Source organism: Levilactobacillus namurensis DSM 19117 (assembly GCF_001434785.1).
GTDB lineage: Bacteria > Bacillota > Bacilli > Lactobacillales > Lactobacillaceae > Levilactobacillus > Levilactobacillus namurensis.
In genome coordinates, this window is record NZ_AZDT01000007.1 from 1 (window position 1) to 45197 (window position 45197).

39 protein-coding genes and 1 tRNA gene are annotated in these 45197 nt (G+C 53.6%); 15 read left to right on the plus strand and 25 right to left on the minus strand.

Going from position 1 to position 45197, the window contains the following annotated elements:
* The first annotated feature begins 144 nt into the window (after positions 1-144).
* The 3 genes from FD30_RS01300 (at position 145) to FD30_RS01310 (ending at position 2691) form a co-directional block, all read left to right on the plus strand.
* Complete coding sequence (locus FD30_RS01300; RefSeq protein ID WP_056943581.1) at positions 145-735, plus strand: NADPH-dependent FMN reductase; 591 nt, start codon at positions 145-147, stop codon at positions 733-735.
* A gap of 77 nt (positions 736-812) precedes the next feature.
* On the plus strand, positions 813-1331 hold the full coding sequence (locus FD30_RS01305; protein ID WP_056943582.1) for a DUF1440 domain-containing protein: 519 nt from the start codon (positions 813-815) through the stop codon (positions 1329-1331).
* A 16-nt stretch (positions 1332-1347) separates the two neighbouring features.
* Complete coding sequence (locus FD30_RS01310) at positions 1348-2691, plus strand: MFS transporter (protein WP_056943583.1); 1344 nt, start codon at positions 1348-1350, stop codon at positions 2689-2691.
* Between the two features lie 82 nt (positions 2692-2773).
* Here the strand turns inward: FD30_RS01310 and FD30_RS01315 are convergent, their stop codons facing one another.
* From FD30_RS01315 to FD30_RS01345, 8 genes are all read right to left on the minus strand, one after another.
* Positions 2774-3169 (minus strand): iron-sulfur cluster biosynthesis family protein, encoded by a 396-nt coding sequence (locus FD30_RS01315; protein ID WP_056943584.1) that lies wholly within the window; start codon positions 3167-3169, stop codon positions 2774-2776.
* Between the two features lie 700 nt (positions 3170-3869).
* Positions 3870-4418, minus strand: a complete 549-nt coding sequence (locus FD30_RS01320) for a MarR family winged helix-turn-helix transcriptional regulator (protein WP_056943585.1) — start codon at positions 4416-4418, stop codon at positions 3870-3872.
* Positions 4419-5237: 819 nt separating this feature from the next.
* On the minus strand, positions 5238-6767 hold the full coding sequence (locus FD30_RS01325; RefSeq protein WP_056943586.1) for a DUF4097 family beta strand repeat-containing protein: 1530 nt from the start codon (positions 6765-6767) through the stop codon (positions 5238-5240).
* Positions 6768-6769: 2 nt separating this feature from the next.
* Entirely contained in the window at positions 6770-7120 is a 351-nt protein-coding gene (locus FD30_RS01330; protein WP_024747406.1) for a PadR family transcriptional regulator, read from the minus strand.
* Positions 7121-7363: 243 nt separating this feature from the next.
* On the minus strand, positions 7364-8524 hold the full coding sequence (locus FD30_RS01335; protein ID WP_056943587.1) for a family 8 glycosyl hydrolase: 1161 nt from the start codon (positions 8522-8524) through the stop codon (positions 7364-7366).
* 12 nt (positions 8525-8536) lie between these two features.
* Positions 8537-9841 carry a glycosyltransferase family 2 protein gene (locus FD30_RS01340; protein WP_371862356.1) on the minus strand — a complete coding sequence of 435 codons (1305 nt, stop codon included), beginning with the start codon at positions 9839-9841 and terminating at the stop codon, positions 8537-8539.
* Positions 9828-9965, minus strand: coding sequence for a hypothetical protein (locus FD30_RS11495; protein ID WP_156652546.1), 138 nt, complete (start codon positions 9963-9965; stop codon positions 9828-9830). Before FD30_RS11495 ends, FD30_RS01340 begins: the two co-directional genes overlap by 14 nt.
* A gap of 14 nt (positions 9966-9979) precedes the next feature.
* A complete protein-coding gene (locus tag FD30_RS01345; RefSeq protein WP_056943588.1) occupies positions 9980-10843 on the minus strand; it encodes a diguanylate cyclase domain-containing protein in 864 nt (287 codons plus the stop codon).
* Between the two features lie 277 nt (positions 10844-11120).
* On the opposite strand from FD30_RS01345, the gene lepB reads away from it, so the two are divergent.
* The gene (lepB, locus tag FD30_RS01350) at positions 11121-11705 is read left to right on the plus strand and encodes a signal peptidase I (RefSeq protein ID WP_056943589.1); all 585 of its coding nucleotides are present in this window, start codon (positions 11121-11123) and stop codon (positions 11703-11705) included.
* Positions 11706-11792: 87 nt separating this feature from the next.
* On the opposite strand, the gene FD30_RS01355 is transcribed toward lepB, so the two are convergent.
* The 3 genes from FD30_RS01355 to FD30_RS01365 all read right to left on the minus strand — a co-directional run bounded on the left by FD30_RS01355 (position 11793) and on the right by FD30_RS01365 (position 16801).
* Positions 11793-13487: an oleate hydratase gene (locus FD30_RS01355; protein ID WP_056943590.1), complete on the minus strand. Its 1695-nt coding sequence runs from the start codon at positions 13485-13487 to the stop codon at positions 11793-11795.
* Positions 13488-13714: 227 nt separating this feature from the next.
* Positions 13715-14605 (minus strand): hypothetical protein, encoded by an 891-nt coding sequence (locus FD30_RS11690; protein ID WP_056943591.1) that lies wholly within the window; start codon positions 14603-14605, stop codon positions 13715-13717.
* Positions 14606-14839: 234 nt separating this feature from the next.
* Positions 14840-16801 carry an acyltransferase family protein gene (locus FD30_RS01365; protein WP_056943592.1) on the minus strand — a complete coding sequence of 654 codons (1962 nt, stop codon included), beginning with the start codon at positions 16799-16801 and terminating at the stop codon, positions 14840-14842.
* Between the two features lie 459 nt (positions 16802-17260).
* Between FD30_RS01365 and add the strand changes: the two genes are divergently transcribed.
* The 3 genes from add (at position 17261) to FD30_RS01380 (ending at position 20460) form a co-directional block, all read left to right on the plus strand.
* A complete protein-coding gene (gene add / locus FD30_RS01370; protein WP_056943593.1) occupies positions 17261-18289 on the plus strand; it encodes an adenosine deaminase in 1029 nt (342 codons plus the stop codon).
* An 87-nt stretch (positions 18290-18376) separates the two neighbouring features.
* A complete protein-coding gene (locus FD30_RS01375) occupies positions 18377-19201 on the plus strand; it encodes a site-specific integrase (RefSeq protein ID WP_056943594.1) in 825 nt (274 codons plus the stop codon).
* A gap of 407 nt (positions 19202-19608) precedes the next feature.
* On the plus strand, positions 19609-20460 hold the full coding sequence (locus tag FD30_RS01380) for an alpha/beta hydrolase fold domain-containing protein (protein WP_056943595.1): 852 nt from the start codon (positions 19609-19611) through the stop codon (positions 20458-20460).
* Positions 20461-20733: 273 nt separating this feature from the next.
* Here FD30_RS01380 and FD30_RS01385 read toward each other — a convergent pair whose 3' ends face one another.
* Positions 20734-22002, minus strand: coding sequence for a D-alanyl-D-alanine carboxypeptidase family protein (locus FD30_RS01385; protein WP_056943596.1), 1269 nt, complete (start codon positions 22000-22002; stop codon positions 20734-20736).
* A gap of 228 nt (positions 22003-22230) precedes the next feature.
* On the opposite strand from FD30_RS01385, the gene FD30_RS01390 reads away from it, so the two are divergent.
* The 3 genes from FD30_RS01390 (at position 22231) to FD30_RS01400 (ending at position 25433) form a co-directional block, all read left to right on the plus strand.
* Complete coding sequence (locus FD30_RS01390; protein ID WP_056943597.1) at positions 22231-22677, plus strand: CopY/TcrY family copper transport repressor; 447 nt, start codon at positions 22231-22233, stop codon at positions 22675-22677.
* A 35-nt stretch (positions 22678-22712) separates the two neighbouring features.
* The gene (locus tag FD30_RS01395) at positions 22713-24800 is read left to right on the plus strand and encodes a heavy metal translocating P-type ATPase (RefSeq protein ID WP_082604766.1); all 2088 of its coding nucleotides are present in this window, start codon (positions 22713-22715) and stop codon (positions 24798-24800) included.
* Between the two features lie 117 nt (positions 24801-24917).
* Complete coding sequence (locus tag FD30_RS01400) at positions 24918-25433, plus strand: methylated-DNA--[protein]-cysteine S-methyltransferase (RefSeq protein ID WP_056943598.1); 516 nt, start codon at positions 24918-24920, stop codon at positions 25431-25433.
* Positions 25434-25872: 439 nt separating this feature from the next.
* On the opposite strand, the gene FD30_RS01405 is transcribed toward FD30_RS01400, so the two are convergent.
* From FD30_RS01405 to FD30_RS01415, 3 genes are all read right to left on the minus strand, one after another.
* A complete protein-coding gene (locus FD30_RS01405) occupies positions 25873-27297 on the minus strand; it encodes a C69 family dipeptidase (RefSeq protein ID WP_082604765.1) in 1425 nt (474 codons plus the stop codon).
* A 79-nt stretch (positions 27298-27376) separates the two neighbouring features.
* Positions 27377-27616 carry a hypothetical protein gene (locus FD30_RS01410; RefSeq protein ID WP_024747391.1) on the minus strand — a complete coding sequence of 80 codons (240 nt, stop codon included), beginning with the start codon at positions 27614-27616 and terminating at the stop codon, positions 27377-27379.
* A 571-nt stretch (positions 27617-28187) separates the two neighbouring features.
* Positions 28188-30221: a right-handed parallel beta-helix repeat-containing protein gene (locus FD30_RS01415; RefSeq protein WP_056943599.1), complete on the minus strand. Its 2034-nt coding sequence runs from the start codon at positions 30219-30221 to the stop codon at positions 28188-28190.
* A gap of 178 nt (positions 30222-30399) precedes the next feature.
* Between FD30_RS01415 and FD30_RS01420 the strand changes: the two genes are divergently transcribed.
* A complete protein-coding gene (locus tag FD30_RS01420; protein ID WP_056943600.1) occupies positions 30400-31593 on the plus strand; it encodes a helix-turn-helix domain-containing protein in 1194 nt (397 codons plus the stop codon).
* 114 nt (positions 31594-31707) lie between these two features.
* On the opposite strand, the gene FD30_RS01425 is transcribed toward FD30_RS01420, so the two are convergent.
* The 3 genes from FD30_RS01425 to FD30_RS01435 form a co-directional block, all read right to left on the minus strand.
* Complete coding sequence (locus FD30_RS01425) at positions 31708-32097, minus strand: type II toxin-antitoxin system PemK/MazF family toxin (RefSeq protein WP_225426480.1); 390 nt, start codon at positions 32095-32097, stop codon at positions 31708-31710.
* The gene (gene mazE / locus FD30_RS01430; RefSeq protein ID WP_056943602.1) at positions 32063-32299 is read right to left on the minus strand and encodes a type II toxin-antitoxin system PemI/MazE family antitoxin; all 237 of its coding nucleotides are present in this window, start codon (positions 32297-32299) and stop codon (positions 32063-32065) included. The genes FD30_RS01425 and mazE overlap by 35 nt, the downstream gene beginning before the upstream one ends.
* 186 nt (positions 32300-32485) lie before the next feature.
* Positions 32486-32677, minus strand: a complete 192-nt coding sequence (locus FD30_RS01435; RefSeq protein ID WP_024747386.1) for a hypothetical protein — start codon at positions 32675-32677, stop codon at positions 32486-32488.
* Between the two features lie 420 nt (positions 32678-33097).
* Between FD30_RS01435 and FD30_RS01440 the strand changes: the two genes are divergently transcribed.
* Entirely contained in the window at positions 33098-34453 is a 1356-nt protein-coding gene (locus FD30_RS01440; RefSeq protein WP_056943603.1) for a sugar porter family MFS transporter, read from the plus strand.
* A gap of 139 nt (positions 34454-34592) precedes the next feature.
* Here FD30_RS01440 and FD30_RS01445 read toward each other — a convergent pair whose 3' ends face one another.
* On the minus strand, positions 34593-34802 hold the full coding sequence (locus FD30_RS01445; RefSeq protein ID WP_024747384.1) for a hypothetical protein: 210 nt from the start codon (positions 34800-34802) through the stop codon (positions 34593-34595).
* Positions 34803-35194: 392 nt separating this feature from the next.
* Entirely contained in the window at positions 35195-37960 is a 2766-nt protein-coding gene (locus FD30_RS01450; protein WP_056943604.1) for an HAD-IC family P-type ATPase, read from the minus strand.
* Positions 37961-38322: 362 nt separating this feature from the next.
* On the opposite strand from FD30_RS01450, the gene FD30_RS01455 reads away from it, so the two are divergent.
* Both FD30_RS01455 and FD30_RS01460 read left to right on the plus strand, forming a co-directional pair.
* The gene (locus FD30_RS01455) at positions 38323-39531 is read left to right on the plus strand and encodes an MFS transporter (RefSeq protein ID WP_056943605.1); all 1209 of its coding nucleotides are present in this window, start codon (positions 38323-38325) and stop codon (positions 39529-39531) included.
* 87 nt (positions 39532-39618) lie between these two features.
* A tRNA-Leu gene (locus FD30_RS01460) sits at positions 39619-39702 on the plus strand.
* A 207-nt stretch (positions 39703-39909) separates the two neighbouring features.
* Here FD30_RS01460 and FD30_RS01465 read toward each other — a convergent pair.
* From FD30_RS01465 to FD30_RS01480, 4 genes are all read right to left on the minus strand, one after another.
* Positions 39910-40677 carry an ROK family protein gene (locus FD30_RS01465; RefSeq protein WP_235803239.1) on the minus strand — a complete coding sequence of 256 codons (768 nt, stop codon included), beginning with the start codon at positions 40675-40677 and terminating at the stop codon, positions 39910-39912.
* An 84-nt stretch (positions 40678-40761) separates the two neighbouring features.
* On the minus strand, positions 40762-42105 hold the full coding sequence (locus tag FD30_RS01470; protein ID WP_056943606.1) for an APC family permease: 1344 nt from the start codon (positions 42103-42105) through the stop codon (positions 40762-40764).
* Positions 42106-42637: 532 nt separating this feature from the next.
* Positions 42638-43486: an aldo/keto reductase gene (locus FD30_RS01475; RefSeq protein ID WP_056943607.1), complete on the minus strand. Its 849-nt coding sequence runs from the start codon at positions 43484-43486 to the stop codon at positions 42638-42640.
* Between the two features lie 366 nt (positions 43487-43852).
* A complete protein-coding gene (locus FD30_RS01480) occupies positions 43853-44281 on the minus strand; it encodes a MarR family winged helix-turn-helix transcriptional regulator (protein WP_056943608.1) in 429 nt (142 codons plus the stop codon).
* A 120-nt stretch (positions 44282-44401) separates the two neighbouring features.
* Here FD30_RS01480 and FD30_RS01485 point away from each other — a divergent pair, with 120 nt between their 5' ends.
* Positions 44402-44959: an NADPH-dependent FMN reductase gene (locus tag FD30_RS01485; protein ID WP_024747378.1), complete on the plus strand. Its 558-nt coding sequence runs from the start codon at positions 44402-44404 to the stop codon at positions 44957-44959.
* Between the two features lie 6 nt (positions 44960-44965).
* On the opposite strand, the gene FD30_RS11705 is transcribed toward FD30_RS01485, so the two are convergent.
* Positions 44966-45197 (minus strand): hypothetical protein (locus FD30_RS11705; protein ID WP_235803240.1); only part of this gene is annotated, 232 nt, incomplete at its 5' end.

Genomic DNA, 45197 nt, shown 5'->3' on the forward strand with positions numbered 1-45197 from the left:
GGCATAGGAGCACCCCGTCGGGTAACTTCTATGCCTCTAAGCTTAGTATTTTTTTTACGCCCATTTCCTCGACAATGGCCTTCAACCGTGCTACAGTGGATTCATCGCTTACTAATAGTTAGTAATTTAATGGAGGCCTCTTTCATGACAAACATTGCCCTAATTCTCGGCACCACCCGGTCATCTTCACTGGGCGCCCAGATCTTCAGCTACTTAAAACACCAGTTTCCCAACACCGCGGACGTGACCTACACCTGGCTGGATCTACGCGACTATCCGTTGCCATTCTACGACCATCCCGAGACGCCCCTAGACCGCCCCATTAGTCAGCCGACCGCAACCGAAAAGGCCTGGTTGGACCAACTCGCGGCCCAGGACGGCTACGTGATTTTAAGTCCCGAATACGACCACGCGATTCCCGGTGGGCTGAAGAACGCCCTGGACCTGGTGGGGGCTCAAGTCGACCACAAGCCGGTTCAAGTGGTGACCTATTCCCACTATAGTGATGGTGGGATGCTGGCCGCCGCATCGGTGGTGCCGATTCTCCAGATGCTTAAGATGTTCGTGCTACCAACGCCGGTGCTCCTCTGGAACGCTGACCAGAACTTCACCGCCGAAGGGACCCTCCGACCGGACGTCGCCAACAGTGACCATTTCGCCCAACGACTTCGGGCTGCGTTGGATGAGGTAACCTTTTACAGCCGCTTGCTGAAAGCCCACCCCTACCACGCATAATCCAAAGCAAATTCCCTTAATTTTACGATTGAAGCGTTTATACTCAAAGTAGATGTTTCTAGAAAGGAGTCTTCACGATGTCATTCTTATCGAAACGTTCATTACATTTACCCGCTGCGATCATTGCGGGAACGGCCGCTGGCGTAGTCTCCGGACTGGTCAAGCTGGGCTGGGAAAACGTCCTGCCACCCCGTACTGAGGAACGGGACGCGACGAACCCACCCCAAACGCTGCTCCAACAATTCGGCGTTCCAGCCAAAGTGACCCACGCCACTTACCACTATTCCGGCCACGAGTTGCCTTGGGTCAGTTACGTGATCCACTTCGGCTTCTCGACCACCTTCGCCGTTCTCTACCAGATTCTAGGTGAGAAGATTCCGGCCATCAAGAAGGACGCCGGCACCTGGTTCGGTCTGGCCATCTGGGTCGCCTTCCACTTGGGCATCATGCCCGCCATGGGAACCGTCCCGTCCGCTAAGGAACAACCGGAAGAAGAACATGTCTCGGAAGCTTTGGGTCATGTGATCTGGATGGTCACCAACGACCTAGTCGGCGATGAGGTCTACCGCCGGTTAGTGGCCCAAGCACGCAAGTAAGGTAGGAGGTGCTCGCATGCAATCACCCTGGCAGACCAAATGGCCCGAGCGGATCAGTTATGGCATGAGTGACGCTGCCGATAATCTGGTCTTTCAGATGATGACGACCTACCTGCTGTTCTTCTACACGGACGTCTATGGTCTGTCCGCCAGCGCTGCCGCCATCCTCTTCATCGTCGCCCGGCTCGCCGACGTGGTCGAAAGCCTGATTATCGGGGTCATGATCGACCATACCCATTCCAAGTGGGGCAAGAGTCGGCCGTTCTTTCTCTGGTACGCGTTGCCCTACGTGGCATTCGCCATCCTGACCTTCGTCACGCCACCCTTTAGCGGTACCGGCAAACTGGTCTGGGCCTACGTGACTTACCTGGGCCTGGGCTTCTTCTATACGGCGGTCAACCTGCCCATCACCTCGATTCTCCCGACCCTGACCCACAACGACCAGGAAATGACGTTGTTGGGGGTCATCCGTCAATTCAGCGGCAGTGCGGTGCAAATCGTGGTCGCGGTGTTCACGTTGCCCCTGGTGGCCTTCTTCGGTCACGGGAATCAACAAAAGGGCTTCCTGTTGACCATCGCCGTCTTTGGGGGCATCTCCTTGATCCTGATCTGGAACACGTTCTTCCAAGTTCGCGAACGCTTCACCAGTCCCGACCACCCCACCCAATCCTGGGGCGCCGTGACGCGGATGTTGCGGCAAAACCAGCCTTGGTTGATCATCTCCGTGGTTATCTTGCTGTACTGGTTGACCACGGCCATTAAGAACCAGACCACCATCTACTACTTTAAGTACTTAATGCACCAAGAAAGCTTGGTCCCCATCGCCAACAGCTTCACCTTCGCGGCGTTGATTGGCGTGGTGCTGATCGTCCACGCGGCGAACCACTGGGGCAAGAAGCGGACCATGCTGGGCGGCATCGTCTTGGCCATCATTGGCCAGTTGATCCTATCCCTAGGGACCACGTTCAGCCACCTGCCCACCATCTTCGCGGGCATCCTGGTCAACGCCGTGGGGAATGGCCTGATTATCGGGCTGGTCTCCATCATGATTGCCGACACTATTCGTTACGGCACCGCCTTGGGCATCCAAGCCGAAGGAATCCTGGCGTCGACGGATGACTTCGGGGTCAACGTGGGCCTGGGCCTGGGTGGCCTGGTAACGGCCGGTCTCTTCCACTTCTCCGGTTATGTCGCGAACCGTCCGCAGAACCTGGCGACCCAACACATGATCATTCTCAACTACGCTTGGATTCCACTCCTGTTGTACCTGGTCATGTTGATTGTCCTGCTCTTCTACGATGAAGACCGAATTCACCGGGCCTTAGCGCCAACTCCGACTAAAGGCACCACTCAAAATTAAACCATAAAAATGACCCCCTAGGACGCCACCATCTGGCGACCCTAGGGGGTCATTCTGTTGTTTAGAAATTAGTTAATCGCGACTAGCAGGTTTCACTGGGCGCCGTCACGCCTTGTTCGAAGGCCGCTAAGACTTGTTGCCCATCGGCGATCTGTACCGCGCTGTCCAGCAAGTGCGCATCGTCTTTAATGATGATGTTGTTGTGCTGGAAGTCCAGCGTGAGGCCCGTATCGAAGAAGTACAAGTTGTAGTCCGATGACCATAACTTGAGGCCCCGAGCGTTGTCAATCGCGACCGGATAATCGGGATCCGGATGGTCCAGCGTAATCAGCGTGAACTGGGTCCCAATCGTGCAAGCCCCGCCGTGCAGGGAATACTTTCCACCACCATCGTCCGCAATCAGGATCAAGTCCTTGTCCGTCAGCTGTTTCTTTACCAATAAGTCATAAAACTGATCACTCATCTTTAAACTTGTCATACGCCCGACTCCTTTGTTTGATTACTTACTAATAATAAGTATCCTTAGTATACACGCTATGGGGGCCGTTGCCAAATTTTCTACGCTATTCTGCGAAATTAGCCGTCCGAGGGCGCCCCACCGCCTCTGTCAAGGTACGAATCATCCTAAGATTAGCTCTGCAAAACCTCAGCTGCGCTTGTCATCCGCCTTACCGGACGGCCAGACAATGGTGTAACCCATAGTGTTCACTATTAGGCCACGGTACCCAGGCATATTATTGACGACTATGATCAGTTAAAAAAACTCATCCTAAGTAGGATAAGGCCACAGTGTTCGTTTGCGTGAACCAGACCGTTAACCGTTTGTGACAATAAGTGTATGATGACGTATACCACTGATTCGAGGCCCAATAAAGCTTGCCTGATTAGCAGTCACGCATGTTGTTTAAACATCAGAAAGCACTGTTTTGGATACACTCAATTTAGCCGTGAGGTTGGGCCTGAAGAGGCTCAGTGGTGTCGTTTGGGTTAGTCAGCGTTTTGGGCTGGCTTACCCAAAGGCCGAGCTTGAAGACCTGGGGCTTTCAGGGCTTCAAGTCGTGCCCACCACGCTCCAGCCTCTTCAGGGCCAACCGGTAAGGCGGATGAATGCCACTACCCCTTGGCTCAACGTACGAAAAAAGCCTGGGCACCTAGTCCCAGACTCTTCCACAATTATCTTAGAGATTCCCCATCCGGTTGGTGTGTTTCTCAGAATGCCGGTTGGAGTTCCGCCGTTTATCATGTAAACTGTCAAACCCAACAAAGCCCGCCGCAATCGCATTTTCATTCGCCTTGTGGAGGACGTCGATAAAGTGTTCCGCTTCGTCGCGACCGAAGAAGCCTAACCACCGGTGGAACCGTTCGTCCGTGGCTTGGGCCAGGTTCCGTTGAACCCGACTTCCCGCCGCCGTTAAGGTGATATACTTCACCCGCCGGTCGTTAGGGTCTACTTTTTGCATCACGTAGTTTTCCTTCAGGAGGACGTTGACCTGACGGGCAATCGCGCTCTTGGAGACACCCTCGAGCTTGGCCAGTTCTACCAACGTCTGACCGTTCTTGCTCCGCGCCACGTTCTCCATGACCATGTAAGCTTCAAATGTCAGGTTGTACTTCTGCGTAGGGATCGACACGAAGTCCCCAATGTACTTGAAGATGTGCATGTACAAGTCGTCAAATTCTTGCTTGAGCTGTGCTTCCGTTAACGTGTCATTCGTCGTTTCTGTCATTGTCTTCCCATTACTCCTTTGCGGTCGCGCATCATGCGAACCAAGTCATTGTTTTTGTCTGTCCGGCAGTTCCGTCACGATGTCCCATCAATCTTTGCCAGGTTCAGTGATGATTCTAGCCAAGTATATCACCTGTTATACGATTCAACCATAAAGTAAATTATCCGGTGATGTTAAAAATAGGGCTCCCCAAAACGGAACATATGTTCTATAATAGATTTAATCTTCACTTCAAGGACGTGATGACCATATGCAACCTGCCAGTCAGCAAATTCGATCAACCTTACAAACAGCCTACCAGAAAAACCAATTAACCTCCCTGATTGCCGGAGGACTAACGTATACGGGGACTGTGGACTTTGTGACCCCAACCACTGTTTTCCTGGGATTAGCTGCAGGTCGTTCTTGTGAACTGCCGTTGGCTCAAATCAGCCAAGTAAACTTACACCAATTACGACCATGGTGGTATCTATACACTTAGTGTACCAGATACACCCCTGATAGTATCGCTTCCCTACCCGAAAAAATGAACCTTTTTGAAAAATTGTCGTGATTTACTTTACAATTTGAAGAATCCGCGCGGTTCTAAGCCTAACGCCGAAAAATGGTCTAACCAGAGACCGCCCGGAAAGGTCCTCAAACGACAACAATCTCACCTGATTATACTCCCGTCAGTCAAGAAATAGTAACCCCAATTTGCCCTACATGGTAACATTCCTAATGTTGCATAGAATAACTAGTTCCCATTAAGCAATACTTCGGGACCTGAAATTAAAAAGCTACCGTTCTGTAAATAGGCAGAACGATAGCTTTTTTAGATTACTTGAGGTGTACGTTGCCGTTGGTGGTGACAACGGTGACTTGGTGCTGCGCGGCATCCCCCACCGTCCCAATCTTATGCTGATCATCGTTTAAGTTGAGGTGCACGACTTGGGGTAACGCGACGTGGCCGTGGCGGGTCTTGAGGTCGAAACGGTAGGCCTGGTCCGGGGCAATGGTCAGGTCAACGTTGCCCGCCCCGTCGGCCGCTAAGTCCCCGGTCAGCTGGGCGACATCGACCGTCAGACTTCCGTGATGGGCGTGGAAGGTTCCTCCACCCCGTAACTGGCGCACGGTAAGTGAACCATTGTCGGTGCTTCCCGTTAACTGTCCCGTTAACCCGTCGACTTGGACGGAGCCGTTATGGCTGGTCACCTGGCCGTCACCCTGGAAGTCCGCGATGCGGAGACTGCCATTATGCGACGTTACGGTCAACTGGCCCTGTCCGTGACGGACACCCACCGAGCCGTTTTGACTGCTAACTTGGACCGTGGCCGCCGTAATCTGATCCACCCGGACGCTACCATTGGTGGCTTGGACCTGCACCCCCGCTAGCTGGTTATTGAATAGCTTGACACTACCGTTCGTGGCATGGGCTTCCACCGTGGCGGCCTGGTTTAAATCACTGATTTCCAGGCTGCCGTTCCCTGCATCCAGTTGGACCTTCCCCGTCAGACTAGCTGGCAGGAAGATTTCCGCGCGAATATGCAACGGCCAAAGCCGCGGCCGGTCCCCCTGATGCAGAGTCAATCGGTCCGCTGACCGGTCAGCCTGTAAGTAGTAGCGGGGGTTATCCCGACTCATGTACTCGTTGACCACAATCTGGTCCTGGGCGCTAGGCCCTAACTTAATCGCGGCATCCGGATAGTTGATGACCAGTTGCTGTAAGTCCGTAACCGGAAAATGACGGGTGTTGACCAGCTTTAAAGATTCAACGTAGGTCCGAAAGGTCTGCTTAGCCGTCTGATCCCAAGAAGTCTCGTGCCGGTGATTTCCGGTTGAAACGATCTTCTGGCCGGCAATCCGCACGTTGTCGCCATCAACATCAACTAATCCGTCCGCCACCCGGACATGATCGCCATCGACTTGCACCAGGTTGCCCAGGTGGACCCGATCATGGTCGATGATCTTCTTCCCGTGCCAGGTGATCTGGTCACCATGGATATGTAACCCGTTCCGACCGCCGATGCGAACGTCATCCCCGTTGTGGTCAGCGAAGACCCCGTCATCGTCCGCTTCACGGGACTGATCCGCGTTCCGCGATTCATGATTGGCCTCGTGCGTGGTCTCGGATTGTGCGTTGGTCGTCCCCGTGGCTTCCTTTAAAAGGCTGTCAATGTCACCCAGTTGGGCCATGGCCGCATCAATGGCGGCGTCCACGGCCATTCCCTGATTGATCTTCTCCGAGACGGCCTCGGTCAGGTCGGCCACCAGTTCTTCCTTTAATTCCGTTAAGTCGCGCGAAGCGGGATACCCACTACATAACTGATCCATCCGCGTCCGAATCTCTAACGTCACTTTTTCGTCCATACCTAGTCCTCCTGACTGATCTGCCCAGTAATCAGCTGGTCAATGATGGGCTTGGCCACCCGCCAAGCCGCCGTATTTGCTTGTAAGATTTCTTCTCCCTTAGCGGTAATGTGGTAGTACTTGCGCCGCGAACCCTGGGTCTCGTCCCCCCAGTAATTCGTCACGGCACCGTTCTTGCCTAACCGGCGAAAGACCGTGTAGAGGGTCGCCTCGTTGAGGTCATAGTGGCCGCCGCTCAGTTCGCGGACGCGCTTAGCCACCTGATACCCGTAACTATCGCCTTGATGGAGAATGTTCAAAATAATCGTGTCCGTATGTCCCCGGATGAGATCTTTAGAAATCACCTCAGCCAAACCCAACCAACTCCTCTCGTTCTGGTTGCATTAAATGTATCACCAATTACTGTGTGTGTCAAAGTAATTTATCACAAAAGTTTGCTGCTACCTAAAAGACGCCGAACGCAAATTCACGTTCGACGCCCGTATCCTCGAAATTGTCTAAACTCTAATTGAAAGATTAATCATGACTAGCAACCTAAATGGTCTCCGGAACCGCCAACTAGCACGGTAAGCCGCGAGAAGGCAACGGCTTCGTCGCTAAGCCAAGTCCCCACTCATCACCAGCATCAACATCTGCAACGTCGCCGCGTAGTAATTGTCGGCGGGTTGCTTGGCGGTCAAGAAGGGCAGGTAACGCTGGCTCAAGCCTTCGTGACCCATGGCCTGGGCCGCATACGCTAACGGCGCCGTAAACGCCGGACTACTGTACTTCTCTTGGGCCTGCCCCCCTAGCGTATAGACGGCCTTAATGTCCTTTTGGTGGCTGAAGAAGGTCAGGAGCTTTTCGGCGACTTCCCCACTTAACGGGCTCTTCGACACTTGATAGTCGTAAGCGGCCCGCCACGGGACCCGACAGGCGTTGAACCCATACGCGTTGTCGAACTTCGACGCAATCTGGTTAGGCCGGACATCCTGCAAGTTCAGGTCCTGGTTGGTCACCCGGATGAAGTCCGGAATCAAGCCCGTTGAGTGACGGTCGCTAATCTTCTGGAGAACCTTCTGACTATTTAAGGCCACCTTGATCCAGGCCCCATCCTGCATGTACTTGGCGAACTTACGGAAGTAGGCGGTCGACAGATCCGACGGCCGGATGATCTGGGCACTCTGACGGCTGGTCGCCCAGTTCCCCACCCGCGGCAACTTCGTACGCGGATTGATCTCGTACTTTTCAATATCACTGATCAACTGTTGTGCGAGGGTCTTATAGTCTAAATCGCCGATACTTCCCCACCGTTCATGGGCCAACAGCAAGGCGTAAGCGATGTCCAAGTCGCCATCGGTCGCACTGGTCGCCGCAGCCTCACGGTCCTTCATCTGATGCTGGACTTGTTGCTGGCGCCACGCCATCAGCGCGTTGTGCCGGCCGATCCGGTGGTCGAGATAGTACCGGGTCAGCTGGTCAAAGGTCCGCCGGGTCGCAATCCCGTGTTCCGCGGCCAGCACCGTGATCAACATGCCGTATCCCTGGGCCTCGGACAGGGTCTGCTCAGGACCCTTAGTCGTGGTGCGCACGTGCTTCACTTGGTTCCCACTAAGGTACTCCCGTTGCCATTGGCGGTAATGCTGCTGAATCATGTGACTCTTGACCACGGCAACGGTCCGGGGTCGGTGTTGGGTGAAATAGATGGCGCCAGAAATGGCCAGCGTGACCAGGACCAACAAACTCCCAATCAGCCATTGAAAACGATGATGCCGCATCCCGGTCCCTCCTTAAAATCGTTGCGTCTTGTACCACTGGGTTCGCCGTTTCCCCGTTATCCGGTCGCGACAGATATCCCAGACCGCCGCTAGCGCCACCACGATGAACAGCTGGGCATAGGTAAAGTAGGCCACCAGACTATAGAGAAAGTTCTTAACGGTCGCCTGGCCATAATCGCTGGCTAAGGCAATGTTGAGCTGGAGCAGGTACAGGTAGAACATCAAAAACCAGTTCACCAAAAACAGGAACGCCACCGGACCATCGAGGTTCAACATCGTGTGCAACGCCGGGTTCTCCCACTGCATCAGTGCCAAGAAGCCGTTCCCCAAGAAGGTCACGTTAGAGATAACGATGGCCGCGTTGAACCAAAAGAAGGTGCACATGTAGTACAGCACTTCTAACTTAATGCGCCAGGGGGACCGGTCGAATAGGTGCTTAAGGTTGGCCCCCAGCACCTCATAGTTGCCCCGGGCCCAGCGTTTCCGTTGGTTGTAGTAGGCGAAAAGCGTTTCGGGTTCCTGCTGAAAGGCCTCGGCTCGGTGGGCCAACGCGATTAACTTGTCGCGTCGCATCAGGTTGAACGAGATTTCGGTATCCTCGGTCAACGCCCCGTTGTGCCAACCGCCCAACTCTTGGACCACCTGCTTATTGATGATGAAGTTGGTGCCCGGGATCCGCCCAATCTTAAAGAGTTGCCACAACCCCGTGTGCTGAATCCGCTGAGTGTTGATGATTTCCAGATTGATGCACCGCGTGAGAAAGTTTTGCTGGTAGTTCCGTGTTTTATTGCGTCCAAACGCCGCGGCGTAGCGGTCCGGATCTTCCAAGACCTTCTGGACCAAGAAGTACAGGGCGTTGCGTTCGGGTGCCGCATCCGCATCATACACGCCTAGGTATTCGCCGGTCGCAATCGCTAACGCGTCGTTCAAGACCCCCGCCTTTCCGCCGGTCCCCGTACGCTCAATCACGGTCAGGTTCCGTCCCTGAAACTCGGTCCAGGTCAGTAGGCTTCGGGCCGCAACGGCGGTCCGGTCCTGGCAGTTATCCGCGTAAACCAAGACTTCTAGGCGATCGGCCGGATAATTCAACCGTAAGATGGCTTTGACCGTATCTTGAATCACCAGTTCTTCGTTATGCGCCGGCACCACGACCGTCACCCGGGGCGTGCGCCGTAATGGCGGCAAATTATCCACGTCGGTACGGTGAAGATGGCGCAACAAAAAGAGCACCCCGCCACTCAACGTGACCAGCGTCATCCCGATTGAGACCCAGATAGAAATAATGGACAGCACGTATAAATAATCAATCACGGCCATCCTCCTCAGCGTTGAACCGGTGAATCGTCCGCTGGAAGATCACCCACCAACAACTGGCAAACAGCACCACGGCCAACACGAAAACCCCGGTCATCAAAAAACTCATCCACAGTAACCAATGCACGGTCAACGCCTCCCCTAAATATATTCCTTAACAATATCCGTCTCGGCACTGCGCTCCAAGTTCGCGATAATCTCCTCCGCGTGGTAGTCTTCCAAACGTTCCTGCGTGGACGAAATCTGGCCGATTCGCAACACTAAGCCGTTCCGGGCCAGTCCAAAGTGCCCCCCGATTTCATTAATATGGGCCTTTAACTTACGGCGCAACAGCCCCGCGTTAGCCTCGTCGAGCAACGGGGACTTGATCACAAACTTCCCCGACCCAATATAGTACAGGCGGTCGACGGTAAAGAGCATCCCTTCCAGCTGACGTGCCGTTCCCCGCAACAGGTCGTTGAAGTGGTCGTTCCCCAAGAAGTTGACCACGTTCTCCAAGAAGTCGATTTTGACCATGGTCAGGGTAATCCGGTAGTCTTCGTGATTGTCCGCCAACAGGGCCAGTTCGCGCCGCAGTGCTTGGTCCAACGCAAACCCATTGTAGGCGCCAGTGATAACGTCGAGTTCTGGGCGGTCCCGCTGAACCTTTTGCAGGTACGTGTGCAACGCCTGGCGCTTCATCAACCGGTGGTCGAGTAAATACATCAGGTACGCCGTCAGGGGGGTGATGCTGATCAGCGCAATGGCGCCCCAAAAGTACAGCTGCCGCGTATCGTGCAGAATCAATAGCAGCAGACCCACGCTGACACAAACAAAGGACAGCGCACTGGCCAGGATGATGTAGGTGGTCCGCCCTAGAAATAGTCCGAGTAGAAACGCCCCGGCAACCATCACAAAGTTCTCCCAGGTCCCCGCAAAGATACTCAGGTAGAGTAAGGCGTACTGGTACAGCAAAATAAGTAGCATCCCAAAAAAGACAATGTTATCGACCGTTTTTAACCGCATCCCCGATTCAACTCCTCTCATTGGCCATTAGCGTAGCATGGATTTCCCCGGTCCGGGGCTTTCGCGCAAAAATTGACCAGCCAGGCGTGTCGAGATTGCGTTATAGGGAAAAACGTGGACCCGCATAATTAGTCTGTTAATGTCCCCGGGGACTCTACGCAACGCTTAAGCCTCCCAATTTTTTGCCGTTTTACTTAAGTTTTCGCCAAACCAGCTGACTCCCGGATAGATTGTGCTACAATGAGACCACTTTACAAAAACGGGAGTAATCAATATTATGAAGACATTTCGCAACATTATGAGCTGGGTCGTCCCCATCTTAGTCGCCCTAGCGGCAGTTTTCTTGATTCGGACCTACCTCTTCGAAATGGTCGGGGTCATGGGGGATTCCATGCAGCCCAACCTAGAAAACAAGGAACGGATGATGGTCATTAAGCCCCTCCAAATCAAACGAAATAGTGTCATCGTCTTCGACGCTTACGGCGAAGATCCCACCGCTGCCAAAAACACCAACTACGTCAAGCGGGTCATCGGTCTGCCGGGCGATAAAGTCGCCAGCCACAACGGTAACCTTTACGTCAACGGTCAAAAGGTCAGTCAATCCTACATCAGCGAAGCGGAACGGACGTCGGGAACTGGTAACTGGACCCTGAGTCGCCTGGCTAAGCAACGCAACTGGAAGTATCGCGGCGCCACGGTACCTAAGGGGAAGTACTTCGTCTTGGGGGACCACCGCAGCGTCTCCGAAGACAGCCGTTACTGGGGTTACGTCAGCGCCAAGAAGGTCATGGGTGTCGTCAAGATTCCGTTCTGGCAGAGTACCAAGACCTACCGGACCAACGTCAACAGCATGGCCAACTAACACCCGGTCATCAAAGTTAACCTACAAAAAGGCACGCGCAAATCATTCCGATTTGCGCGTGCCTTTTCATTTTAAAAGCGTCTCACGTTAACTAAACATCTTCTTCGTCGCCCGCATCAAGGTCTTAGGATCCTTATCATACCGCGGCGTCTCAACTAAGTGGTCCATGGAAATTCCGGCAAAGTGGTAAGCCGCCATCTCACCCGAACGAACCGCACTTTGCTCCGTGAAGATCATCTGGTACGGCTGTTCGGCGAACTCACCCGTGAAGGCTAAGTTGGTCGAGTGGGCGGGAATGACTTCTGGCCGGTCCGTCTTGGCCCGGTTATTGAACAGCGCCGAGGCGTACGGCATGTAGACCGGAATGTTGTTCACAATACTGTCGAGGATTTCCGGTTCCTTGGTCTTGATATTGTTCGGTCCCGGGTCGACTTTGGACAGTTGCCCAATCAGTTCCTGAGCCATTTCCTTCCCCGTCATCTTAATGTACTGCTTGTGGACGAATTCACCCGTCCGCCGCGGGTACAGGAAGTAGCCCCAGATGACTGACTCGTTGGGCTTCTGCGTGGTGAAGTGGGGTTGGTGGTGAACCACGATCGACATGTTGACGTCCTTATGCCCCAACGGCGTGATTGGCGTCGTGGACAAGAAGGAGTTCAGCGCGTTGCCGGGAACCTGGGTGGTAATACGGGTGATTTCGTTCAGTAACAGGTGGTTCTTGGTGGTCAACGTGAAGCTGACCCACTCGGAACTCTTCCGGTCGTTGAAGAACTTGTCCGGCGTCCCCAGGTTATAGAAGCGTTCCGTGGCTTTCTTCCAGAGTGCCGCACTGATTCCGTAGTCCATGTTCTCAGGGGCCGGCGTGTTGTAATCTCCCATGGTCGCGGAGTCCGTGATCGACCCGTTGGTGAAGATCACTGCCGTCTCGTCGTCAATCGGGACTAAGTCTTCCGTATCAGTCTCGAGGTTCTTCACGTGTAACCCGGTCACGGTGATTTCATCTTGCAGCTCACTATCCGCGAACTCCCAGTCCGTGACGATCCGGTTGTCTAAGAAGGTGACCCCTTCGCCCTCCAAATATTTAATCAGGGGCAGCATGATACTTTCGAATTGGTTGTAGCGGGTCCGGTTGACCCCTACTAAGTGTTCAATCTGCGTAAATTCATAAATCATCTGGTGCATGTAGCGCCGCAGCTCTTGGGCTGAGCTTTGAACCCGGAAGGCAAACGTGGTCTCCCACATATACCAGAAGTTAGTCTGGAAGATGTGGGGATCGTCCTTAAAGTAGGCCGCAATGGAGACGTTATCTAGCTTAGTCTCTTCATCGTCTGGCATCAGTACCAACTTCGACAGCAAGACCCGGTCCTTATTATTCAGGCCTAACTTCCCACCATCGATAATGCCCTTGCCCCCTTGGAGCAACCGAGCCTTATCAAAGGTCCGGTGGTGGGCGTCAAAGTCGTGGGTGTCTTCCGCGGCCGTCATCCCCGATTCCGTAACCGACGGAATGCGGTCCAACAGATCCATCAAGTCCACGTAAGTCCGGTAGTTCAACATCCGGCCACCCCGAGCAACGTACCCCGTGGTATTGGCCATCGGGTGCGCTTGGTTCCAATATTCGTCGGTGAAGTCGGCGGTTGGCCCGCCGTCGTTAGCTCCGTGGAGGTCCGCCCCGTAGAAAGTGATTTGACTCCCTTGCCAGTGCGCCTCTTGAATCAGATAAACGGCAGCGGCCATGTTCGCCAGGCCGGCACCAATCATTACAGCTTTCGTCTTAACCATAAGAACACCTCCGTATGATTGTAGCGCTTTCACACCCCCATTATGCGTGCCTTAGGTCCCTTTGTAAAGGGATTATCTAGGGAGATTGATCAGCCCTGCGTGGTCCCACCAATTAGCCCGTCACGACTGGATTTCTGCGGTCCGATTGGTCGACCCAGTATTCGGAAAGCCATAAAAAATGGTCGTCATGACTGACGGCCATTTTGAGTACGCTTAGAACTTATCCTTTAGAACTTACCCGCAGTCAACGCAGAAGCTAAGACAAAGCCCTTAGCCTTCTTGGTCGTGACGTACAGGTACTTGACGGTCTTCTTACCTTGCTTAACAGTGATGGCCTTAGTGGCGTAGACCGTCTTCTTGGCAGGCAGAACACCCTTCTTGCTTAACGTGACCACGGACCGGTCAGCGGCGAACTTCCCCGTGAAGTAGGCCGGACGCTTAGTGGTGTAATGGTAAGCCGTCTTCTTGAGCTTCTTAGCACTGACCAATTGATATGTCTTATTGGCCTTCTTGGTCGTCTTCTTGGTGGTCTTCTTAGCGACCTTCGCCGCAGCCGTCGCAGCGACCGTGTCCTTCTTAGCGGTCTTCTTAGTTACCGCCTTTTTTGTTGTGGCCTTTTTAGTGGTCTTTTTGGCGTTGGTCTTCTTGGCCGTTGCTTTCTTGGCGCTAGCCTTCTTAGTGGTCTTCTTAGCAGCGACCGCCTTGCCTTTGGTCAGCTGATCCAACGCGATCCACCCCTTGACCTTGCCGTTAGCGCTCTTGACGTAAACGCAAGTTAAGGTCTTCGCCTTAGTGGTCTTAGTAGCCCGCGTTTTCACAACAATCTTTTTAGTTGCGTAAACCGTGGTCTTCGGCGTTAAAACGCCCTTCTTGCTGATGGTGACCGTTGCTTTGTCGGCCGCGAATAAGGCGTTGTTCAAAGCGGCTTGACGCTTAGCGTGGTATGCCGTCTTCTTCAAGGTCTTACTGCTCAGTAAGGTCAACGTAGTCTTCTTAGCGGCCTTCTTGGTCGCCGCGTAAGCCGTCGTCACACCCGTGTTCACCGGCGCAATTGCACCTAACCCTAAAGGTAATACCATTGCAGCCGCAGCAGCAACCATTGCAACTTTCTTCATCATATTAATCTGCCCCCAAAATAAAATATCAGCTTCATAATTTGATACCTCCGCGAAGCCACTTTAAAGTATAGTCTCCCACCGACCCCAGCGTTCAATTCCGGGGTAAAAACCACCGAGATAGCAAACTAATTAAACAAAATAGCGCTAACATTGTTGATAATCCGGCCTTCAACTTAACCCACTAAAAAACTGCGCACCCGCACCGGATACGCAGCATTTAGCCGAAACGGGCCGTTATTTCTTTCCGTTCTCAGCGTTCAATTGTTTGGTAATCGTCTTGGCAATCAGTGACGTGAAGTGCCGGTTCCCCGTGTTGTTGGGGTGGACGTCATCGTTGACGAACCAGCTGGACTGGCCCTTAGCGGTGGTGTACCAATCAATCACGTGGACGTTCTTGTACTTCTTAGCCGTCTTGTGAATCATGGCGTTCACCTGACCCTGCCACTCACGCGTTGGCACGTGGGCGGTGACCCAGAAGATCTGCCGGTCAGGACCCAGGCCGTGAATGATCTGGTCCGCATTATCCTGCGTGATGGTCCCGTTAGTCCCAATGTTTACCAGTACGTTTTTCGCCAGCTGACCCCGTTGCGATAAGCTGGAAATTACGCCGGGCATTGCGGACGCTTGTCGTCCGACCTGACCGTCCACTACGGCACCAGGGAAGACCTTTTGCAGGTCACCGGAGTCATCCAGGAGGACGGAGTCGCCAATCGCCGTCAACGGCGTGTTCTTACTGGTGTTCAACTCATCGGCGTTTAGGAAGTAGTACTTCGCCGTGGCCTTGTCCGCCTTAGACAGCTTCGCGTAAGCCACCGCTTTGTCGTGCTTTTCCTTGGATTCCGCCGCGGCCAGCTCCCGTTGCTTCTTAGCCGCCGCGGCGTTCTTCTTCTGCGCTTCGGATTGCCGCTTGGTAATGGTCTTCTGTAGGGCCGTTTGCTTGGGTGCTGCCGGCTGTTGCACGAAGCCGGTCATGGTCAGGACCAAGCAGAGGGCGGACAGCACACTGATGGTGCTGGCGATCCGGTGACTGCCAGGGTTCGACAAGATGCGCTTCAAGTCCCGGAAGGTGTTCCGGTACTGGTACCGCCGTAGCGGGTTCTCGATCCAGCGATAACTGGCTTCCGTGACCAGCATAATCAAGATCACTTCAATGATCGAGTTGATCAACGGATGGTTGCCGATATTTTTCACCCGTGCCTCGTAGAAAATCATCACGGGGAACTGGTAGAGGTAGATCCCATAACTGCGTTTCCCAACGTAATCGAAAAGCGGGTTCGACAGGATCCGGTTCATGTCACTGCCGGGATGGGCCACGGTCCCCACTAGGACGGCCGATAAGACCGTGAACCAGAACATGCCACCACGGTAGGTGCTAGGCGCCTGACCATTCATGGTGAAGAACATGTAGACCACGGCGACCAGCGAAATCAAGCCCGCCGCATCCAGTAGCATCCGGTGGGCACTACTGATGTCATCTCGTAATTTATAAGCGGGCCAGATGAAGGCCATGCCGGCCCCAATCAGGATCGCAAACATCCGCGTGTCCGTCCCGTAGTAGACCCGGTTCAGGTTGTTCGGGTCGAACAACAGCGCCATAGCGACCGCTGAAACTACGGCTAAGGCCAGAAGAATCAGCATGGACCGGAACTTGTTTCGGACTAATAACAATAAGGCCAGGACCACTAGGGGCCAGACTAAGTAGAATTGCCCTTCAATGGACAGGGTCCAGAGGTGGGTGAACGGCGATTCGCCGTTAAACCGGTCAAAGTACGACTGCCCGTGGTTGATCTCAAACCAGTTATAGACGTACAACAGGTTCGTGGTCACGGTTCCGCGAATGTTGACCAGAAGTGACCGCTGGAACAGCGTAATGTACGCCGTCGTTCCCAGTAGCATCGTGACCAACGCGGGATACAGTCGCTTGACCCGCCGCTCATAGAAGCTCTTGATATTAATCCGATCATGCGTTTCAAATTCTTGAATCAAAAGATAGGTCACGAGGTAGCCCGAAATCAGGAAGAAGATTGGGACCCCCAAGTACCCACCTTGTAATGACGACGGTACCAGGTGATAGATGATCACCCCTAAGACTGCCAGTGTTCGTAATCCGTCGAACCCGGTGATGTACCGCCGTTTGTGATTGGCGCGTTGACTTCGCCAGGACGCACGCGTAAGTGGCGTGTTCCGTTGATTCATAATTTCTCCCCCTCAACTCAATACCAGTTAGCGGTTTCCCAACACGGGTCATCCCACCAACTGTCCTTATGCCAAAATGATTTATTCTCTCAAATATGATTTAAAATTTAACGGTGTTCAGACTGTCGGCGGCCGGAATGGTCCCGGCAAGCGCCGTTTATCGCACGTTTTGCTGAACAGTCCCAATTTTATATTGTTTTGTGACCAGACACAACGGTTTTCGCCTAAAAAGTAAATTTGTAAAATTTGCCATCAGCCTAGGATTCACAAGGGATTAGCCTAGACCACCAGCTAATGGTACCCCCTCAAGCATATTGTGCAATTAATGTTTAACCCTATTAGTTTAATTCAGTTGCTTAACAAACGGGCTTCGCGACGAACCATGGTATACTATCAGGTAAGTTTTCATGGTGTTTTCAAGTTGTTTTGGATTACGGCATTTCAGAGGAGGAATTACAGATGTCTCAAGTCACCCCGTTCACGGCCGGCGCCGTGCGGCAGTTTCCCAAAGTTGAGTTGCATTGTCACTTAGATGGTTCCCTGTCCTTACCCGCCCTCCGGCAGATGGCCGCCGTCACCGGCGACGACTTACCCGTTAGTGACGCCGCACTGCGGCAACTGGTGTCCGCGCCCATGACCACGGTGAGTCTCATCGATTACCTGAAACGGTTCCAGGTGGTCACCGATCTGATGCAGACCACCCGGCAACTCGAAATCGCTGGGTATGATATGGTTCGAACCGCTGCGGCGGACGGCCTAATCTATCTGGAGACCCGCTTCGCCCCCAGCCTCTTTACCGACCGCGGTCTCACCCTAGCCCAGGGGATTCAGGGCGTCTTGACCGGACTCCACCGGGGAACCGCGGACTTCGGGGTCCCGGTCAACGCCATCATCTGCGCCATGCGGGACCGGCCCAACGCCGAATCGGCAACCGTCTTCCGGACCGCCGCTGAATTTGCCGACCAAGGCGTCGTGGGCTTTGACTTCGCCGGCGATGAGGTCCACCACCCCACCAGCGACCTGACCAGCGCCATTCAAGCGGGGCTAGCGACCGGACTCCCCTGCACCCTGCACGCGGGGGAAGCCGGACCCGCCCAGAACGTGGCCGACGCCTTGACCTTAGGTGCTCAGCGTATCGGTCACGGCGTTCACATGAGTCAGCACCCGGCCGTCATCGCCCAAGCCAAAGCCGCCCACGCCACCATCGAGACCTGCCTGACCAGTAACCTTCAGGCCAAGGCCGTCGCTGGTTACGCGGACTTTCCCCTCAGTGAATTTCTCAGCGCGGGGCTCGCCGTCACCATCAACACGGACGACCGGACCGTCTCCCAGACGGACCTCACCACCGAGATTATGGCGCTCCACACCCACTACGGGCTCGACTGGTCCCTACTCACGCAACTGACGCGTAACGCCATCAACGGCGCTTTCATCCCCGCCGACCAAAAGGCTGCACTCTGGCGACAAGTCCAAGCAGCTCAAGCCTAGGCCCACCATTGGGTCACCCGTTGCGTCACCGTTTCTTTCACCCCCGACTTATGTTAAAGTAACTTCTATCAAGGAGGTTGCTTCCCCATGAAGATCGTTTACCCTTATCAAGACGCCTTCGAACGCGACCTGGCGCAACGAGACATCGCCCAGGCCACCCGGGACGAATATACGTCCACGCTAAAAGACTTCTTCCATTACTTAGAAAACTTCAACCCGACTTATCAACGCGAGCACCGGGTCAACCAGCTTCAGACCCAAGACGTTGAGCAGTACTTAGCCATGCTGACTGATAGCCGGCAGATTCTAAATGCGACCTATAATAAGGTCCTGTCCCACCTCAACGTCTACTTCAAGTTTCTCTTCTCGCATAACTGGACGCCCTACCTGCCCACTTTAGACCTCAAGAGTAAGCCCAAGGAAGAGACCCGTCCGGTCAACTTCCACTGGGTCGATGATCTGGCGGACCTGCTGGCTGATTCGCGGTTGCACGTTTACACCCGGGCGGTCCTGTTACTGACCGCCCACGGGTATCCCGCGCGCGTCTACTTGCACCCCAACTTCACGGCGACCCTAAAGACCAGTGACTGGCCGGCCGACCAACAAGCGTTTCTTCAAACCTGGCACCGCTTCGTGGCCCCCTTACAGGACCGCTTCCAGTGTGCCGACTGGTTGCTGAAACAACGCGCCGCCGCGGACCCGCACCTGACGCTTCCGGGATTGCATAAGTACTTACGGCCCGACGAAGCCATCGTGGGCTTTCGGCTGAGCCCCTCGACTCTGTACCAGGGCTACTTAGTCAACTATCTGCGGCGTCATCCCCGGTTGTCCGACCGTGAGGCGACCCAGCAGCTCCACCTGGAGCCCGATTCCATCGACTATTACCGTAAACTCGCGCGCCAGGCGCTCTGATATCCAACACCCGCCTAACTTTAGGGGGGTGTTTTTGTGACGCCTCAACACAAGGCTATCTCTGAAAATTAAAAACCATCCTGTCTAATTTTGTAAGCGTTACCCATTGCGCTCTGACGGCTTTGGGCGTACACTGAAGTTAGTAAATTCAGTAGCTCACAAGGGAGGCCATTCAGATGGGAAGCACTGCGACACTGATTACCTGGTCCGTCATGTTACTCTTGATTGGCGGTGAAATCATTCGGGGAATCTTTATGTTTCGTCATTAACTTAATTATTTCTGCCAGCCGGTATTGCGGCTGGTTTTTTGTTTTTTAGGGGTCCATCAGTCTGACCTTATTTCGCAATAAGCCCCACCCGAACCATCGGCCACCCGCGTCATGCTACCTACATAAGGGAGTTTTTTGATGTCCACATCGCAAGCACTCAATCAGCTACGCCACCAGCAAGCCCAGCAGACCGCGCCAGTCCTGGCTACGGACCTGACCAGCGAATTCACCGAGACCCAGGTCTTCAACACCAGCGCGGGGGACATCCCCGTCTATTCGCGGTGGCCCCACTTTCACGCCGCTACCGGCATGGTCATCAACCTCCACGGCAACGGCTTCATCTACCCGCACACTGACCGGGACGCGCTCTTCTGTAAACAACTGTGTCTGGCGGCCAACGTGGCGGTCTTCGACGTAGACTACCCCCTAGCCCCTGAGCACCCCTTCCCAATTCCGCTAATGGCCGCCTTCGAGACGGTCCAGAAGATTCAAGACCGGTACCGCGAACAGTTGGGGTGGCCGACGCTCATCGGCCACAGCACTGGCGGGAACCTGGCGGTGGGGACCCAGTTGTTGGCCCTGCGGCAGGGAAAGCCCTTGGCCCAACAGGTAATCCTCGACTGTCCCTTACTAGACCTCGATGCGGACCCGCTGACCAAACGCCTGCCCCACACGACCTGCTCTTCCGCCAGTCTGGATGCCGTCCAGGCCACCGCGGATTACTACCGGCCCCAAGGCGAGATCGACAACGTGTTGATCTCTCCCAGCAAGGCCACGACCGCGGACCTCACGAACTTTCCGGAAACTTTCCTGTTGACCGCCGACCAGGACCCGTTGTTGACTGAAGGCGAGGCGTTCGGCCAACAACTGATCGCGGCGGGCAGCAAGGTCACCGTTCGCCGGTACGCCAACTCCCACCACGGTTTCACGGTAGCGGGAACTGGCAACTCAGCCCTGGCCTTGCATGACATTGCGGCGTTGTTGGATTAAAGGCCTATTGGTAACCGTTCAACTAAGACTAATCCTGATAAAACCAAAAAATCGCTCGGGGCCCTTTAACGGGGTTCCGAGCGATGCTGATTCTTACCATAACTACGTCTTAATTTTTCGATTCGACGACAGTCGAGAGTCGAGATTCAACTTAAAGCCAACGTCAGTTCAGACACAACCCGCTGGAACGTTGCAATCAACCCAATCGTCAGCCCTGTCTGGCCACCCGGTAAGGCGCTGACCAGCACAGTGGTTAAGGGTTTAAAGTTTAGCTTACCGTAACGCAAAGACCGCAGTCTGAAGCGTCAACCGTTGAATGGCTGGGGCGACTTTGGTCGGGCGGCTAAAGGTCTGGTGACTGCTGAACAGGGTGACCGGCGTCTGGGTGCGGTAAGCGACCTCCTGCGTCACGCCCGTCTGGGGATCCCGGACCGTTAACGTGGCGACCTGGTCGTTAGCCTGGACCCGTCCCGCCTGCAAGGCCGCTGGCGTCAATGTTGGCTTGAAGGACGTGGTGATCTGACCACCATCCTGTCCCTGCGTGGTCCACGACCCCACCTGGGAAGTGTCCGGCACCGCTTGGACCGTGGTACCGTTAGCCAGCTTGACTGAACGGTTGGTCAGGTGCACGGGCTGGAGCTGATACTGCTTCTGGACCTGCTTGACCAGCTTGTTCATGGCGGTAAACGTGGTGTTGCCGCCCAGAATCGTGGCAATCATCCGCTCACCGTCGACCGTGAAGGTGGCGGTGAAACACAGGTTGGCGTTTTCCGTGTAACCGGTCTTCAGACCATCGATGTGGGTGTCCTTATCGTAGTTGGCTTGCCCCTTCAGGCTACCGTTTTCGTTGAAGATCTGGGTGCCGTTGACCCGCGCCTGAGTCTGACTAGAGATCTTAGTGATCTGCGGATCCGCTTGAAGCAGGTGCTGGGCCACGATTGAGATGGCCTTAGCCGAGACCAAGTTCTCTTCCTTAGCTCCCGTCCCCGGCAAGCGGTAGTTGTACTTGTCCAAATCGGAGTTATCTAGTCCCGATGAACTGATGAAGTGGGCGTTAATGCCCCAGGCCTGGCTCTGCTGGTTCATCAGCTGGATAAAGGCTGCGTTGCTCCCGGCAACGTAGTCCCCTAACGCCGACGCCGCACTGTTCGACGAGGCGACCATCGCGGCTTCGACCAGTTGGCGGACCGTGAACTTGTCGCTCGATTTCATCCGCAGTGAGGAGAAGACCGAGTTATGACTCAGACGAATCAGGTCACTATCGATGGGAACCTGATCATCCCAATTGATTTTACCGTCGTTGATGGCTTTGACCGTTAGATAGACGGTGAGGAGTTTAGTTAATGAGGCAATGGGATACTGGTGGTTGGCGTTCTGTTGGTACAGGACCTGACCGCTCTGGGCATCCATCACGTAAGCCGCCCGCGCAGGGACTTTTGAGATTTTTGAGCTGGCCGCTTGTGCGGTGGTGGCAGGAAGGGTTCCGGTGACCACCAGTAGTCCGACACTTAGCCGCACCAACCAACGTTTTAAACTTTTCACAAGTAGCGTCTTCCTTTCAATATAAAAATGACCATCCTTCATTATACGAAGTGTAACAAGAAAAGCTGAGAAATCCGCTAATCTTGCCAAAAATTTAACCGATTATCAAATTAATTGTAAAAACCGTCATCTAATCTCAAAAATGGTCAAAGCCCTTTTCTTGACACTTTTGGATTACAGATGTAAACTCTAAATAATCAAACCGAACGTAAAGGAGCTGAGTCCCCAATGGCAACTACTGAACTAACTGCGACGATTTCCGACGCCGAATGGCGGGTCATGCGGATTGTCTGGACCTTAAAACAAACGGATAGCCGTACCATCATTGACCTGCTAGAACAACAGCACGATTGGAAGGCCCCGACCATCAAGACCTTGATCGGCCGGTTGGTCAAAAAGGGCGCGCTGGCCACCCAAAAACAGGGGCGGCAATTCATCTACACCCCACAGATCAGCGAACAAGCGGCCATGGACGCCGCACTGATGAACGAATTGAACCAGATGTGTGCGATGCACCGGGGAACTGCCCTGGTGCACACCATCGACCAGCTGGAACTCAGCCGCGCCGACGTTCAAGAATTAATCACGCATTTACAAGCCAAGCTCGCCACCGCACCGGAAGAAGTCGACTGCGACTGCCTACCGGACGGGTGTGAAGGGAGTTGTGCCAATTGAACGATAAGCACCCAATGAACCAAGATAATCTCGGGATGCACGCTGACCACAGCCAACACCTCAGTCACGATATGGACCACATGGCGACCAACCAGATGCCCATGGACCACATGGACATGCACGGCGACATGGGGGATATGGACATGGGCGGCGGGCACATGATGCACATGGGGAACCTCAAGCGTAAGTTCTGGGTCTCCTTGATCCTGACGATTCCCATCGTCCTCTTGTCGCCAATGATGGGTATGCGCTTGCCGTTCCAGCTGACGTTTCCCGGCAGTGACTGGGTCGTCGCGCTAATCGGCACGCTGCTCTTCTTCTACGGCGGAGCCCCCTTCTTCAGCGGGGCCAAGGCGGAGATTGCCCAGAAGAAGCCGGCCATGATGACCTTGATCACCATGGGCGTCGGCGTCGCCTACATCTACAGCCTCTACGCCGTAATCGCCAATGACCTCTTTCAAGTGACCCCGGTCGTGACCGACTTCTTCTGGGAACTGGCCACGTTGATCGATATCATGTTGCTGGGGCACTGGATCGAAATGAACACGGTTATGAACGCCGGTTCGGCCGTTGATTCGCTAGGTAAACTACTTCCCCAAACGGCCCACGTCCTAGGGGCGGGTGGACAAGTCACTGACCTTAATTTAGCTGACTTACAAGTCGGCCAAGTGGTGGCTGTCCGGGCCGGTGAACAGGTCCCGGCCGATGCGCAGATTCTGACCGGACACTCCGACATCAACGAGTCACTGGTCACCGGAGAATCGCGGGCCGTGGCCAAAACCGTGGGCGATACCGTGATTGGCGGGTCGGTCAACGGAACTGGGACCTTTACCGCCAAAGTCACGGGAACCGGCGACTCCGGCTACTTGGCTCAGGTCATGGACCTGATTCAAAACGCCAAGCAGTCCAAGTCGAAGTCCGAGAACCTCGCGAACCGAGTCGCGGGATACCTCTTCTACGCCGCGCTGTTCGTGGGTATCCTAGCCTTCATTATCTGGGTCACGCTGACTAGCCTCCCCGTGGCCTTACCCGTAGCAGTCGCCGTCTTCGTGATTGCCTGCCCGCACGCTTTAGGCCTGGCCGTTCCCCTAGTCGTCGCTCGGAGTACCGCCCTCGCCGCACAAAACGGCCTATTGATCCGGAACCGAGACGCCATGGAACAGGTCAACCACCTGAAGTTCGCGCTAATGGATAAGACCGGGACCCTGACGCAGGGCCACTTCACGGTCAACCACCTGGTCAGCTTAGACCAGCAGCACGATGACCAAGCCATCCTCCAATTGATGGCCAACCTGGAGAGCGGGTCCAGCCATCCCCTAGCCACCGGTATCCTGACCGCCGCTAAGGCCGCCGGGGTGACCGTCACGGCTGCGGAGGATCCGCACCAGGTGACTGGAATGGGCCAGTTTGGGACCATCGCCGGCACCGAGTACGGCTTAGTTGCCGTCAACTACCTGGACCAACACCACTTGGCTTACGACCACGACCAGTTCGCGGCCTACGCCAGTGAAGGCAACTCCATCAGTTTCTTAGTCGCCAACCAGCAAGTCTTGGGCCTAGTCGCTCAGGGTGACCAAATCAAGCCCGCCGCCAAGCAATTGGTCACGGCGCTGAAACGCCAGGGGATCACGCCGGTCATGTTGACCGGGGACAACCAGGAGACGGCCGAAAAGGTCGCCCACGCGGTCGGCATCACCGACGTCCAGGCCCGCCTGTTGCCCGAAGATAAGGAACGCTTGGTCCAACACTACCAAGCTAAGGGCAAGGTCCTCTTCATCGGGGACGGGGTCAACGACGCGCCTAGTCTGGCGCGCGCGGATATCGGCATGGCGATTGGCTCCGGGACGGACGTCGCGCTGGAATCCGCCGACATCATCCTGGTCGCCAGCGACCCCGCCGACGTGATCCAGTTCTTAGACCTCGCCCGGGCCACGAACCGCAAGATGACCCAGAACCTCTGGTGGGGGGCCGGATACAACTTGATTGCCATCCCCTTAGCCGCCGGGGTGTTAGCCCCAATTGGGTTCATCTTGGATCCCATGGTCGGTGCCGTGGTGATGTCCCTGAGTACCATCATCGTGGCGATCAACGTCATGACTTTACGGGTCAAGCGACCCGCCTAACGCATAGCACTCCCCCTAAAACTCATAAAAACCGCGTTCAGCACCTTTGAACGCGGTTTTTGCTGGTGCGCGTGGTATGCTGAACCCAGAAACATTTTACGCAAGGAGGCGTCACCAATGTTTTACCACACCATCTATCCGTCCCCGCTGGGCGACCTGACTCTGCTGGCTGACGACCAGGCCCTATACGGTCTCTGGTTCAGTGACCAGCAACATTACGGGGCCAACTACGACCTCGGGCGTTCTACAGGTCAAGTCACGCCCCTGCTGACCCGGGTCACGACCTGGCTCGACGCCTACTTCGCCGGCCGCCAACCGGATCCAGCCACCCTACCCCTCAAGCCCGAAGTCACCGCATTTCGCCAACAGGTGCTCAGCGTGATTCGTCAGGTGCCGTACGGGCAGACCATCACCTACCAGGAAATCGCCGAACAAATGGGTCGGCCCACCGTATCCCGGGCCGTGGGCGGTGCCGTAGGGCATAACCCCATCTCCATCATCATCCCCTGTCACCGGGTGATGGGCAGCAACGGGTCCTTGACCGGGTACGCCGGCGGAATCGACCGCAAGATTGCCCTGTTGACGCTGGAAGGTTGCGACCTCGCCGTGTTACGCGCGGACCGGGCCAACTAAAAAAGGACGATCAACTAAGATCGTCCGTCAGTGACCAATGGGTGGTCACTCCTGCCAAGGATAAGTTGAGTATACCACAACTCCTCCGATGAACCGCCCTTTGCGTGACCTGAAAAAGGCCCCCGCACACAGCGGAGGCCCCATTCAACGTCGATTGAAGGTTTTCAGCGTGATGGTAGTCGTCGAACAACTCCCCCTGTTCCGTTGAACCGATTGAGGTAACGGCTACTTAGCCGTATCTCTACCAGCCAGTGTAAGGGGCCCCGCGACATAAGGGGTAACGCACCGTTCGGTTACGCTTTTCAATAAATTAAAATTCCACACGGCTTAACACCTAAAACGTCGGTCCCCCACAAGGTTGCGGGGAACCGACGTTTTTTAATGGTTAGCGTGCTAACTAGCGGCCGTCCGAGTACAACGGCCACGGTTTAAACCGGACTTACAGGTTTTGACCCTTTTCCCAACTGGTTAAGGAGAGGTTCAGTCCATGCTTGACCAGTTCGTCGAAGAGCGCGTGCGTCCGCCGGGAAACTTCACCGGCCGTCTCCGCGTTGCTCTGGGTTAAGAAGGCCGTAACGTCCTTGGCAGAACCCACGGCTTGATCCGTGGCTTCGACCCGGCTCCGGGCATAGGATTGGGCGGCGTCGCGGTAAGCGTTGATGGCGTCGACATACCGGTGGAAGTGTGGTTCGATGATTACGGACAAGGTCTTCTCTAACCAGTACACGTTGCCGGTCGAGACCGTGGTCGTGGTGTTCTGGTAATCCTCCGGCGTGTCGTTGATGTTGGTAAAGAACGGCACGTACGGGCTGTAAGCGAAGAAGCCCATGGCGACCCATTGAATCGCGGCGTGATCGGCGTCGACATCGTTACGAATCTGCAGGATGGACGAGCATTGGTTGCGGTCCATCGCAATCGGCCGGTACTTCCGTTGTTCCGCGGCCGTGCCCGAGGCGAAGGTGCCGAAGGGATCGTACTTGGTCCCGTTGTAGTGGGACGACAGGAAGAACTGCACGTCTTCGATGGCGATCTTCTTGGCGGGCTGGCGGGTAAACGGCATGTCCTGGCTAGTCGGCTCTTGGTCGATCTCAGGATTGAACAGCTTTTGCCCGTACCAGGTCCGTGGCGTGTTGTAGTAAGCATCCGCTTCACTGTGGGTCCCGAAGATTTCCCGGAAGTTAAAGTGACCGGGTTCGGGGTTCAGGTGGTGCTGGTCCACAAAGTCTACTAGGTCACTGGCGACTAAGAAGTTGGCGGTATCCTGAACGTCGACTTCCTGCATCAGCGTCTGGTTCGGCGCGATGGCGTAGCAGTCGTCCGGCAACCGCATAGCGGCCCAATGATGCCCACCGGCGGTCTCTAGGTACCAGATTTCGTTTTTATCGTTAAAGGCGATACTGTTGCTTTCACCGGTCCCGTACTTCTCCAGTAAAGCACCCAAGCGTTGGGCCCCTTCCTTGGCGGTCTTGATGTACGGCAAGACCAGTGTGACCATGGCCTCTTCGTTGATGCCATCGTCAACTAACGGGTCGTAGCCCAAGACCCGGGCGTTGGTCGCCGTGGTCTCGGTCGCACTCATGCCGACGTTAAACTCGTTGATGCCGGCTTCTTCGTACTGGCCATCACTCTGGTCAGCCTGTGGCGTCCCGGTGTAGCGGTAGGCGTGGGCTGGCAGCGGCACTGTCACGCCCGTGGTGATCGATGTAAATGATGCGTTCGGTTGGTCCTGCGCTGCGTGGACCACGAACTTAATTGGATTGACTGGACCGTAACCATCTTCGTTACGGGCAACAATCGTGGAACCGTCCATACTGGCGGCTTTACCGACTAGAATCTCGGTACAATCGGAACTCTGTATCTTCAATTGTTCCGCCCCCTTTGCTTAATAGTATAGGAGTAACCGGGAGGCAACGCTAGCCGATAATGAGAAAATGATGAAAAAGTTACTTGTAATGCAAATCGCCGCGCCGGTGATGCCGCCAGGTCTCAACTGAAAGGCAGACACCCCAGATGACATCGTAACCAATCGTCACGGCGAAGATTACACCCAGCCAAACGACGGGGTGAACCCACCAGGCAATCAAAATCAGGAACTCAATAATTCCCACCCAGTTCTTATACCGGTCCGACCAGCGAATGAACGGGCTGTAATTGGTGAAATCAATTTGTGTTTTTGCGTGCATATTCGGTTAACTCCCCTACTTCGATGATTTAAATCCGCGTGAAGCTCGCCACTGCCGTTGGTACTCGCGCTGGGCGATGACGTAAGTGACCACCGCCCAGGCACCCGTGATGACCAGACTCCCCGCTGTCACCCATTCGAGCCAGGGCCACTGAACCTAAAACAACGCAATGACGCCGACAATCAAGACCCATTGCGTCCAGTGGGCCACCCCATCTAAGATGTGCCACCACCGTGGTAGTTTCTGACAATCAATTTTGTCCGTAAAAAACATGACATCCCCTCCTCATTTTTAGGATACACCTTGTTTCTGGAAACACCAAAAAGCGTCGGTTGCTAAGCAACCGACGCCGTGAATCTGGGCTAGTGCACTTTCTTAATCATTGAAGGCTAGAGTGATATTGATTTTATATCCTTGCTAAAACCGTAAATGCTTAAATGATTAGACCTTATCTAAAAAAACTAACAAGAATTCAGCGCTAGTCGCTACCATAAATTCTCATCAAAAATCCACATAGAAAACTTCACGCGTGAGGGTAAGCCGTGAGGGTGGTCAGCACAATAGTTGCGTTTTAGTGGTTCCAGAGAACCGCTTTAGCCGCTTCCTCAGTCGCAAATGGTCCAGGAATCGTCGCAGTTCCCCGATGGTTGCCGAAGTAGTCTTGGTTGAAGATGATGTCGGAACCATCTGGTGCTTCATAACGTTGTTCTGGTTCGAAAGCTTCCCCTAATGTATCCGTAGTGATGATGCCTTCCGCATAGTCACCAATCAGGTCAAAGAGGTTGGTCTTAATGGTGGTCTGATCACCATCTTCAACTAACTCAAAGTCCACTTTATCCTTAGTGTTGACCAAGTTGTCGGTTTCCTTCTTCCAAGCTTTGGCCCCGTTGAAGTACATGTTGCCGGCCGCCCAGATTGGTAAATGACCAAAGTGCGCACTCATCAGCTCGTTCATGTCGTTTTCCTTCGCGTAGGTCCCGTCAAGCCGGGCAAACGGTGCGTACCACTCGTCGTAAGTTGGGTAATCGTCAAAGCCGTTAGTCCCGACTTGTTCGGTGTCGTCCGCTTCCCGGTCAACCAAGGTCTCCTGATCCTTAGGTTCCACTGGCCAGTTCTGGACAAAGATGTTGTTGTAGAAACGGTCATCCCCGTGCAGGATGGTCATGAACCCAGCCACTTCAGTCCGGTGTTGGATGTGATATGGCGTGAATCGTGGTTCGGTCTTCCCTTCGCCAGGGTAGTCCGTGTTGGTCCCAATGGAAGTAATGGACCCCAGCATTAAGTTGTGAACACAGGCAACCCCTTCAGTCGCTAACCGCAGGGAGGCCTTGGACAGCATCAAGTTATTATCGATCAGAGTTGGCCCATGGCTAACTTCCACGAAGATGTCTTGACTTTGCATGGCCCCCATGATTCGGACGGCCGTTCCATCAGGCGCATAGTTATGGTCTAAGAGGTTCTGGGTAATCCGCGTCCCTTGTGCTTCCCAGTCCGTCCAGATTCCCATGGTGCAATCGTGGATGTGGTTCCGCCGAATGATCACGTCAATGGCCGCGTGCATCTTAATCCCGGCAATTTCGGCACCAGCTAATTCTTGCATATTGTTAATGTCGTGAATGTGGTTGTCTTCAATTAAACTGAAGACGCCCCCCTGGCGGCCAACGATACCGTTTTGTTCACAATGGTGGATGTTGCACCGCCGCACGATATGGTGCCCGATATTTTCCTTTAACCAGCCATGGTATTGGCCCCGGCAGACGGCATCCCGTTCCATTTGGGTCGGGCTCTTCACGTGTTTATAAGTGAAGTACTGGTCATTGACGGGATCTTTGTACTTCCCTAACGAGATACCGGAACACCGGCTATGGGCGATGTCACAGTCTTCAATAATCCAGTTCTTGGACCAGTGAGGACCAATCATCCCATCTTGATATGAAGCCGGTGGTGCCCAAGTCGTGGCCGCCTTGTTGATCTTAAAGCCACTAACCGTGATGTTACTGATACCGGTCTCCTGGGGCATGAAGACTTCTCGCCGAACGTTGATTTCCACGTTTTCGTGGTTCGGGTTCTTCCCCTGGAAGTTGGCGTAGATAACAGTCTCGTCCTTGTCTTCATCTTGTTCGGTATACCACTTATAAACCGAGTTCTTCCGCTCCCAAGAACGCCCGTAGACCTTGGCTTCCAGACATTCCTGTAAGGAATTGGTTTCGTAGAATTGACGGTCGTTCATGTAGACCGCACCCGTGTGCTTATCAACGGGGCCAAAGTACCAGTCCCCCATCACGTAGGTGGTGTACGGGTTCCACGCGCCAAACACGCCGTTATTGATTCGGGCGACCCAGACATTATCCTGGTAAGGTTGCCAGCTCTTAACCGCTTCGGCCCCGGTAATCGTTGCCTTCAAGGGCTCGACACTCCGGTATGTAATTCTGGCATCGTCAGTTCCACCATGGATCGGGTTGACGTATTCACGGTAAGTACCGGGGAAGACCAGAACTTCGTCGCCCGGCTGAGCAAGCTTAGCGGCCGTATTAATCTGTTTGTACGGTGCTTCTTTGGTCCCGTTACCGTCGCGAACAACGTTAGCATCAACATAGATTTTCACGTCTAATCACTCCTAATAATGATGACAACTTACTTGAGAAACCACTCATAACCCTCATGCGATTTGTCATATGATTTGTTTTATAAGCGCTTACATCCTGTAGTATACTGGCCATATCCGAATAAGATTTGAATAAACCGCCATTTTTTGGCCATAATTTACAAAACGAGGTGCCCCAATGACGCTAGAACAGCTCTACATCAGCTCCTTAAACCTCCCCGCTGCCCAAGTGAAAATAAGTTCAAGCGGCAACATTATCCAATTCAAAACGGGCAAGATTCTGACCCACAAGTATCTCCAACTCCTCAAGCACGTTTCCCATCATGACGGCTTCACCATCTTCCGCCACACCCAGACGCTCTATACCTTTTGCTTCATCAAAGACCACATTGCCTACCTGATTGGTCCCGAAATCGTCAATGATCTGCCCCACCAGCACCAATTCGACGCCACTTATCAAATCGTCTACCTAGCTAAGCGCCTGAATACCACCGTGATGGGCAAGGACCAGTGCTACAAACAAGTCCTATTCTTCTCACAGCTTCTTGGAATGCCCGTCACCACGGCCCAAACCGACGCCGCCTTTGCACACGCGATCCCCTCGGACCAGCTCAACGACCTCATCACCACCGTTAACTTCAAGGAAAAAGGGGTGCACATCAGCTACGTTTACGAAAAAGCCTTGAAGTCCGCCGTTCTAGCTGGTGATACGGCCGTCATTCACACGGCCTTCACCGGACTGGTCGAGTCGGGACGAATCGGTATCTTATCCGATAAGAGTAAGATCCGGGGACTGAAGAACTGGGGCATCATCTGCGTATCCGTCACGATTCGGGCCGCCATCAACGCGGGCCTCGACTACGACCAAGCCTACTCGTTAAACGACCAGTACGTCCGCACCATCGAGCAACTCGCCTCCTTTACCGAAATCATGCAGACCATCGAGGAAATCTTAGTGGACATGGCGAACCGGGTAAACCACCTGCGCAACGTCCACCTCTCCACTAACGTACGAGCCATCTACCAGGCCATCATGGATTCCCCGGAAACGACCACGACCATTACCCAGTTCGGCAATCAGTTGGGGCGCTCCCCGCGTTACCTGTCCCAGCAGTTCAGACAAGAGATTGGCGTCAGCATTCCCAAGTTCAAGCGATTAGCGAAGGTCAATCAGGCCATTCAGCTAATTAACGCGACGAATTTTTCAATGGCCCGCATCGCCGAAATCCTAAACTTCTCAGATCAAGCGCACTTTACCCGCGACTTCAAGGCCTTGGTGGGGGTCGACCCTTCCACGGTACGCAAGAACCCCCACACCGCAGAGAAGTGGAACCTTTACGACTACACCAAGATCAACGTTGGGGGACGCTGACCATCCCCAGAGTAGCCTGCATCTAAAATTGGACACAAAAAAGCCGCCGTCAATGAGCTATCGTTGACGGCGGCTTTACTATCAATGACTGACAAATAAGCCTTGCTTAGATGTCTACATCATTTCAAAAATATCTTTGATTGCATTAGCGGCTTGATACCGTGTAGCCCGGCTAACGCTTTCGACAATTTCACCATTTCGAGCAACATAGTCATATCCTAGTAGACCGCTTAAAATGGCATATCCATGTATCTTATTACCGTTTATTTTTAATGCCATCGGAAAGCCATTAGGGACAGCAGAGGTTATTGGGAACCCAGCAATCATTTTTGTACGTTCATTATAAACGCCCGAACTCATCACCAAAAAAGGACGTCGAATATTTTTCTGAACCACGCTATGTCCACCATACTCATGACCTGCATGAGGTTCCGCATCTATCCACACAATATCTCCTTGAACCGGCATCTTACCAGACATTTTCTTTACCAATAGACTGACCATGATCGCCAATCCCCATCTCATCCATCGCTGCCTTAACATCATACGACGGATCCTTCTTAAATAAATTTTGATGAACTGGAATAAAAGAGATGATGCCATTTTCATCCATTACTGGTGTATATTCCGCATTTTCCGGAATCTCAAAACTTGATGGAATGGTTACCATTAAAGAGTTTCCTTGCTTTCTAGTTTTAACCTTCATCACTAATTCTCCTCCCACGTTTTAACGTAATTATATATGTAATTACGACGCTGTTCAAGGATTTAATCCTCTCAAAAACTATCAATTCCAGCCATGAAACTAAAAGAAAGTTCCGCCAAACAACACGAAAAAAAACCGCCGTCAATGAGCTATCGTTGACGGCGGCTTTACTATCCTCAATAACGCTTACTTCCCGGCACCGGAGAGCAACATGAAGACGATTGTTGCGGCCAGTGAAGCGAACGTGCACAGCCCGTAGTGGCGCTTGTGCTTAACTTTACTTTTATCTAAGCGCGCGTAATCAAACGCCCACAGGAAGATGAACACCAGTAGGGCCAGATCCGCGATCCCTGATAAGACGTACCAGGCAGTTTGCATATTAAAGCCTACTTTCTAAACGGAACCAAATTAGGTTATTCGGATAAATTTTCTAAACGACTAATGATAAATCAGACCTCTTTTAGTTTAACGCCAATGATACCGTTTACACAACCCCTAATTTTCACCAAAAAATTTTTCGGTAACGCTTTTTATCCAATTTAAACCGTTTTACAGTTCATCCCACCCTTAGCTGGAGTATTGCCATTCAGGCGTTTATATCTAGTCTAATCCACAAGTATTAATGGGTAACCTAAATATAGTATCAACTAACTTTTTATTTCATAAATGTTTTTGATGTTGATTTATACGGACAATAGACCTATACTGTCATTTGTAAGCGATTACTAAAACCGCTTACATGCCATTTTTCAGAGTTACATAGGGTTTGCACTTAATTTTTTCTAAGGAGTGTTTAAGTTGAAGAAAGTCTCAAACGGTTTCATCTATACGTTTGGCGCTTTGGGTGGTCTACTCTTCGGGTACGATATCGCTTCCGTTTCTGGGGCGATCCTGTTTATCCAAAAGCAACTGCACTTAGGACCATGGCAACAAGGTTGGGTCGTTAGTTCCGTCTTAATCGGGGCGATTATCGGGGCCTTAGCCACTAGTAAGTTCTTGGATAAGTATGGTCGGCGGAAATTGCTGATCTGGGCTTCCGTCATCTTCTTCGTCGGGGCCATTACCTCCGGGTTCGCACCAGACTTCTGGGTTCTGCTGGTCACCCGGGTTATCCTCGGGATTGGGGTCGGCATTACTTCCGCTCTGATTCCAGCCTACCTGCATGAACTGGCACCTAAGAACATGCACGGGGCCGTAGCCACCATGTTCCAATTGATGGTTATGATCGGGATTCTGTTAGCCTACATCCTGAACTACACCTTCGCTCACATGTACACTGGTTGGCGTTGGATGTTAGGGTTCGCCGCCTTACCAGCTGCGATCCTATTCTTCGGGGCCCTCTTCTTACCAGAATCACCACGGTTCTTGGTTAAGATTGGGAAGCTCCAAGATGCCCGCAACGTTCTGATGAACACCAACAAGGGTAACACCGAAGCCGTTGACAAAGCCTTGAACGAAATCAAGGAAACTGCACAACAGAAGACCGGTGGTTGGAAAGAATTATTTGGTAAGGGTGTTCGTCCAGCCTTAATCACTGGACTGGGTGCCGCTATCTTCCAACAAGTTATCGGTTCCAACAGTGTTATCTTCTACGCACCAACCATCTTTACGGATGTCGGCTGGGGAGTTATCGCCGCGCTGTTAGCCCACATCGGGATCGGGGTCGTTAACGTCTTGGTTACGGTGGTTGCCATGTTCTTGATGGACAAGGTCGACCGGAAGAAGATGCTGATCTTCGGTGCCTCCGGAATGGGGATCTCCCTCTTAGTCATGTACGCTATCCTGAAGTTCGATAACGGGTCGCAAGCCGCTGCTATGGTCAGTGCGATTGCGCTGACCGTCTACATCGCGTTCTACGCATGTACTTGGGCCCCCGTTACCTGGGTTCTGATTGGTGAAGTCTTCCCATTGAACATTCGTGGGTTAGGAACCTCCCTATGCTCCGCCACGAACTGGTTAGCCGACATGATCGTTTCACTGACCTTCCCAATGATGCTCAGCTCATGGGGCTTGGACAACTCCTTCCTCTTCTACGCTGTCATCTGTGCCGTTTCCGTTGTCGTGGTTCACAAGAAGTTCTTGGAAACTCGTGGGAAGTCTCTGGAAGAGATCGAACTCGACTTACACAAGCAAGCTGGTGTCACCACGCACTAATGTCAGTTCACTGACAGTTAATCATTGATTAGCCAAAGGCCGCTACCTCATCGTAGCGGTCTTTTTGTGGCAAAAAGGGTCCGGCAACCTACGCTGCCGGACCCTTGATTACTGCCTCATTTAAATGGTGAGCTTTAACTTAAGCGCCCCAGACATTCCCCATTGACCGTTCACCGTTGGCATCTTGGTAAACCGTCACCTGCAGGTTCTTTTGGGGATTACGGAAAAGGTAGACATCTTTCTCCGCCGAAGTAGCAAATAACTCCCACTTGCTGGCGTCACGCCCCATCTTAGTCAGTTCCCGGGCGGTCCAAGTTTTAATGTCTTCTGTTGCGTTAGTTTTGATCAAAGTAACATCCTTTCAGGGTCCATGCTCAATCTTAGTTAGCACGTGATAGATTCGTTATTGTACAAATCATTTGTACACAATATAATTACCACTCTTAGTATACACGCCTAAGCAATCAATTCAACTAACTTGGGAGTTTGTCACACAATTGTCAATAAATTCCGTAATTTTTGGTCAATCATGCCGCATAACTTGCCAATGATCCTAATGAAAGCGGCTAATTTTCGGAATTAATTTGTTCGTTCACTTTACTAACCTGATACGCTAGCCCATCATTGGTGCTACCACACCCTGGTAAAAACGCTAAAAAGCCGATAACCACCGCACATAATGCGCAATGGTTATCGGCTTTTACTTTTTTTAGATCAGTCACCACGGTAAAGCGTGACCCATTATTCTCCTGCATCCGTTGCGGTACTGCGCTGTTCCTTCCGTTGCACGGCTTGCCGCCAACGGTGTCGCAGTGCCTTGGCAATTTCGGTAATCACCAACACCACGATCCCCGCAAGGATCGGAATCCCCCACCCGTAAGTGAAGTTGGCACTGGTGGTGTGGAAGACGCTTTGCATGGGTGCCCAGTAGATGATCATGGCCTGCAAGAGCAGTAAGACGCCCACAATCAGGAAGCTCATCTTGTTACGGAAGAAGTACTTCGACAGCACGGGGTGGTCGTTCTGCAGGTTGAAGAGGTAGAAGACTTTCCCGAAGATGATGACTTGTAAGGTCATGGTACTGCCGATCACGGTAGCTAGCCCTTGGCCCGTCAACAGGTCGTAGGCGAACATCCCTAACCCAGAAATCAGCAGGGACACGTAAACCACTTCGAAGACGTCATACTTGGACAAAATTCCCTTCGCCACGTCCCGCGGTCCCCGGCGCATGATGCCCGGTTCGGTAGGCTCGAAGATGAACGCAAATTGAATCGTCAGGGCCGAGACCATGTTGATCCACAACAGCTGGGTCGGGAACAACGGTAACGACTGGCTCATCAAGATACTCATCACCACGATCAACCCTTCGGCGAAACTGGTAGGGAGCAGGAAGCGAATCGTCTTACGAATGTTGTCGAAGACGTGCCGACCTTCCCGGACCGCCCCTAAAATCGAGGTAAAGTCGTCGTCCGCCAAGACCATGTCGGCGGAATCCTTGGCCACGTCGGTCCCCCGGATTCCCATGGCAACCCCAATGTCGGCTTGCTTTAAGGCCGGTGCATCGTTCACACCATCCCCGGTCATCGACACGATATGACCCCGCTTCTGTTGAGCCCGAACGATTCGGAGCTTATCAGCGGGAGTGGTCCGCGCGAAGACCGTGTAGCGGTCAATCTGCTCAACCAGCTGGTCGTCACTTAATTGGTTCAATTCGGGACCCGTAATGGCCCGCGCTTGTTCGGCCAGATTTAGCTGTTCCGCAATCGCGGCCGCCGTTTCGGGGTCATCCCCGGTGATCATCTTAACCTTGATCCCCGCATACCGTAACTGCTTGACGGCATCGGCGACTCCGGGACGTGGTGGGTCAATGATCCCCGCCATCCCGGCCAGGTGGAAGTTCTTCCCAACCGGCAAGTCGTCCACTTCATCCGCATCCGTGGCAACCGGCTGGTACCCTAAGGCCACCACCCGTTTCCCTTGACGCGTCAGCTGCGACAATCGGTCCTGCCAAGCTGCTGCATCGACCGTCTCGCCATTTTCCTGCATCAACCGAATCAGGGTCTGAGGGGCCCCCTTGACCAGCAACCACCGCTGGTCGCGGAAATCAACCAGACGAGCGGAGTAGCGAATCGCCGAGTCAAACGGCAACGAATCGATCTCGGCCGGGTCCGGGTCCGCGTGCAGCATCTTATGGTACAACGCCGTCAACGCCCCGTCGGTAGGTTCTCCCGTCAAAACCCACTGACCGTCTTCCTGGTGGAATTCGGCGTCAGAGGTCTGGCCGGCAATCTGAACCAACCAATCTAGGTCGGAGCTGGCTTGCCAATCAACTGTCTGTTCCTGTTCATCGACGATCTGGCCCGCCGCATCGTAGCCCACGCCGGTCACGGTGTAGGTGTGGTGCGGCGTCAAAATATCCGTCACGGTCATTTCGTTCTTAGTCAGGGTCCCGGTCTTATCGGTGTTCACGATATCCACCGCACCTAGCGTTTCTACGGCCGGTAACGTCTTGACGATTACGTTTTGCTTAGTCAGCTGTTGGGTCCCCATCGCCAAGACCACCGAGGTACTGGCGGGCAGCCCTTCCGGCATTGACCCCACGACCATGGTGATCACGGCGATCAGTAACGTTGGGAGACTATAGACGTGGGTGATCATCCCTAAACCAAACAGGAGGAAGGCCACGACTAGAATGGCCAATGACAGGCCTAAGCCCAGGCTGTTCAGGTTCTTCATCAACGGCGTCGGCTGAGCCTTCACCTTAGCCACGTGCTGTTGGATACTCCCAATTTCGGTCTGGGTCCCGGTCACCGTCACGATTCCCCGGCCCGACCCATTGGTCACGGCCGTGGAGGCGAAGGCTTGGTTCTGTCGTTCCGCTAAGGGTAAGTCCTGGGCGGCAATCGGCTCTTCGATCTTCTCGACCGAATCGGTTTCCCCGGTCAGGGCGGATTCTTGAATCTTCAGGTTATCCGCGTCGATCAATCGTAAGTCGGCGGGCACGGTATCCCCGGCCTCCAACTGGACGATATCACCGGGAACCAGTTCCCGGGACGGCAACGAGATCTTTTGGCCATCGCGGAACACCACGGCTTCGGACACCAACAACGCCTTGATTTTAGCCAAGGCATTATCCGCCGAACGTTCCTGGAAGAACCCAATGAACGCGTTGGCGATGATGACCAACCCGATAACGATCGAGTCGGAGTAGTGGTGCATGAAGAACGTCATGATGGCCGCGGCGGCCAAGATGTAGATGATACTGTTATTGAATTGCTTTAAGAACCGTAACAGGTTCGACTGGGGCTTAGCCGTCAGCTCGTTGGGGCCGTACTGCTTCAGCCGTTGCCGGGCTTCCTGGTCACTTAACCCCTCATCGGGATCAGTGTGGTAGGCCGCCTGCAAGTGCTGCGCATCGAGTTGCCACAAGGGTTGCTGACTCGGCTCCGAATCGGGGGCCTCGGTTGGTTCTGGGGTAGGTTGGTGCATATCTGGCTTCTCTGCCATAGATTAAGGTCATCCTTTCTGGGTTCTAAAAATTAACGGTCTGGTACGCGAAACGTCTGATAGCCGAAGTACAAGACGGCCACCCCCTTTGCCTAGTTTGATTACTTTACATTCTATCAGGTTACCCCACCATTTGCTGAAATTGACCATTAAAGTCTAAAAGAATTCACAATTTAAACTCATTTTCCATCAGTTTGTTCGCCAAACAGACGGTTTGCCCGCCTAAACGCACCTTAAGGTTCCTAGAGCACTTTAAAGTGCCGTCTTCTTTTTGATCAGCGCAGCTCGTATACTCTTGAGTATTCACTTAACCGGCGGGACCAAAATACCGGCCCACCGCCCATTCAAAGGAGGGTTTACCCATGCCATCACGCACCATCTCATCAAACTGGATTCTACTATCACTGGCCATCAGCGCCTTTGCCATCGGATCCACCGAATTCATTAGCGTCGGACTCTTGCCCTTATTGACGCGTAGCTTCGGCATCTCACTGTCTCAAGGCGGCTTGACCGTCTCCCTCTACGCCGCCGGCATCACGGTCGGCGCTCCCGTCTTAGCCCTATTGACCAACCGCTGGAACCGTAAGCACCTGTTGCTGGCGATCATGGTTACCTTTCTGATTGGAAACCTCCTCGCGGTCACCGCCCCGACGTTCGGGATTCTCCTAACCGGCCGGATCATCGCGGCTCTGGCACACGGAATCTTCATGGCGATTGCGTCCTTAATTGCCGCGGACGTGGTGGCGCCCCAGAAACGGGCCTCGGCCATTGCCGTGATGTTCACTGGGCTGACCCTGGCGACCGTGACCGGGGTGCCCCTGGGGACCTTCATCGGCGAACACCTAGGCTGGCGGGCCTCGTTTCTCTTTCTGATTCTGCTGGGTCTAGTCGGGTTGATCACTAACGCCCTCCTAGTCCCACGCAACCTCCCACTGCCACGCCCGACCAGCGTCAAGGGAATCTGTCGGATTCTAAAGCAACCGCAGCTCCTCTTGATCCTGATCATCACGGCCTTAGGCTACGGCGCGACGTTCCCGGTCTACACCTACCTCACCCCCATCCTGAACCAACAGATGGGCTGGTCGACCAGTGCCATCGTGGTCATCCTGGTGTTCTACGGAATCGCCGTTGCCATCGGAAACACCCTCGGCGGACGCTTCGCGAACCGGCGGCCCCTGCCCGCCATCATCAAGATGTTCGTGGGCTTAGCTCTGGCCCTCCTGCTGGTCCGTTTGACCATTAACTTGCAGGTCTGGGGACTGCTGGCCGTCGTGGTCATGGGTCTCTTCGCCTTCATGAACGTACCTGGTCTCCAACTGTACATCGTCCAGTTAGCCGAGACCTACACGCCCAACGAAGTCTCCTTGGCCTCCGCCCTCAACATCTCCGCCTTCAACGTGGGCATCATGCTGGGATCCGGGTTAGGTGGCCAAGCCGTCGCCCAGGGTCAGCTGACCAACACGCCTTGGTTGGGGATCGGCATGTTGATTTTCGGCATCGGCGTTGCGGCAGGCTTACAGCGTCTAGAAAATCGGCAACCGCAACGAAACATCGTCAAAGAGCACCACTAACCATCGTGGGGTCATCCTAAAAAAATTAGGGTGACCCCTTTTCTAATTCGAACAAATAGTGTAAGATAATAGTTATTGTCATGACTTGCCCCGATGGCGGAACTGGCAGACGCGCAGCGTTCAGGTCGCTGTTTGGGTAACCAAGTACAGGTTCGAATCCTGCTCGGGGCATCATGAAAAAGGGCACCACGTGAGTTTAGCTGACGTGGTGCCCTTTTTGGGTTGTCTGAGATCTTTTGTCCACGGTCTTCACTATCGCTATAGACTAATAGAGGCATAGAAGCCCTCCATCGGGTAACTTCTATGCCTCTCAGCTTAGTATTTTTCCTTAATCCTTACGCGCTGATTTTAAAAAGCTCATCCTAATCATCTGCCACCTTACTGAAGCGTCCGCAACGCCAACAGCGCAATCCCGTTCAACGACGCGTTCTGCCGGTAGAACGCCGGTTTTAAGACCGGGGGAAAGGGAACGCTCTGGGCTAGCTTAGCGGTCAGTGCTGGCGCAATCTGGTGGTAAGCCGCCTGCATGCCCCCACCTACGGCCACCACGGCGGGATCCCAAGCAATGCAGAGATTGCTGAGGTTGACCGCCCAGGTCGTCAGGAGGTGATCTTTAAATTGCTGCAACGCTGGTGACAAGGTTGGGGCCTGCCACAGGTCCTTTGCCGTGTAAGGGTGACCGACTAGCGCCGTCAGCTGTTGCCCAATGCCCTGACCGCCCGTGGCCTCTTCCAGCGGTGCATGGCCGGTCGCAAACCCGGCCGAGCTCTGGGCGTCCAATAGCCAATAGCCCACTTCACCAGCTGCGCCGTGACTGCCCCGCACCACCTGATTCCCCAGGGTCAACCCGGTCGCAATGCCGGTTCCCAGGTTCAGATAGAGTCCCGCCGAGGTCCCCTTTAAGGCCCCGTTGAGCAGTTCGGCATAGGTCGCCGACTTCACGTCGTTTTCAATCAAGACGGGTACCGCGGGGAAGACCGTCTGTAGGCTCGCCCGCAGGTTCACCTGGTCCCAGCCCTGGATGGTCGGGACCAACTTCAAGTGGTCCCCGTCGACCACGCCGATGGTACTGACCCCGATGGCGGCGAAGGTCAACTGCGCCCGCGATGATGAACTTATCCTGGGCGCGCCACTCACCAGTCGCACTGATGGCCGCCAAGGCGATCTTGGTGCCCCCAATGTCGATGGCTAACACGCCCGTTGCTGTCTGTGTCATGTTTGTCGCCCCCCCTATGCACGCTTCTTAAAGGGCCAGTCGTTCTTGACCACGAATGACCGTCCCAAGAAGACCAGAATCCCCACGACCGTCCACACGACGGCCAAACTGATTGCCGACTTGCCGGAAGAGAAGAACACGAAGCCCCACCCGATAAACGCAATCAAGCTCGGCACCGGGTACAGCCATTCCTTATAGGGCCGCTGCAACGTTGGCCGCTTCTTCCGTAAGACGGACAGCGCGATGATCTGCATCATGAACTGAACCACGATCTGAACCGCCATCAGCGCGTTGATCACCGTGGTCAGGTCGAAGAAGCAGCAGACCACCATAATGGCGCCAATCACCAGCAAGGAATAGTTCGGGAACTTCATTTTAGGGTGCAGGTGGGCGAATTGCTTAAAGAACACGCCATCCTTGGCGGCATTGTACGGAATCCGCGAAGCACCTAACAACCCGGTGTAAACCGAAGCGAAGCAGGTCCAAATAATCAATAGCGTAATGATGGTCCCACCCCACGGACCCCAAGCCTTGGTCATGAATAGCGACCCAATGTTCGAACTCTTAGCGGCGGTCTGCCACGGAACGTAGCCGATGATACCGATGTTCATCAAGAGGTCGATCAACGCCACGAAGAGAATCGACAAGGTAATCGACCGGGGAATCGTCTTCCCCGGCTGGGTCAGTTCGTCGCCCATGTAGGCGGAGGTATAATAGCCCAGATAATCGTAGATTGATAGTAACATTCCGGCACCTAGGCCTAAGAAGAACTTGTTGGGTGTAAAGGCCCCTTTAGGAAAATCAAACGCCAAGTGCGGGTCAAAGTGCAACAGCCCGGTGGCCACGATCAGGACCACCGTTAAAATCATCCCAATCCACAGGACCAATGAAATCTTGGCGACACTGGTGACTTGCCGGTAGAGTAAGGCCACGGCTAACAGGGTCACCGCGACCGCAATCAACTTGGTCTGCAGCCCCGTCATTCCCGGGAAGAAGAACTTGGCATAGTTCGCCAAACCAATCGCCCCGCTGGACAGCGTCAACGGTGTAGCCAAAAGGACGGACCAGATGAATAGAAACGGCATCAGGTTCCCCGTTCGGTCGTGGAAGGCCGCCTTCAAATAGTTATAGGTGCCCCCTTCACCGGGCAATGAGCTACCCAACTCACTCCAAATCTGACCATCCAACAAAGCTAAAGCTGCCCCGGCAATCCAGCCAAACATGGCTTGGGGCCCGCCCATGACCGTCAACACCAACGGAATCGTGATGAACGGTCCGGCCCCCATCATCTGCGACATATTAATGGTAATGGCCTGAAACGTCCCAATCTTACGTTCTAATTCTCCCTGTTCTCTCATAGCTACTCCTTCTAAGGCGCCGAATCCGTGTGCCGCACGAATCCAATCACCATTGTGACGACTTTTCGCCAGTTTAGCGCTTTTCCTAGCCGCTAACGGAGAATCAGCCCCGTTTCAGACCTGGTTAGCCCACTTAACTGACGTTATGGCCACCCTTTTTTATGAATATAATCATAGTTTGATTAGGGGGTAATGTAAATAGAAAATTAACGGTTTTCACAAATTTGTAGGTTTGAGAAAGCACAATTGGTATAGTCCTATAGGAAAGGCTGGTCTAGCTGTTTAAATGACTGACTAGTCTGTACTAAATAAAATTGGTTTAATTCTTTTAACTAAATTGGCTTATCTTGAAATCACAACAATACCATTCCCATGTTCAGCATACTAGCCTCACCAGATGCGCCGCTGAAAAGGTATGAATTATGCACATGTTTTCAATAAATATGCATCTAAGCCCACTAAAAAACCTCCCGGCTAGTTCACCGGGAGGTCCCTTTAATCTGTTTAATGTTCACTTAGCCGAACTAAACGATTAGCCTTGCGTTGCGTTGTGGAAATGGTTCGCAGCTGTATCAGCCATCCCGTTCAACTTGGACATGTCAGCGGCGGTAATCGAGAAGTCCAACTGAGCGTTGGCTTCAATGTGGTCCTGACTGGTTGCCTTCGGTAAGGGCAATACGCCATTTTCCAAGCAGAAGCGGAGGGCCAACTGTGCCGCGGAAACGTGGTACTTGGCCGCCATTTCCTTCACAGCCGGGTTATTCAACATGTCACCCGTTGCCAACGGTGAGTAAGCTTCGACCAATAAGTTGTGGTCGGTCGCAAACTTCACGATCTTAGGTTCCGTGTAGCCCACGTAGTATTGAATCTGGTCGACCATCGGGGCCACTTCGGCGTGGGACAAGATGTTCTGCAAATCATGGACGTTGAAGTTAGAGACGCCAATCGCCTTGGCTTTCCCCGTCGCGTAAATCTCTTCCATCGCGCGCCAAACATCGAGGTTCGCCGCGTCACAGTCCTTCCCGATTTCATTCCATGGCCACGGCGCATGAATCAAGTACAGGTCCACGTAATCGATATCCAGATTCTTCATCGTGGTCTGGAAGTCGGCCAACGCCCCCTTATACGACTTGGTTTCAGCAGGCAACTTGGTGGTGACGAAGATGTCGCTCCGGTCGATACCGGAGTCCCGAATCGCCTTCCCCACACTCGACTCGTTCGCGTAAGCCTTGGCCGTGTCAATGTGCCGGTAGCCCGTCTTTAAGGCGTTGGCGACAGCGTCATAGGCGGTCTGCCCACCCGGGATCTGCCAAGTTCCGAAGCCCACTTGGGGAATGGCGGTGCCATTTGCTAATTCAAAGGTATCCGTTAAAACTGCCATATCAAAAAACCTCCATTCAGATGACTATGGGGCCAGTATAGTCCCTTAAGGTCACTCGAAGGCAAGTATTTTGTGAAGGTTTCCACCAGAATCAGGGCCATCAAGTGGTCTGTGATCCTACTGGCATAAATTTGTAATATTACAAATCGCGTGGAAGCCCCAAAACTACCGGTTTCTCTGTTATGATAATTCTGTCGTAAAGATTGCTTAACACAAACAGACGACAAACTAAAGCTTTTTTGGTGCCAGTGCCGGTGGTACCCGGAAACTACCTTCGGCGATAACTGCCTCCAAACCATAACCCCATTGAATCAGACTAAATCCCAGTTTGATTCAATGGGGTTAATTTTTATGCATTTTCGGGGTTCACTTGACCTGCAGGGTCTGGGCTAACCGTTGTAAGACCCGTAAGAGTTCCGCCCGGTCGGCCGTCGAATAATCACTCAGCCGTTCCTGAAGCTCAGCTGCTCGGGCCAGTTGAATCCGTAACAAGCCTTGGTGCCCCGCGGTACTCAGGGTCAATCGGCGGACCCGTTGATCCCGCCGATCGGGCTCTTCAAGCCACCCCGCCGCCATCAACCGGTCGACCTGCCGACTGACCGACGAGTGGTTCCGCCCAATATGGTCCGCCAGTTGGCCCACGCTGATGTTGGGCTGCCGGGCGACCCAGACTACGATGGGTAAGGCCGCCGGCTCCAAGTGCACCCGTGCCCGTTGCAACAGGCAGCGGTCCCGTTGCGGCTGGTCGAAGAACGTCACGATGTCAAACAACGCTTCAAAAATATCACTATCCACGATTTATACCCCCTACTCGCTAGATTAGTCACCAACCATTCAGCTCCTGATTGATTGTTAGTATACCAGAACCATGCTACCATGTGCATGACGCACAGACTAACCTGAAGGAGTGATTGGATGACAAATCCTAAAATCGGGATTATTGTGGGGTCCACCCGGCCCAGTCGTATCGGTCCCAGTATCGCTGATTGGTTGCAAAAGCAGTTAAAGACACCCCACCTGGACGTAGACGTGATTGATTTAGCCCAGATTGACCTGCCGCTTTTAGACGAGATTGCCATGCCCAGCGATGGCCATTACGAACTCGAACATACCAAGAACTGGAGCCGCTTGATTCAGGGCTACCAAGGCTTCGTCTTACTATTCCCGCAATATAATTGGGGCTATCCCGCGCCCTTAAAGAACGCGCTGGACTGCCTCTACAGTGAGTGGCGGGGCAAGCCCGTCAGCATGGTCTCCTACGGCGGACGCGGGGGCTTCCAAGCAGCACTAGCCCTGTCGCTGGTCCTCCGGGGACTCAAGTTCCACCGGTTAAGCACCAACATCGAAATTTCTCTAAAACCCGCCGATCTCGATAGCCACGGGCACTTCAAGGCGCCCAACCAAGCCCTAGCCCCGTATGAATTTAACGTTCAACAGTTAAGTGCCGAATTCCAGCACGTGCTGACCGACTAAGCGGCGTTAAGCGCGAATTAAGCTGTTGCAGCGCTGTAAAACGATGGTTTTACAGCGCTTTTTTCTACGTTTAATCAAGGGACAGATTGTGGCAATCCCCCGCCTTACCGGTTGGCCCTGAAGAGGCTGGAACGTGGTGGGCACGACTTGGAGCCCTGAAAGCCCCAGGTCTTCAAGCTCGACCTTTGGGTAAGCCAGCTGAAAAACGCTGACTAACCCAAACGACACCACTGAGCCT

Coding starts and splice junctions, on each gene's coding strand:
- FD30_RS01410 (WP_024747391.1), bottom strand. CDS start 27,616: ATGCACGCAAAAACACAAATTGATTTCACCAATTACAGCCCGTTCATT.
- FD30_RS01485 (WP_024747378.1), top strand. CDS start 44,402: ATGACAAATCCTAAAATCGGGATTATTGTGGGGTCCACCCGGCCCAGT.
- FD30_RS01345 (WP_056943588.1), bottom strand. CDS start 10,843: ATGCGGTTAAAAACGGTCGATAACATTGTCTTTTTTGGGATGCTACTT.
- FD30_RS01325 (WP_056943586.1), bottom strand. CDS start 6,767: ATGGACGAAAAAGTGACGTTAGAGATTCGGACGCGGATGGATCAGTTA.
- FD30_RS01335 (WP_056943587.1), bottom strand. CDS start 8,524: ATGCGGCATCATCGTTTTCAATGGCTGATTGGGAGTTTGTTGGTCCTG.
- FD30_RS01305 (WP_056943582.1), top strand. CDS start 813: ATGTCATTCTTATCGAAACGTTCATTACATTTACCCGCTGCGATCATT.
- FD30_RS01435 (WP_024747386.1), bottom strand. CDS start 32,677: ATGCAAACTGCCTGGTACGTCTTATCAGGGATCGCGGATCTGGCCCTA.
- FD30_RS01450 (WP_056943604.1), bottom strand. CDS start 37,960: ATGGCAGAGAAGCCAGATATGCACCAACCTACCCCAGAACCAACCGAG.
- FD30_RS01380 (WP_056943595.1), top strand. CDS start 19,609: ATGTCCACATCGCAAGCACTCAATCAGCTACGCCACCAGCAAGCCCAG.
- FD30_RS01395 (WP_082604766.1), top strand. CDS start 22,713: ATGCACGCTGACCACAGCCAACACCTCAGTCACGATATGGACCACATG.
- FD30_RS01425 (WP_225426480.1), bottom strand. CDS start 32,097: ATGGTCAGTCTATTGGTAAAGAAAATGTCTGGTAAGATGCCGGTTCAA.
- FD30_RS01365 (WP_056943592.1), bottom strand. CDS start 16,801: ATGAATCAACGGAACACGCCACTTACGCGTGCGTCCTGGCGAAGTCAA.
- FD30_RS01475 (WP_056943607.1), bottom strand. CDS start 43,486: ATGGCAGTTTTAACGGATACCTTTGAATTAGCAAATGGCACCGCCATT.
- FD30_RS01420 (WP_056943600.1), top strand. CDS start 30,400: ATGACGCTAGAACAGCTCTACATCAGCTCCTTAAACCTCCCCGCTGCC.
- FD30_RS01315 (WP_056943584.1), bottom strand. CDS start 3,169: ATGACAAGTTTAAAGATGAGTGATCAGTTTTATGACTTATTGGTAAAG.
- FD30_RS01375 (WP_056943594.1), top strand. CDS start 18,377: ATGAAGATCGTTTACCCTTATCAAGACGCCTTCGAACGCGACCTGGCG.
- FD30_RS01320 (WP_056943585.1), bottom strand. CDS start 4,418: ATGACAGAAACGACGAATGACACGTTAACGGAAGCACAGCTCAAGCAA.
- FD30_RS01455 (WP_056943605.1), top strand. CDS start 38,323: ATGCCATCACGCACCATCTCATCAAACTGGATTCTACTATCACTGGCC.
- FD30_RS01310 (WP_056943583.1), top strand. CDS start 1,348: ATGCAATCACCCTGGCAGACCAAATGGCCCGAGCGGATCAGTTATGGC.
- lepB (WP_056943589.1), top strand. CDS start 11,121: ATGAAGACATTTCGCAACATTATGAGCTGGGTCGTCCCCATCTTAGTC.
- FD30_RS01340 (WP_371862356.1), bottom strand. CDS start 9,841: ATGGCCGTGATTGATTATTTATACGTGCTGTCCATTATTTCTATCTGG.
- add (WP_056943593.1), top strand. CDS start 17,261: ATGTCTCAAGTCACCCCGTTCACGGCCGGCGCCGTGCGGCAGTTTCCC.
- FD30_RS01355 (WP_056943590.1), bottom strand. CDS start 13,487: ATGGTTAAGACGAAAGCTGTAATGATTGGTGCCGGCCTGGCGAACATG.
- FD30_RS01300 (WP_056943581.1), top strand. CDS start 145: ATGACAAACATTGCCCTAATTCTCGGCACCACCCGGTCATCTTCACTG.
- FD30_RS01470 (WP_056943606.1), bottom strand. CDS start 42,105: ATGAGAGAACAGGGAGAATTAGAACGTAAGATTGGGACGTTTCAGGCC.
- FD30_RS01390 (WP_056943597.1), top strand. CDS start 22,231: ATGGCAACTACTGAACTAACTGCGACGATTTCCGACGCCGAATGGCGG.
- FD30_RS01400 (WP_056943598.1), top strand. CDS start 24,918: ATGTTTTACCACACCATCTATCCGTCCCCGCTGGGCGACCTGACTCTG.
- mazE (WP_056943602.1), bottom strand. CDS start 32,299: ATGAAGGTTAAAACTAGAAAGCAAGGAAACTCTTTAATGGTAACCATT.
- FD30_RS11690 (WP_056943591.1), bottom strand. CDS start 14,605: ATGATGAAGAAAGTTGCAATGGTTGCTGCTGCGGCTGCAATGGTATTA.